We start from the raw sequence: 57,038 nt of genomic DNA, 5'->3' as shown, positions 1-57,038 counted from the left end.
ACCTCGGTGATGCCGGTCGTCGCCCCGGCGGTCGCGCAGGCGAGGCCGCAGTACAAGACGGTCGCGGCGAGCACCCGCCAGGCCGCCGCGCAGCAGGCCCCGGCCGCCCCGAAGCTCTCCGCCGGTCAGCAGATGGCGCAGGACGCGATCGACGCCGCCGAGTCCCGGCTGGGCAAGCCCTACGTCTGGGGCGCCACCGGCCCGAACTCCTTCGACTGCTCCGGCCTCATGCAGTATTCGTTCGAGAAGGCCGGGAAGGACCTGCCCCGCACGGCGGCCGCGCAGTCGCAGGTCGGCCGGAAGGTCTCGATGGACGACCTGCAGCCCGGCGACCTCATCTTCCTCTACAGCCCGGTCAGCCACGTCGTCATGTACATCGGCGACGGCACGGTGATCGAGGCGCCGGACAGCGGACAGGACGTCAAGTACACGCCGCTGTCGAAGATCGAGAAGAACGCGGTGGGCGCACGACGCGTCGTCTGATCGACGAGAGTGGCCCGGGGTCCCCTCCCCGAAAGGAAACCCCGGGCCTTGTTCGGTGATCGGACGCTCCCCAGCTCCGGCACCGAAGGTCTCGCGTCGACTCCTGTGGCCGACACCTGGAGGATGTCCGTTCGGACGGGCCGTCAAGCGGGTCTGATCGTGTGATATTGCGTGGATCACACCGTCACCATGTGCATCGACATGCCATCGACCGAGGAACCGGCACACCCACAGGCAGGGATCCGGGCCGATCCGACGTCATGACCCCGCCCGTCGCGGGTCGTCCCGTCCCGTGTGCCGCGTCCTCCTGCTGGTCGCGGTCCTCGCCGCGCTCCTCCCGCTCCCGACGGCCGCCGCGACCCGGTGCGGTGCCGACGTCCCCGGCCTGACGCGGACGACCGTCGACACCGGGACGGTGCGCCTGCACGTGGTGGTCGGCGGGCCGCCGGACGGTCCCGCCGTCGTCCTGCTCCACGGCTTCCCCGAGACATGGCGCACGTGGCGGACGGTGGCGCTCGACCTCGCCTCCGACCACCGCGTCGTCGTCCCCGACCTGCGGGGGGTCGGCTGTTCGGACCTCGGCCCCACGCCCGACCCGGATGCCGCGACCCTGGCCGGCGACCTCGCCGTCCTCGCCACGACCCTGCACCTCGCGCCGGCCGTGGTCGTCGGCCACGACATGGGGGCGATGCCCGCCTACGCCTGGGCCCGCGCCCGCCCCGACCAGGTCCGGCACCTCGTCCTCTCCGGGGGCGGCGTCCCCGGCCTCGGGCTGGAGGAGCTCGCCCCGCCGCACGTCGCCGCCTTCGCGGCCGCGCCGCCGGGACGGCTCGCCGCCGAGGTGGCGGGGCGGGAACGGGAGGTGCTCGGCCGCTTCGTCGGCGACCCGGCCGTCGTCGCGTCGGGCTCCCTCGACGACGCGGTCCGGGCCTACCGGGCGCCCGGCCGCTACGACGCGGCGATGGGCCGCTACCGGGCCCTGCCCCGCGACGCCGCCCGCAACCGCGCCGACCCGCGCCCGCTCGTGATGCCGACGACGGCGCTCGAGGGCGGCGCCCCCGGCATCAGCGCGGCGACGCTGCCGGGCGCGGACGTCGTCGTGGTCCCCGGGGCCGGGCACTACCTGCAGGAGGACCGCCCGCACGAGGTCGCGGCGGCCATCCGGGAGATCGCGGCCCGCCGGGAGTGAGTGGCGCCGTTCGCACCCGACGTCAGGAACGAGCCGTTCGCGACGGCGCCTGCGTCGGCGTAGGTCGCGGGGAGCGAGTGGCGCCGTGCGCGCACCCGACGTCAGGAACGAGCCGTTCACGACGAGGGGTGCGGCGGCTCAGGCGCGCAGGCGTCCTTGGAGATCGCGCATGCCCCGGGCGGCCGCCCGGCGCACGGCCTCGGCGACGGCGGCGTACTCGTCGGGCGGGGGGACGGCCCGGGGAGGGCGGGTCGCGGCCGCACGCGGCGGTCCCGGCATCGAACCGGCGAGGGCGTCGGCGTGCCGACGGGCGGCGTCCCAGGCGGCGACCGCCCGGTCGACGGCGGCGACGAACTGCTCGCGGTGGGGGTCGCCCGGCTCGGTGGGGGTCGCGAGCATCTGGGCGTCGGCGAGGGCCTCGACGAACGCCTCGGTGGCGGGGACCGAGACGTCCACCAGGGCCGGGCGGGCCGCCACCGCACGGGGGTCGGACTCGAAGGCGGCGTAGTCGCGCTGCAGGGCGGCGAACCGGTCCCGGGCGAGCGCCCAGCGGGCCGCGCGGTACTCGGCGAGCCGACCCGACCTGCCGTCGGGATGGCCGAGGACGACCGTGCGGACCCGGCGGACCCCGCGCTGCGCGGCCAGCACCGTGGCGACGAACGCGGCGAGGGCCGCGGCCACCAGGTCGGCCACCGCGGCGAGGAGGGCGGCGCCGAACCCCTCGATGGTGCCGTCGGCGACCCACGCCCCCAGGAACACCAGCGGCGACACGATCACCAACAGGACCGACAGGCCGTAGAGCCAGGGCACGGCGGAGCGCCGCATCGGCCTGATCGTCGAACCCGGCATGAGCGCCCTCCTCGTGTCCCCTTCTTTGGTACCGGAAGACCCGTCCCGGGACCACGATCGCGGTACCGTGCGCCGCCGAGATCAAGCTCGTTCGCGGGAGGACGACCGAATGTTCCGCAAGGTGCTCGTGGCCAACCGGGGGGAGATCGCGATCCGCGGTTTCCGCGCCGCCTACGAGCTCGGAGCGGCCACCGTGGCCGTCTTCCCCGTCGAGGACCGGCAGTCCGAGCACCGCCTCAAGGCCGACGAGGCCTACCAGATCGGCGAGGCCGGCCACCCGGTCCGCGCGTACCTGTCGATCGAGGAGATGATCCGCGCCGCGCAGAAGGCGGGCGCGGACGCGATCTACCCCGGCTACGGCTTCCTCTCGGAGAACCCGAAGCTCGCCGGGGCCTGTGCCGAGGCCGGGATCACCTTCATCGGCCCGCCGGCCCGGGTGCTCGCGATGGCCGGCAACAAGCACCGCGCGGTGGCCGCCGCGCGGGAGGCGGGCGTCCCGGTGCTCGACTCCTCGGACCCCTCCGACGACATCGAGACGCTGCTCACGGCCGCGGGGGAGATGACGTTCCCGCTGTTCGTCAAGGCGGTCGCGGGTGGTGGTGGTCGGGGCATGCGGCTGGTCAAGGAGGAGCACGCGCTGCGCGACGCGCTCCAGGCCGCGATGAACGAGGCGTCGTCGGCGTTCGGTGATGCCACGGTGATCCTCGAGCAGGCGGTGATCGACCCGCGGCACATCGAGGTGCAGATCCTCGCCGACGCCGAGGGCAACGTCATGCACCTGTTCGAGCGGGACTGCTCCGTGCAGCGGCGTCACCAGAAGGTCGTCGAGATCGCGCCGGCGCCGCACCTCTCGCCCGAGCAGCGCGAGCGCATCTGCGCGGACGCGGTGAAGTTCGCGACGGCGATCGGCTACGTCAACGCCGGGACCGTCGAGTTCCTCCTCGACGGCGACGGCAACCACCACTTCATCGAGATGAACCCGCGCATCCAGGTGGAGCACACGGTCACCGAGGAGGTCGCCGACGTCGACCTCGTCGGCGCCCAGATGCGCATCGCCTCCGGCGAGAACCTCGCCGACCTCGGGCTCTCGCAGGACACGGTGTCGCTGCACGGGTTCGCGCTGCAGTGCCGCATCACCACCGAGGACCCCGCCAACGAGTTCCGCCCCGACGTCGGGATGATCTCGGCCTACCGCTCGGCGTCGGGCTCCGGCGTCCGGCTCGACGGCGGGACCGCCTTCGCCGGCGCCCGGATCAGCCCGCACTTCGACTCGCTGCTGGTCAAGGTCACCTGTCGAGGCCGCGACTTCACGACGGCGGTCCGGCGCGCCCGCCGTGCCCTGGCCGAGTTCCGCGTCCGCGGGGTCTCGACGAACATCCCGTTCCTCATGGCCCTGCTCGACGAGCCGGACTTCCGCGAGGGCCGGGTGACCACGAGCTTCATCGCCGAGCACCCCCAGCTGCTCGCCGCGCGGGCGCCCGCCGACCGCGGCACCCGGATCATGACCTTCCTCGCCGACGTCACGGTCAACAGGCCGCACGGTCCGGCGCCGGACCTGGTCGACCCGCGGGACAAGCTGCCGGCGGCCGACCTCGCCGTCGCGCCGCCGGACGGCTCCCGGCAGCGCCTCGGCGAGCTGGGCCCCGAGGGGTTCGCGTCGTGGCTGCGGGCGCAGTCGACGGTGCCGGTCACCGACACGACGTTCCGGGACGCCCACCAGTCGTTGCTGGCCACCCGGGTGCGCACCCGGGACCTGCTCGAGATCGCCCCGCAGGTCGCCCGGACCACCCCCGAGCTGCTGTCGCTGGAGTGCTGGGGCGGCGCCACGTACGACGTCGCGCTGCGCTTCCTCGCCGAGGACCCGTGGGAGCGGCTCGCCCGGCTGCACGAGGCGGTGCCCAACCTGTGCCTGCAGATGCTGCTGCGCGGCCGGAACACCGTCGGCTACACGCCCTACCCGACCGAGGTGACCGACGCCTTCGTCGCCGAGGCGGCCCGCGTCGGGATCGACATCTTCCGGATCTTCGACGCGCTGAACGACGTGTCGCAGATGCGGCCCGCGATCGACGCCGTCCGCGCCTCCGGCGGGGCCGTCGCCGAGGTCGCCCTCTGCTACACGAGCGACCTGATGAACCCGGCCGAGGACCTCTACACCCTCGACTACTACCTGCGGCTCGCCGAGCAGATCGTCGACGCGGGCGCGCACGTGCTCGCGATCAAGGACATGGCGGGCCTGCTGCGCCCGCCGGCGGCACGCAAGCTCGTGACCGCCCTGCGCGACCGCTTCGAGCTGCCGGTCCACCTGCACACCCACGACACCGCCGGCGGGCAGCTCGCGACGCTGCTCGCGGCGATCGACGCCGGGGTGGACGCGGTGGACGCGGCGGTCGCGAGCATGGCCGGGACGACGTCGCAGCCGTCGCTGTCGGCGCTGGTCGCGGCCACGGACCACAGCGAGCGGGAGACCGGGCTGTCGCTCGACGCCGTGAACGCGCTCGAGCCGTACTGGGAGCTGGTCCGCAAGGTCTACGCGCCGTTCGAGTCGGGCCTCGCGTCGCCGACCGGCCGGGTCTACACCCACGAGATCCCCGGCGGACAGCTGTCCAACCTGCGCACCCAGGCCGTCGCGCTCGGCCTCGGCGACCGGTTCGAGCAGGTCGAGGACGCCTACGCCGCGGCCGACCGGATGCTCGGGCACCTCGTGAAGGTCACGCCCAGCTCGAAGGTGGTGGGCGACCTCGCGCTGCACTTCGTCGGCGCGGGCGTGGACCCGAAGGACTTCGAGGCGGACCCCTCGAAGTACGACATCCCCGACTCGGTGATCGGCTTCCTGCGCGGCGAGCTGGGCGACCCGCCCGGGGGCTGGCCGGAGCCGCTGCGCAGCCGCGCGCTGGAGGGCCGCACCGAGCGCCCCGGGGTCGCGGAGCTCACCGACGACCAGCGCAAGGGGCTCGAGACCGACCGCGCGGGCACGCTCAACGAGCTGCTCTTCCCCGGCCCCACCAGGGAGTTCCGCGAGCACCGGACTGCCTACGGCGACACCTCGGTGCTGCGCAGCCAGGAGTACTTCTACGGGCTGCGCCCCGAGGTCGAGTACGGCGTCGACCTCGAGCCGGGCGTGCAGCTGCTCATCGAGCTCGAGGCGATCTCCGAGCCCGACGAGCGGGCGATGCGGACCGTGCTGATGTCGCTGAACGGGCAGCTGCGGCCGCTGCAGGTCCGCGACCGGTCGGTCGAGACCGACGTGAAGGCCGCCGAGAAGGCCGACCGCTCCGACCCCTCGCACGTCGCGGCGCCGTTCGCGGGCGTGGTCACGCTGCAGGTCGGCGAGGGCGACCGGGTCGCCGCGGGCGACACGATCGCCACCATCGAGGCCATGAAGATGGAGGCCGCCATCACCGCCCCGTCGTCGGGAACGGTGAAGCGTCTGGCGCTGGGCACGGTGCAGCAGGTGGAGGGTGGCGACCTGGTGGTGGTGCTCGGGTCGTGAGCCGCATCGTCGCGGGCACGGCCGGCGGGCAACGGATCCAGGTGCCCCCCCACGGCGTGCGCCCGACGTCGGACAGGGTGCGGGAGGCGCTGTTCTCGCTGCTCGCGGCGCGGGGCGTGCTCGAGGACGCGGTGGTGCTCGACCTGTACGCCGGGTCGGGCGCCCTGGGCCTGGAGGCGCTCTCCCGCGGGGCACTGACGGCGACGCTCGTCGAGCGCGACCCCCGGGCGTGCGGGTTCATCCAGACCAACGTGCGCTCGACGGGGCTCACGGGCGCGCTGGTCCGCCGGGCGTCCGTGCCCACCTTCCTCAAGCGGCCCACCGACATTGTCGACCTCGTGTTCGTGGACCCGCCCTACGCGGGGACCGAGGACGAGGTCGACACCGTGCTGGGCCTGCTCGTCCCGTGGCTGAACGCCGACGCGCTCGTGGTGCTGGAGCGGGACTCGCGGACCCGGCCACCGGCGTGGCCGGACGGGCTGGAGGCCGAGGAACCGCGGGTCTACGGGGAGACGACGCTGCACCTGGGTGGGCCGGCCTGACGTCAGCGCCGGGACACGACGAGCGGGTACCCGGGCCGGGTGGACCTCGAGGAGCGGTACCTGGAGCTCGTGCGGGACGAGCTCCCGGCTGCGGCGCGCCGTGACGGCTGGGTCATCCGGAACGACCACTGCTTCGGCCGCGTGCTGCTCGACGACGCGGTGGGCGGGTGCTGGTACGACGTCCTCGGCCGGGGTCGGGGGGCGGCGTTCCGGCGACTCGAACCCGGTCAGCTCGCCCACGCCGTCGAGCAGGGCGAGCGGATGTTGCGCGAGGGGGCCGAGACGGTGCGCGCCCTCGACGCGCAGTCGCTCGCGTGGCGGGGGAAGGCCCCGAAGCACTGACGGTCCCGCCGAGAGGTCCCCCAGCGCGGTCACGGTGGCCGACGAGCAGCACTGAGGGACCACTCGGCGCGTACAGGGAACCAATGGGGCGCCAGGACACTCAGAGCCCGTGTGAGGGCAGAGGACACCTGGCACGCCGACCGACCGTTCCGTGGCTCGCAGGCCGTCCGTGACGGACGGCTGACGAGCGCCCAGCTGCGGGGACCCACGGTCCGGCGGGTCGCGCACGACACCTACGTCGTCGCGACCGTGTCCGACTCCCCCCGGCTGCGCATCCGGTCCGCCTGGACCCGGGCCGGCGACGACGCCGTGGTGACCGGGTGGTCCGCCTGCCGGTGGTGGGGTTGCGAGGTCCTCCCCTCGCCGGAACCACCCGTCGAGCTGGCGGTCGGCCGCCGACACCACCGACCGCCCGAGGGAGTGAGGGTGCGGCGGGTGCGGTTCCGGGACCTGGACGTACGCCGTTCCGACGGGTTGCGCGTCACGAGTCCGATGCGTCCCGCCTACGACCTGGCGCGGTCCGAGCCCCTTGGAGGACGCGGTCGTGGCGGCCGACGCGCTCGCCCGGGCGGGGGAGTTCACCGGCACCGATCTCTCCGCGTTCGCCGAGTTCGCGGGGCCGCGGCGGGACTGCCGAAAGGTCGAGCGGGTCGTCCGCCTCGTGGACCCGCGGGCGGAGTCGCCGCGCGAGTCCCGGATGCGCGTGCGGCTGGCGCTGGCGGGGCTCCCGCTCCCGGTCAGCCAGTACCGCGTCCTCGACGGTTTCCGGTTCGTCGCCCGCGTGGACCTCGGCCGGCCGGAGTGGAAGGTGGCGCTCGACTACGACGGTCGCGACCACGCCGAGAACGACCGGCGGGGGAGGGACATCGACCGCGTCGACGAGCTGCGCAAGCTCGGGTGGGTGGTCATCACGGTGACGGCGCGGCAGTTCCACCGTCCCGGCTGGGTCCAGCAGCGGGTGCGCGAGGAGCTCGTGGCGCGCGGCTTCGTGCCGAGTGGTGCCGCAGCGCGGTGAGAGACCCGTCCGCGCAGCGCTGCGGGACCACTCGAGGGCGCGGCATGATCGCGGGCGTGGACCTCGCGGACGCGACGCAGGGCTGGGCCCCCGAGCCGGTCACGACGACGGGTGGGACCTCCGCCTGGACGGTCGCGGCGGTGAGCGGGATGTTCGACCTCGACCCGGTGGCCGGGCCGGGCGACCCGCTGCCGCCGATGTGGCACTGGTTCGGGTTCCTCGAGCACCCGCGCACCGACGAGCTCGGCGACGACGGGCACCCGCTCCACGGGCACTTCCTGCCGCCGATCCCGGACCGGCGCCGCATGATCGCGGGCGGTCGGCTGCGGGTCGGGGAACCGATGCGGGTGGGGGAGACGTACACGCGCCGGTCGTCGCTGGTGAGCTCGCAGGCCAAGCACGGCCGGTCGGGCGACATGCTGCTGGTGACGGTCCGCACCGAGTTCCTCGCCGGCGACGACGTGCTGGTGACCGAGGAGTCGGACGTGGTGTACCGCTCGCAGGCGCCCGGGCAGGCCCGCGGCATCGCCTTCGACGAGCCCGACGCCGACGCGCCGCCGCCCTCGGACGAGGCGGTGGTGCTCACGCCCGACGAGCGGCTGCTCTTCCGGTTCTCGGCGCTCACCTACAACACCCACCGCATCCACTACGACCAGCCGTACGTCACTGGCGTCGAGGGCTACCCCGGGCCCGTCGTGCACGGGCCGCTGCTGGCGCTGATGTGCCTGGAGATCCCGCGGCGTCGGGGGCACCCGGTGCGCTCGTTCGACTACCGGCTCTCGCGGCCCGCGTTCGCCGGGACCCGGATCGTCGCCGACCGCACCGACGACCGCGGCGGTGTCGCCGCGGGCGTCCCCGGGGCACCGTTCTCGATCACCGCGACGCTGGGCTGATCGCCGCGAGGAACGGCTCGACGCCCTCGACCACGACGTCGTCGAGCCGTCGGCGCCGCCATGCGCCCGGCGTCACGGCGAGGTGCACCTCGGGGGTGCCGTCGGCGTGGCGGCGCCGGTGGGTCTCGCGGTAGCCGCAGCGCTGCGAGACGCGCAGCGAGGCACGGTTGTCGTCCGCCGCCGTGGTGACGGCGCGCGTCATCCCGAGGTGCTCGAAGGCCAGCTCGAGCAGCATCAGCCGGACCCGCCGTCCGAGACCCCGGCCCTGCTCCGCGCGGGCCAGCCACGACGACGTGTGCACGGTGCCGGCGGGATGCTCGACCTCGTGGGCGAGGACCACCAGTCCCAGGGCGCGGCCGCCCTCGAGGACGGCGAGCGGCAGCCGCCACCGACCCGTCGTCGGGAACTCGCGCAGCCGCCAGGCCCATTCGAGGAAGACGCGGGCGGCGTCGTCGTCGCCCAGGGCGCGGGTGAGGAAGTGCTCCTGACCCGGACCGAGGATCCCGTGGGGCTCGGCGACGATCGCGGCCAGCTCGAGCAGCTCGTCGTCGGTCGGGCCGACGAGCACCAGCCCCGCGTGCGCCACGCGGACCCCGACCTGCGGGTAGAGCGCCGCGAGGTCGTCCCGGACGAGGTCCATGGGGGGATCCTGCTATAACTCCCGGATCATGAGGCGGGAGACGGATCCGGGGGAGCACGCCGATAGGGGAGTTCGACCGTGAAGGCCGTCTGTCCCGGGTCGTTCGATCCCGTCACGCTCGGCCACGTCGACGTGGTGCGTCGGTCGGCGGTGATGTTCGACGAGGTGGTGGTCGCGGTGGCGATCAATCCCAACAAGCAGGGGCTGTTCACCGTCGACGAGCGCCGCGAGCTGCTCGGGGCCACGTTCGCCGACCTGCCGAACGTCTCGACGGCGGCCTTCTCGGGCCTGCTCGTCGACTGGTGCCGCGAGCAGGGCGTGGGTGTCATCGCCAAGGGTCTGCGATCGGACACCGACTACGCCTACGAGCTGCCGATGGCGCAGATGAACCGGCACCTCACGGGCGTCGACACCGTCTTCCTGTCCGCCTCGCCGGAGCACACGTTCGTCTCCAGTTCGTTGGTCAAGGAGGTCGCCCGCGGGGGTGGGGACGTCTCGGCCTTCCTGACGACGGACGTGCACACGGCGTTGCTGGAGCGGCTCGGCTCCTGACCCCCGACACGCCCGACGCGCCGCAATGCGCCGGGCGGCGGAGCCCGCGCCGCACACTGGCGGCCGGTCTTCGACGCGGGAGGTGGATCGGCGTGTACCGGGTGTTCGAGGCGCTCGACGAGCTCGTGACCATCTGCGAGGAGGCGCGCGGCGTCCCCATGACGACGAGCTGCGTCGTCCCCCGGGGTGACGTCCTGGAGCTCCTCGACGACATCCGCGAGGCGATCCCGGGCGAGCTCGACGACGCCCAGGACGTGCTCGACCACCGCGACAAGCTGGTCGCCGACGCCGCCGACGAGGCCGAGCGCGCGACCGCCGAGGCGCGCACCGAGGCCGACCGCCTCCTCGCCGAGGCCCGGGAGCAGGCCCAGCAGATGATCGCCGAGGCCGAGCACGAGGCCGAGCGGGTCGTGGCGCGGGGGCGCCGTGAGTACGCCGACCTCACCGACCGGGCCGCCGCGGAGGCGGACCGCATGACCGAGGCCGGCCGCCAGAGCTACGAGCGGGCCGTGACCGACGGGCGTGCCGAGCAGCAGCGCCTCGTCTCCGAGCACGAGGTCACCCTCGCCGCCCGCGACGAGGCCGGGCGCATCCTCGACCGGGCCGCCGACGACGCCCACCAGGCGCGCACCGACTGCGACCACTACGTCGAGACCTCGCTCGCCGAGTTCACCGAGACGCTCGAGTCGGTGCTCGACACGGTCGGGCGCCACCGCCACCAGCTGCGCACCGGACAGGTCGGCGCGGCCGCCCAGGAGCACGCCCCGGAGCGGGCGAGCGCGTAGGGCCGGGCGGTCGCCGCGTACGCTGAGCGACGGATCCGCCCCGACGTCGGGAACACGTCCCGGCCTGCAGCACGTTGGTCCGTCTTGAGATGACTGAGAAGCACACGACCGGCCCCGACGCGACGAGCCCCTGGGTCGTCGACGTCCTGCGCGAGCTGTCGCGCCGGCCCGGCACCATGAAGCCCTGGGTGCGTGACGTGCCCGCGCCCTCCGACTTCGGGCTCGAGGTGATCGGCGTCCCCACGGGCGACCCGATCCACCTCGACCTGCGCCTGGAGTCGGTGATGGAGGGCGTCCTCGCGAGCGGCACGGTGAGCGCCCACGTGGTGGGCGAGTGCTCCCGGTGCCTCGGCGAGGTCCACGAGGACGTCGAGGTCGACGTCACCGAGCTCTACGCCTACCCCCACTCGGTCACCGAGGAGACGACCGACGAGGACGACGTGGCGCGGATCGTCGACGAGAAGATCGACCTCGAGCCCGCCGTCCGCGACGCGGTGCTCCTGGAGCTCCCGAACGCCCCGCTGTGCAGCGACGACTGCCCCGGAGTGCCCTCGCCGGACGAGGAGGCATGGGCCTTCGTACCCGCGGGAAGCGCTCGTGAGAGGATTGACCCTCGCTGGGCCGCCCTGCAGGAGCGTTTCGCCGGCGGCAGCACAGAGAACTGAGGAGATCGAAGCACCGTGGCCGTCCCCAAGCGCCGGATGTCGCGCGCCAACACCCACGCCCGTCGCTCGCAGTGGAAGGCGTCCGTGCCGACCCTCGTGGCGTGCCAGAACAAGGCCTGCGGCAAGCCCAAGCCGCCGCACGTCGCCTGCCCCACCTGCGGCCAGTACGCCGGCCGCCGGGCCGTCACCCCGGCCTGAGCCGGGGCGAGCGCAGCGACGGGATGGGTGGACGCGTGGCCGCCACGGCGGCCGGCGCCACTGACCAGGACGGTTCGCCGGCCGAGCGGCTCAGCCGGGTGCTCGGGATCGAGGTCGATCCCGAGCTGCTCCGGCTCGCCCTGACGCACCGGTCGTACGCCTACGAGAAGGGCGGGCTGCCGACCAACGAGCGCCTGGAGTTCCTCGGGGACTCCGTGCTCGGGATCGCGGTGACCGAACGGCTGTACCGGGAGCACCCGGACCTGCCGGAGGGGCAGCTCGCGAAGCTGCGCGCGAGCGTGGTCAACATGCACGCGCTCGCGAGCGTCGCGCGCACGCTGGGGCTCGGCGAGCTGATGTACCTCGGGCGCGGCGAGGAGATGACCGGCGGGCGCGACAAGGACTCGATCCTCGGCGACGCCGTCGAGGCGATCCTCGGGGCCGTGCACCTCGAGCACGGCATCGACGTCGCGCGCGAGCTCGTCGGCCGCCTGTTCGGCGACCTGCTCCACCAGGCCCCGCGCCTCGGTGCCGGCCTGGACTGGAAGACCAGCCTGCAGGAGCTGACGGCCGCCTCCGGGCGCGGAGTCCCGGAGTACCGGATCGCCGAGGAGGGCCCCGACCACGCCAAGGAGTTCACCGCGACGGCCGTCGTCGCCGGTGAGGCACTCGGCACCGGCGTCGGGCGCACCAAGAAGGACGCCGAGCAGAAGGCCGCCCAGGCCGCCTACGAGGCGATCCACGGGCCCGTCACCCCGTGACCAGCTAGGTGCCGGAGCTCCCCGAGGTCGAGGTCGTCCGCCGCGGGGTCGCCGACCACGCGGTCGGGCGGACCGTCGCGTCGGTCGAGGTGCTGCACCCGCGCGCCGTCCGACGGCAGCCCGGGGGAGCGCCCGAGCTCGCCGTGCGGCTGGCCGGGCGGACCCTCGTCGCCGCGCGTCGGCGCGGCAAGTTCCTCTGGGTCGACCTCGACGACGGCACCGCGCTGCTCGCCCACCTCGGCATGAGCGGCCAGCTCCTCGTGCAGCCCGCCGAGCGCCCCGACGAGAAGCACCTGCGGGTGCGCCTCCGGTTCCTCGACGACGGGTCGGAGCTGCGGTTCGTCGACCAGCGCACCTTCGGCGGGCTCACCGCCGTCGACACCGTGTCCTCCGACGGGGAGCGGGTGCCCCTGCCGGTCGAGCACATCGGGCGCGACCCCCTCGACCCGGCGTTCGACCTCGAGGCCGCCGTCGGCGCGTACCGGCGCCGCCGCACCGAGCTCAAGCGGGCGCTGCTCGACCAGACGCTCGTGTCGGGGATCGGCAACATCTACGCCGACGAGTCGCTCTGGCGGGCCCGCCTGCACTCGCTGCGCCCGACCGCCCGGTTGACCCGACCCGACGTCCGGAAGGTCCTCACCGCGGCGCACGAGGTGATGACCGAGTCGCTCGCGCAGGGCGGCACGTCGTTCGACGCGCTGTACGTCGACGTGCACGGCGACTCCGGCTACTTCTCCCGCTCGCTCGCCGTCTACGGCCGGGAGGACGAGCCGTGCCTGCGGTGCGGCACACCGATCCGGCGCTCGGCCTTCACGAACCGCTCGTCGTTCTGGTGCCCGACCTGCCAGAGGGTGCCCCGACGCACGTGAGCCCGCCGGGAGCTCGATGCTCCCGGCGGGCTCGGCGTGCGGGTCGACTAGTGGCGGCCGTCCTGCGGGGTGATCGCGACGGTCGGCGCCTGCGGGTCGTCGGCGCGGACGGCACCCGGCTCGTCCGACGTCGACGTGTGCTGGTCCGCGACGCGGGAGGCCTCGGCCTGGCCGCGCTGGTAGCCGGTCTGCAGGTCGGCGCGGACCTGGTCGCTGTTCTGCTGGGCCTTGCGGTACCCGGTGTTGATCAGGTCGGCGGCGGCGTCGCGGCCGCCGAGCCCGAACGCCAGCGCGGCGCCGAGGGCCAGCGCGCCGATCAGGGCGATGAAGGTGGCGTTGACGATGACCTCGGCGATGCCGAGCTGGTTGAGGATCATGAACACCGCGATGACCATGACCAGGGTGGGGGCGGCGGAGCGGGCGACGCGGCCGGTGGGGGTGTCGCCCATGGTGCGGTGCACCAGGCCGCCGACGGCGGCGGCGATCGCGGCGGCGATCAGGAAGATCAGCAGCGCGGCGATGACGTTGGGCAGGTAGGACAGCACCAGGTTGACGAACCCGGTGACGGCGGGGATGTTCAGGGTGCCGACCGCGGAGACGATGACGAAGACGAGCAGCACCCATTGCACGACCAGGCCGACGAGCTTGGCGGGGCTGCCGTCGGGGGAGAAGCGGGTGACGTACTCGCCGCCGGAGCCGTGGGTCAGGCGCTGGTCGAGCCGGACGCGTTGGAGCAGTNNGGTGATCGCGGCGCGTAGCAGGCGGGCGATGAGGTAGCCGATGAGCAGGACCAGCAGGGCCCCGATCACGTTGGGGATGTAGTTCAGCAGGGTGGTGAACGCGTTCTGCAGCGACTGCAGCGCGTTGAAACCGCCCCCGCCGCCGGACGGGTCGGACTGGGTGGGCAGAGCGATCATGGCGATCTCCTGTGTGGTGTGGAGAGGGCCCGAACGACGCGGGGCTCGATCGAGAGGGCCGGGCGTGGACAGCGAGGAACCGGCCCGCGGCGATCGCGGGCCGGCTCCGGGGCACTAGCGGGTGGTGTTCGACTCCATGAGCTGCTTGAACTCCTGGAGCGCCTTCTCGATCTTCTTCTGGGGGTCGGCGAAGAGCTTCGCGCCCAGGTCGCCCAGCGCCCCGGCGGGCGTCTCCACGTGCAGGCTGACCTCCACCCCGGTCTTGGGGCCGTGGTCGTCGAACCGCACGGCGCCGCCGGTCTCGACGTGGTTGTTGCTCTCCTCGAGCGACGTCCACGCGATCTTGCGGTCCTGCTCCTCGTCGATGATCTTCGCGTCCCACTCGATCTTCTTGCCGAGCGGCCCGTCCACCACCCAGTGCGTCACGTCGGCGCTGCCGTCCTTCGGCTCGACCGACTCGACGTCGTCCAGGATCTGCGGCAGATGGGTGAGCGGCCGCCACCAGCGGTAGCACTCGGCGGCCGGTGCGTTGACCTCGAGATAGTGCGTTGCGGTTGCCATGAACGATGATGGGCGCTCGGCCCCTCGTCGCAAACGGCGGAATCTCAGCGGCGCGGGGCGTGCCCCACGAACGCGCCGACGCCGGTGATCGAGCGCCCGACGACGAGGGTGTTGATCTCCCGCGTGCCCTCGTAGGAGTAGAGCGCCTCGGCGTCGTTGAAGAACCGCACCACGCTGTTCTCCAGCAGGATGCCGTTGCCGCCGAACACCTCGCGGGCCCGGGCCACCGCGTCGCGCAGGTGGATCGTGGCCTCCCGCTTGGCGAGCGCGGCCTGCTCGTCGCGGAAGGTCCCGGCGTCCTGCATCTGCGCCACCTTCACCGCCATCGCGAGCGACGCCGTGACGTGGCCGAGGATCGACACGAGGTGGTCCTGGATCAGCTGGTAGGACGCGATCGGGGAGCCGAACTGCACCCGCTCGCCGGCGTAGTCCCGCGCCAGCTCGAACACGCCCATCATCGCGCCGACCGCGTTCCATGCCACCCCGCCGCGGGTCACGCGCAGCACCCGGTTCGTGTCTGCGAAGCGCCGCGCGCCGGGCAGCCGGTTCGCCTCCGGGACGCGGGCGCCCTCGAAGGTCAGGTCGGCGTTCTGCACGGAGCGGAGCGCGAGCTTGCCCTCCATCTTCGTCGCGGTGAAGCCGGGGGTGCCCTGCTCGACGACGAACCCCTTGACCTCACCGTCGTCGGTATCCCGGGCCCACACGACGACGAGATCGGCGAACGTCCCGTTGCCGATCCAGCGCTTCGCCCCGTCCAGCACCCATTCGTCGCCCTCGCGGCGCGCCGTCGTCTCCAGCCCGCCTGCGACGTCCGACCCGCCGTGCGGCTCGGACAGCCCGAACGCCCCGATCTTCTCCATCCGGCGCATCGCCGGGAGCCAGCGCTCCTTCTGCTCCTCGGAGCCGAGCAGATCGATGCTGGTCAGCGCGAGCCCGGCGTGGACGCCGAAGAACGTCGCCATCGACGGGTCGATCCGGGAGAGCTCCAGCGAGACGAACGACGTGAGCAGGCGCGAGTAGGCGCGGCGGTCCGGCCACTCGCGGGCGAGCCCGACGACGTCGAGCTCGGCGAAGCCCTCGATCAGCTCGTGCGGGAACTCCGCGTCGGCCCAGTACCGGTTCGCGATCGGCGCGATGCGCTTCTCGGCGAACGTCCGAACGCGGGCCAGGATCTCCTGCTCCTCGTCGTCCAGCAGCTCGACGTAGCCGTACACATCACCGGGCAGCGGCTCGATCATGCGTCCTCCCGGGCGCTCAGCACGGCGGCCTGGGCGCGGTCGCGGTGCGCGGTCAGTGCGTCGTAGTCGTTCCCGTAGGCGGACTCGGTGCCCGTCACGAGGGCCTCGACCGTCTCGTCGTCGAGGGTGGGGTTCCCCAGATCCGCCCACCGCCTGCTCATGCCCGGGCCGAGGTGGGTCAGCAGGTGTCGCAGCCCGCCGGGCCCGCCGCCGAGGTGGAACGACAGGAACGGACCCCCCGTCGCCCAGCGCGGGCCGAGCGAGCCGGTCACCACGCGGTCGAGCTCCTCGGGCGACACCACCCCGCGGCGCACGAGGCTCACGGCCTCGCGGAACAGGGCGGACTGCAGCCGGTTCGCGACGAAGCCGGACACCTCCCGGTGCTCCACCACCGGGTCGCGGCCGACGGAGCGCAGGAAGGCCGCGGCCCGCTCCACGGTCGCGGGGGCCGTGCGGTCCCCGGCGACCAGCTCGACGAGCGGCAGCAGGTGCGGCGGGTTGAACGGGTGCGCGACGACGAGCCGCGCGGCGACGTCCGCGTCGAGCTCCGCCGCGATGTCGCTCGCGACGATGCCCGACGTCGAGGTCAGCAGGAGGGCGTCGGCGGGAGCCGCCGCACCCGCCGTCATGACGATGTCCTGCTTGACCGCGAGCCGCTCCGGTCCCTGCTCCTGGACGATCTCCGCGTTCCCGACGGCGGCGGCGAGGTCCGGTTCGGTCCGGACGCGGCCGAGCAGCTCGTCGGGGTCCGCGCCGAGGGCCGGGGCGAACCGGCGGACGCCGTCGCGGACGGCCTCGTCGAGGTCCGGGCGCGGGTCGGTGACGACGACCTCGTGGCCGTGGGCGGCGTGCAGCACCGTCCAGCTGACGCCGATCGTGCCGGCGCCGATCTCGGTGATCCTCATGCGTGCTCCAGGTAGTCGTGCACCGGCGTGAAGGGCGCGAGCGTGAGGTCGGTCAGCACGTGCGAGGCGCTGACGACCTCCAGCACGGGCAGGTCGGCCAGCGGCGCCATGACGTGCGCGTGGAGCTCCAGGCGGGCGGGTCCGGTCCAGGCGTCCTTCACGACGAGGTCGGTGATCCGGGTCCGCTGCAGGATCGCGGCGGTCGGGCCGCCGCGGCCGGGGGAGAGCTTGACGGCGAAGGTCGGGACGCCGACCTGCGCGCGGGCCTCGTCGGGGTCCAGCGGCGTGTGCTTGTAGGCCATGGTCGCCGTGGCGACGGGCAGCGACCCGACGTGCAGCTGCCCGACCAGCGTGCCCTGCTCGATCCACAGCCGCGGCGATCCGAACGCCTTGGGGTAGGCGCTCTGCTCGCGCCCGGCGAAGGTGGCGGGCGCGTTGTCGAGGTACATCGCGTGCAGGTACTCGCCCTGTTCGCCGTCGAACGCGCAGGTCAGGGCCTGCCCGCACTCGGTGTAGGGGCCGAAGCCGTCGACGTCGCCCATGCGCATCACCTCGAAGCGCACCAGCGGCTCGACCGTCTCCAGCGGCTCGGGGAGCGCGGCGCGGAACGCGTCGGGGTCGGTGCGGTAGACGACGTTGAGGTACTCGCGGTCGGTGAACCGGTGCGACCCGGGCGGGAAGGCCGGCGCGCTGAGCGGCGTGGTGCCGCGGCGGAGGATCTCCTCGGTGTTCATGCCGTCACCGCCGTCATCTCCGCGATCTGCTCCGCCGTGCGGCCGAGTTCGCGCAGGACCTCGGCGGTGTGGTCGCCCTGGCGCGGGGTCGGCGTGCGCATGCCGGCCGGGGTCGCCGAGAACCGCACGGGGAAGCCGACGGAGCGGTAGGTGCCCTCGGTGGGGTGCTCCTGCTCGGTGAGCAGGCCGCCGTCGACGACGTAGGGGTCCTCGTGGGCGCACTCGAGCTCGAGGACCGGGGCGAACGGGATCGAGTGCCCGGCGCACAGGTCCGCCCACTCGTCGGTGGTGCGGGTCGGCGCGATCGCGGCGATCTCGCCGTAGAGCTCCTCCTGGTGGCGGGCGAGCTGCGTGCGGTCGACGAAGCGCTCGTCGGTCGCGAGGTCGTCGCGCCCCGCGGCGGCGAAGAAGTCGGCGATGTTGCGCGGGCTGTAGGGCAGGATGCATGCCCACCCGTCCTTCGTCGCGACCGCGGCGTGCCCGGCGGCGAGGGACCGGTTGAAGCCCGTGCCCCCCTCGTCGGGGACGAAGGTGTGGCCGGAGAGGTGCTCGACGAGGGTGAAGGCGAGCATCGTGTCCGCCATCGGCACCTCGACCTCCTGGCCCTGCCCGGTGGCTCGCTGGTGGATCAGCGCGGCGAGGACCGAGTAGGCGATCGTGAGCGCGCAGACCTTGTCCGCGAGCACCGTCGGGACGTAGCTCGGGGTGCCGGTGGCGCGCCGCACGATGTCGGTCATGCCCGACGCGGCCTGGACGATCTCGTCGTAGGCGGCGCGGTCGGCGAGCGCAGAGTCGGACCGGAAGCCCTGCGCCCGGCACGTGATGAGGCGCGGGTTGATCGCGGCGAGCTCCTCGTGCGAGATGCCGAGGCGGTCGAGGGCGCCGGGCCGCATGTTGGTGATGAGGATGTCGGCGCCCGCGACCAGGTCGCGGAACGCGGCCTTCCCGGCCGGGGACTTCAGGTCGAGGGTGACCGACCGCTTGTTGCGGTTGACGTTCAGGGCGAGATGGCCCATGCCGGGGTGCCGCGCGGGCGGGGCGAGGCGGGCGCTGTCCCCGCCCGGGGCCTCGACCTTGATGACGTCGGCGCCCAGGTCACCCAGGATCTGGGCCGCGTACGGCCCCATCACCACGGTCGCGAGGTCGATGACCCGAACTCCGTCGAGTGCTGTCGTCGTCATGGGAACGACGTTAGGCGCGCTAACGATCTCTCCGCAATGTGAGATACGGTTACGCATATGGGTAACAAGCACCACCGGACCGTCGACCGGGTGGCCGAGCTGCTCGAGGCGGCGGTGGCCCGGCCGGGGGCCTCGCTGACGGAGCTCGCGCGGGCGGTCGACGCGCCCGTGTCGTCGGTGCAGAAGCTCGTCGACGGGCTCGTGGCCGTCGGCTACCTCGACGAGGACGGCCGCCGGTACACCCTGGGGCCCGCGCCGTCGGTGCTCTCGGTGCGGGCCGGGCGGCCGGCGGTCCCGGTGCGGCACGGGACGCTGGTCGACGTGTCCGCGCGGCTCGGGCTGCCGGTGCAGCTCGCGGTGCGGGTGGGGGACGACGCGGTCTGGGTCGACTGGGCGGGCGCCGACGAGGCCTTCGACTACGCCCTGTCCTCGCAGATCCGGCGCCCGCTCGTGGACACCGCGGCCGGGCGGGTGCTGGTGGCGCACCTGTCGGCCCCGGCCCGGCAGGCGGTGGTGCGGGCGGCCCGGCCGGACGACCCGGCGGCCGGGCTGGCACTGCTCGAGGACTGCGAGCGCATCCGGGCGACGGGGTGCGAGACCGGGCGCAGCGGCCGGCTCGTCCCCGGCGCGGTGGCGGTCGCGGTGCCCGTGTGGTCCGAGGGGCTGGTGGTGGCCGCGATGTCGGCGATCGACCGGTCGGGGGCGCTCGGCGACGGCGCCGACGGGGCCGCGGCGGTGCTGCGGGAGGCTGTCGGAGGGGTCGCGTAGCTTCCTGGACAGGTCGGGGGAGACCTGGGCGAGCGGAGCGACGGGAGGGGGTGGGGCCGGGGTGCACCTGAAGAGCCTGACGCTCAAGGGCTTCAAGTCCTTCGCGTCCTCGACCACCCTGCGCTTCGAGCCCGGGATCACCTGCGTGGTGGGCCCGAACGGGTCCGGCAAGTCCAACGTCGTCGACGCCATCAGCTGGGTGCTCGGCGAGCAGGGCGCGAAGGCGCTGCGCGGCGGGAAGATGGAGGACGTCATCTTCGCCGGCACCACGGGACGTGCCCCGCTGGGCCGCGCCGAGGTGACGCTGACGATCGACAACAGCGACGGCGCGCTGCCGATCGAGTACACCGAGGTGTCGATCACCCGGCGCGTCTTCCGCTCCGGTGCGGGCGAGTACGAGATCAACGGCAGCTCCTGCCGCCTGCTCGACGTGCAGGAGCTGCTGAGCGACTCCGGGATCGGCCGCGAGCTGCACGTGCTGGTCGGGCAGGGGCAGCTCGACGCGATCCTGCAGTCGCGTCCGGAGGAGCGGCGGGCCTTCATCGAGGAGGCCGCGGGCGTCCTCAAGCACCGCAAGCGCAAGGAGAAGGCGCTCCGCAAGCTCGAGGCGATGGAGTCCAACCTCGCCCGCCTCGGGGACCTCACCACCGAGCTGCGCCGCCAGCTCAAGCCGCTGGGCCGCCAGGCCGAGATCGCGCGGCGGGCGCAGACCATCCAGGCCGACCTGCGCGACGCCCGGCTCCGCCTCGCCGCGGACGACCTGGTGACGCTGCGGGGCACCATCGCGCGCGACGCGGCCGACGAGGACGAGGCCCGGCGGCGGCGCGACGAGACCGAGCGGGCGCTCGCCGCCGAGTCCGCGGCGAGGGAGGAGCTGGAGGCCGCGCTCGAGGTCGACGCCCCCGCCTACGAGCGGGCCCAGGAGGCCCACCACCGGCTGGCCTCGCTCGCCGAGCGCCTCCGGGGCACGGTGGCCCTGGCCGCCGAGCGGCACCGGCACCTGACCGGCGCGGAGGAGCCGGCCTCGGGGCCGGACCCCGACGAGCTGGAGCGGCAGGCGGCCGCGGCGGCGGAGAACGAGGCCGCGCTCGCCGAGGAGGTCGCGCTCGCCCGGGAGACCCTCGAGGATGCCGCCGCCCGGCGGGAGGACGCCGAGGAGACGCTCGAGGCCGCCGACCGTCGCGTCGCGGCGGCCACCCGTGCGGCGGCCGACCGGCGCGAGGGGCTGGCCCGCCTCGCGGGTCAGGTCGAGACGCAGCGGGGGCGGGTCGCCGCGGCGATCGAGGAGCTCGAGACGCTGGCCGCGTCGATCGGCGAGACGACGGCCCGGGCGGCGGCCGCCCGCGCGGAGCTCGCCGAGGAGGAGGCCGCGGCGGGCGCCGTCGACGCCGCGGAGCCGGGGGAGCCGACCGCGCAGGCGTCGGTCCCCGAGGACGCCCCTGATCCCGAGGCCGCCTTCGACGCCGCGACCGAGCGCCACGAGCAGGTCCGGGCGGAGGTCGACCGCGCCGCCGCGGCCCACCGCGACGCCGAGCGGGACCGGGCGCACTGGAAGGCGCGGGTGGAGGCCCTCGAGCTCACGCTCACGCGCCGCGACGGGGCCGGGGAGCTCCTCGCCGGGGGTCGCGAGGGGGTGCTCGGGTCGGTGGCCGCCCTGCTGCGGGTCGGGCCCGGCGACGAGACGGCGGTGACGGCGGCGCTGGGACCGGTGGCCGACGCGGTCGTCGTCGCCGGGGTCGACGCGGCCGCGGACGCGCTGGCGCACCTGCACGCCACCGACGCGGGCCGGGCGGGCCTGCTGGTGGCGGACGCCGGTCCCGTGGTCACCGCGGGGGACCCACCGGCCGGGGCGACGTGGGCGGCCGACCTCGTCCGGGCGCCCGAGGCCGTGGCCGGGGCGGTGGCGCGGCTGCTCGCCGGCGTGGTGGTGGTGGACGACCTCCCCGCGGCGCGCACGCTCGTCGCCGCGCACCCGGAGCTCACGGCGGCCACGCGGGCCGGCGACGTGCTCGGCGGGGTCTGGGCGGTCGGGGGGCCGTCCGGGAACCGCTCGATCCTGGAGATGCAATCGGCGGCCGACGAGGCGGGGGACCGGCGCGCCGACGCGGAACGGGCCGAGAAGGCGGCGGCCACGGCACTGGAGGCGGCCCGGCACGCGGAGGCGGCGGCCCGCGCGGAGGTCGGGGTGGCCCGGCAGGTGCGCGACGACGCCCGCCGCGCCGACGTCGAGCGACGGAAGGCGGCCGACGCCCGGCGGGTGCAGGACGACGCCCGTCGCGCCGCGCGCGCCCGTCGCCTGGGCGGGCTGGCGGAGACCGTGCGCGGCGCCGAGGCGGAGCTCGCCCGGCTCACCGAGCGCCGCGCGACCGTGGAGCAGGCCCGCGAGGAACGGCGCGCGGAGCTGGACGACCTGAGCGAACGCCTCGAGATGGCGACCGACCAGGCCGACACCGACGCGTCCGACGATGCCGACGGCAGCGACGTCGGCGCCCGCGATGCTGCCGCGGTCGCCCTCAACGCCGCGCGGGCCGCCGAGGTCGAGGGCCGGCTCGCGCTGCGCACCGCCGAGGAGCGGGCGCGGGCGGTCACCGGGCGTGCGGAGGCTCTGCGCCACCGGGCCCGGGCGGAGCGCGAGCAGCGGGAGCGCGCCGCGACCCGGCGTCGGGAACGGGAACGGCAGGCCGCGCTGCTCACCGAGATCCTCGAGCACGGCCGGACGGGGGTGGACCGGATCGCCGGCTCCGTGACGGCGGCGGCCGCGGCCCGGGACCGGCTGGCCGCGGCCCGGCAGGCGCGGGCGGCCGAGCTCGACGGGGTGCGCGAGCGGACGAGGAGCCTGCAGCAGACCCTCGAGCGGCTGACCGACGCCGTGCACCGCGACGAGGTGCTGCGCGCCGAGCAGCGCACCCGGCTCGCGCAGCTGGAGGAGTCGATCGTCGAGCGGTTCGGGATCGGGCTCGAGGACCTCGTCCGCGAGTACGGCCCGGCGGCGGGCATCCCGCCGAGCGAGGCCGAGGTCGCGGAGGTGACGCAGGCCCGGGAGCGCGGCGAGCAGGTCTCGATGCCGCCGCCCATGCCCTACGACCGGGCCGAGCAGCAGCGCCGGGCGACACGGGCGGAGAAGGAGCTCGGCACGCTGGGCAAGGTCAACCCGCTGGCGCTCGAGGAGTACGCCGCGCTCGAGGAGCGCTACCGGTTCCTGTCGACCCAGCTCGAGGACGTGAAGGCCTCCAAGCGCGACCTGCTCTCGGTGGTGGCGGACGTCGACCAGCGGATCCTCGACGTCTTCGCGGAGGCGTTCGCCGACGTCGCGCGGGAGTTCGAGGTCGTGTTCCCGGTGCTCTTCCCCGGCGGCGACGGGCGGCTGGTGCTCACCGACCCCGACGACCTGCTGACCACGGGCGTCGAGGTCGAGGCCCGTCCGCCGGGCAAGAAGGTCAAGCGGCTCTCGCTGCTCTCGGGCGGGGAGAAGTCACTCACCGCGGTCGCGATGCTGGTGGCCATCTTCCGGGCGCGCCCCTCGCCGTTCTACGTCATGGACGAGGTGGAGGCCGCGCTCGACGACGCGAACCTCCGCCGGCTGATCTCGCTGCTCGACGACCTCCGCCGCACCTCGCAGCTGGTCATCATCACCCACCAGAAGCCGACGATGGAGATCGCCGACGCGCTCTACGGCGTCAGCATGCGCGGCGACGGCATCACCGCGGTGGTCTCCCAGCGGCTCCGGGGCGCCGATGCCCCCGGTCCACTCGCCCGAGCGGACCCCTCGCCCGTGTCGTGACGCTGTGTCGCGCTAAGATAGCGGTGCGTGATCAACACATCATGCGACCGTGACCGACGAACGACGCGCACGGGGCATCCCGCTCGGGGTGGCGCGGGCCTACGGTCGAGTCGTCGGGGCCGGGGAGCGGTGGCTCCCCCGGGGGAGGGTGGGTCGGGATGACGGTGCTCCAGCCCAAGCGTCGCGCGGCGGTCGAGCGCAGCGCGTCGGCCGTGTCTGCTGCGTCGGCCGTGTCCGCTGCAGCGACCGTGGCCGCGCCGGCGGCCCGCCGGTCCTGGCGGGTGTCGTCCGCCCCGCAGCCCGCCGTCGGGCACCTCGTCGTCGACGCCTCCCACAGCGCGCTCGTGCCGTTCCTCGCCGCGTACCCGGTGACGGTCCTCGTCGACGACCTCCCGCTGAGCATCCGCTGGGGCCGCACCGACATCGCCCTCCCGCCCGGCCGGCACCGGGTGGAGATCGCGGTCGACCGCGGGGAGGGGTGGGGCTGCGTCGTCGAGGCCGTCCCGGTCGCGGCCGGGCACACCGTCGACGTCTTCTACCGCGCCCCGGTGCTGCCCGGCGCGGGTGCGCTCGGCCCGGTGCCGCAGCAGACCCGCGGCGTGGTCGCCCTGCTCGCGGGCCTCGTCCTGATGCTCGCGATCCTGGGCGTGGGCGTCTGGTCGCTGCTCTCCCTCGTGGGCTGACCCCCGTTCCACGCCCCGTGCGGCCGTCGGCGGAGCCGTACGGCTGACAGGATGGGAGTCGTGAGTTCGCCGCTGACCACCCTCGGACCCTCGTCCCGGGACCTGCTCGCCCAGGCCCCCGCCGCCGGGCTCTCGCCGGGTGTGCTGACCGGGATCATCGTCGCGGTCGTCGTGGTGGTGCTCGTCCTGGTGCTGATCATCGGGCTGCTCCTGGCCCGCCGGCGCCGGATCTCGCTGCGCGACCAGGCAGCGGAGCAGGCCGAGCCGCCCAGGCCGACGAAGGGCAGCTACACGGCCGGGGGCGGCTTCAACTTCTCCTCGGGGGGCGGAACTGCGACCAGGGACCGGCCCGAGGTCGGTCCCACCCCGCCCACCATCGAGACCCCTTCGGCCGAGCCGGCCCCGGGCGAGCCGTCGAGCACCCAGGCGCCCCCGGCCCGCCCGTCGCGCCCCGCCCCGCCGTCGCCGCCGGCCCGCACGACCCAGGCGCCGCCCGCGATCCCGGAGTCCACCACCGAGGTCACGCCGGCCGCGCCCGACCGCACGACGGAGGTCCCGTCCGCGACCGATCGCACGATGGAGATCGCGCCTCCGACGGACCGGACGACCGAGATCCCGCCCGTCGCGCCCCCGGGCGACCGGACCACGGAGGTCCCGCCCGCCGGGGCGACGCCGGCCCCCGCTCCGGACCGGACCACCGAGGTTCCGCCCACGCCGGAGCGGACGACCGAGGTCCCGCCCGCCGCGGACCGGACCACCGAGATGCCCCCGGTCGCGCCTCCGGCCGACCGGACGACCGCGATCCCGCCGACCGCGGCGGCGCCCGCTCCGCCGGCACCCGCGCCGGACCGGACGACGGAGGTGCCGCCCACCCCGGCGCCCGCTCCCGACCGGACGACCGCGATCCCGCCGGCCGCGACTCCTGCCCCGACGCCGTCCGCCCCGCCGGCTCCGGCACCAGCCACACCGGCACCGGCCACGCCGGCACCGTCGGCCGGGGCCCCGGCCCCGAGCGAGCCGATCGCCCCGCCCGAGGGGCGGCTCGAGCGGCTGCGGGGGCGGTTGGGACGCAGCCGCTCCACCCTGGGCACCGGCCTGCTCGGCCTGCTCGGGGCCGGCGACCTCGACGAGGACTCCTGGGAGGAGGTCGAGGACCAGCTGCTCATGGCGGACCTGGGCTCGGCGACCACACAGGAGGTCGTCGGCAAGCTCCGCGAGCGGATCGCCTCGCGGGGCGTCCGGACCTCCGACGAGGTGCGGGAGCTGCTGCACGAGGTCCTCGTCGAGACCCTCGGCGCCGACATGGAGCGCTCGGTGCGCGCCCTGGCGCACGACGGCCGACCCGCCGTCGTCCTCGTCGTCGGGGTCAACGGCACCGGCAAGACGACGACCACCGGCAAGCTCGCCCGCGTCCTCGTGGGCGGCGGGCACGAGATCGTGCTCGGCGCGGCCGACACCTTCCGCGCCGCGGCCGCCGAGCAGCTGCAGACCTGGGGGGAGCGGGCCGGGGCACGCGTCGTGCGCGGCGCGGAGGGCGCGGACCCGGCCAGCGTCGCGTTCGACGCCGTCAAGCGGGGTGCCGACGCGGGCGTCGACGCCGTGCTGCTCGACACCGCCGGCCGGCTGCACACCAAGACCGGCCTGATGGATGAGCTCGGCAAGGTGAAGCGCGTCGTCGAACGTCAGGCCGAGGTCGACGAGGTGCTGCTGGTCCTGGACGCGACCACCGGGCAGAACGGGCTGACCCAGGCCCGGGTCTTCCGCGAGGTCGTCGACGTGACGGGCGTGGTGCTCACGAAGCTCGACGGCACCGCCAAGGGCGGCATCGTCTTCCAGGTGCAGCGGGAACTGGGCGTCCCGGTGAAGCTCGTCGGTCTCGGCGAGGGCCCGGACGACCTCGCCCCGTTCGAGCCGCACGCCTTCGTGGACGCGCTCCTGCGCTGATTCCGGCGCGTGAGACGCACGCCGGGCAGGGTCCGACCCCGCCGGACCTGCCCGACGTCATCCTCGCGGCACGACCACCGGCGCTGCCGAACGGGTGATACGCAGTGTCACGAACGAGCGATCAACGGTGGCACACCGTCACCGACCATGCGTGACCTGTGACACGGTCGCTCTCGATGTCCGAATCGGCAACGTGATGGTCACACGCGTCGGGGCCGTGTTAACTGCCGAGAAACACCAGGGCACGTCGCTCGAAACAAGCTCTCAGCATTCTCTCCTCCCAGTGACCGCGCCTGACGGCGACCGCAGGAGGGACGAAGGCTCGTGTTGAATGCCGGAAGTACCGCATGGGTACTCGCCAGCGCCGCGCTGGTGATGCTCATGACGCCAGGGCTCGCGTTCTTCTACGGCGGCATGGTCCGCTCGAAGAGCGTCCTGAACATGCTCATGATGAACTTCATGTGCCTCGCGATCGTCGGGGTGCTGTGGTGCCTCTACGGGTTCTCGCTGGCCTTCGGGAACGACGCCTTCGGCGGCCTCATCGGCGGCGGCGCCTACCTGGGCCTGGGCAACGCCTTCCCCGGCGGCAGCCAGTACATCGCCGGGACGAGCAGCGGCGACGGCATCCCGGTCTACGCCTTCGCGATGTTCCAGCTGATGTTCGCGGTCATCACGCCCGCGCTGATCTCGGGTGCGGTGCCGGAGCGCATCAAGTTCTGGTCGTGGGGCCTCTTCGTCGTCCTCTGGTCGACGATCGTGTACTTCCCCGTCGCCCACTGGGTGTTCGCCTTCGACGGCTACACCGGTGAGAAGGGCGGCTGGATCGCCAACCAGCTGAAGGCCCTCGACTTCGCGGGCGGCACCGCCGTCCACATCAACGCCGGTGCGGCAGGCCTCGCGCTCGCGATCGTCCTCGGCAAGCGCCGCGGCTGGCCCCGCGACCCGGGCCGTCCGCACTCGCTGCCCTTCGTGCTGCTCGGCGCGAGCCTCCTGTGGTTCGGCTGGTACGGCTTCAACGCCGGCTCCGCGCTGGGTGCGAACTCGAACGCCGCGATCGCCTTCACGACGACGACCCTGGCCACCTGTGCCGCGACGATCGGCTGGCTGGTCGTCGAGCAGATCCGCGACGGCAAGCCGACCACCCTCGGCGCCGCCTCCGGTGCCGTCGCCGGCCTCGTCGCGATCACCCCGGCCTGTGCCTACGTCAACCCGCTCGGCGGGCTCGCGGTCGGCCTCATCGCCGGTGCCGTCTGTGCGCTCTGCGTGTCGATCAAGTTCAAGCTGGGCTTCGACGACTCGCTCGATGTCGTCGCCGTCCACCTGATCGGCGGCCTCATCGGCACGCTCCTGATCGGCTTCTTCGGCACCAACTCGCTGAACACGTCGGGTGCCAACGGCCTCTTCTACGGCGGTGGGTTCGACCAGCTCTGGCGGCAGGCCGTGGCTGCGGTCTCGGTGCTGCTCTACTCGTTCATCGTCACGTCGGTCCTCGCCCTGATCATCAAGTCCACGGTCGGGTTCCGGGTGAGCGACGAGGACGAGGCCGCGGGGATCGACGAATCGCAGCACGCCGAGTCCGGGTATGACTACTCGGGTCTGAGCGGCGGGGGCAACCACTCGCTGCTGGGTGCTGGTGCGACCGGGTCCGCGACCCCCGCGACCCCGAGGGAGGGTGCTCCGCGATGAAGATGGTGACGGCGATCATCAAGCCGTTCGTGCTGGAGGACGTGAAGGGCGCGCTCGAGCAGCTCGGCGTCCTCGGGATGACCGTGAGCGAGGTCCAGGGCTACGGCCGCCAGAAGGGCCACACCGAGGTCTACCGCGGTGCGGAGTACTCGGTGGACTTCGTCCCGAAGGTCCGCATCGAGGTCGTCACCGACGACTCCACCGCGGAGAAGGTCCTCGACGCGATCTCCGAGACCGCCCGCACCGGCAAGATCGGTGACGGCAAGGTCTGGGTGACCCCGATCGAGACCGTGGTGCGCGTGCGCACCGGCGAGCGCGGGGCCGACGCCCTCTAGCTCGCAGGTCGACCGGCACCGGACCCGCCGTCCCGCACGTGGACGGTGGGCCCGGTGCTGTCGTGTCGACCCCCGGACGTCACCGTGCGGCCCGTCGACGGGGCCGCACCACCGGAGAGGAACGGCATGGTCGCAGTCGGGACGGGGCGCTCCGGCGACGAGACCGGGAGCGAGGGCACGTCCCCCTCCCTGGCCGTCTCCGGGGAGTCGGACGAGGGTGCCGCCGTCGACCTCGTCCGGGCCCGTACGGCCCTGCTCTCGCCGCCGCCCGGGGCGCGGCGGCTGGGCCCGGCCGCGCTGCGCGAGGCCCTCGTCGAACTGCACGACTTCTGGCTCGCGACGCGGGCCGCCGCCGTCGGCGTCGGACCCGGGTCCGGGACGGCCCTGGTGGCGGTCGGGGCGCTCGGTCGTCGCGAGCTCGCCCCGTGGTCCGACCTCGATCTCGTCCTCGTCCACGACGGCGCCGGGCGCGGCCGGGGCCGGAGCCCCCAGGAGGTCGCGCGGATCGCCGACGCGCTCTGGTACCCGCTGTGGGACGCCGGGATCGGCCTCGACCACTCGGTCCGCACGGTCGGCGAGGCGGTGGGGGTGGCCACCGAGGACCTCCGGGTGGCGCTCGGGCTGCTCGAGGTCCGGCTCATCGCGGGCGACCCCGAGCTCGCCGAACGACTCTCCTCCTCCGCCCGTCAGGCGTGGCGCGCCGGGATCCGCAACCGGTTCGACGACCTCGTCGAGACCACCCGCACGCGGTGGCAACGCGCCGGCGAGGTCGCCCACCGCGTCGAGCCCGACCTGAAGAACGGCCGCGGCGGTCTGCGCGACGTCCAGCTCCTGGACGCCCTCTCCGCCGCCCAGCTCGTCGACCGGCCCGCCGTCGACGTCCGCTCCGCCCGCACGCTCATGCTCGACCTGCGCACCGAGCTGCACCGCCGCGCCGGCCGCGCCCGCGACGTGCTGCAGGCCGAGGACGCCCACGAGCTCGCCGGCATCCCCGACCTCGGCGTCGCCGACCGCTACGACCTCGCCCGGTCGCTGTCCGGGGCCGCCCGCACCGTGGTCTACGCGACCGACGTCGCCCTGCGGTCGGCCCGGGCGGCGCTCCCGCGTCGTGGACTGGCGGCCCTGCGGCGCACCCCGGCCCGGCGGGGCCTCGACGAGGGCGTCGTCGAGCAGGCCGGCGAGATCGTGCTGGCCCGCGAGGCCCAGGTGACCCGCGACCCGGCCCTCGTCCTGCGCCTCGCCGCGGTCGCCGCCCGCACGGGCCTGCCCATCGCCGCCGGGACGCTGCGCCGGCTCGCCGACGCCGCGCCCGAGCTCCGCGAACCGTGGCCCCGGGCGGCCCGCGAGGAGTTGCTCGCGTTGCTCGCGGCGGGCGAGGGCATGGTCGACGTCATCGAGGCCCTGGACCGCACCGGCCTCTGGGGGCGGCTCTTCCCGGAGTGGGGCGCCGTCCGCGACCTCCCGCCGCGCGACCGGACCCACGTCTGGACCGTCGACCGTCACCTCGTCGAGGTCACCCGCCGCGCGTCCGAGCTGACCACCCGCGTCGCCCGGCCCGACCTGCTGCTCATCGGCGCCCTGATCCACGACATCGGCAAGGGCCGCGACGAGGACCACTCGGTCGTCGGCGCGGAGCTCGCCCGGCACATCGGCCGCCGGCTCGGCCTCTGGCCGGCCGACGTCGAGACCCTCGGCCTGATGGTCCGCCACCACCTCCTGCTGCCCCACACCGCGCAGCGCCGCGACCCCGAGGACCCGGCGACGGTGCAGCGCGTCGTCGACACCCTCGGTGGCGACCCGGTGCTGCTCGAGCTGCTCCACGCCCTCGCCGAGGCGGACGCGCTCGGGACCGGACCCGGCGTCTGGACCCCGTGGCGCGCGACGCTCCTGGGCGACCTCGTCCGGCGCTGCCGCCAGGTGATGGCGGGCGACGGCATGCCCGGGCCGGAGCCGCTCTCCGACGACCGCCTGGCGCTCGCCCGCGCCGTCGCCGCGACCGGGAACCCGGAGGTCTCGGTCGAGGCCGCGGACGAACTGACCACGGTGACCATGACGGTGGCCGCCCCGGACCGCCCGGGGCTGCTCAGCCGCGCGGCCGGGGTGCTCGCGCTGCACTCCCTGCAGGTCCACGCCGCGGTCCTCGTCGAGCACGACGGCGTCGCGGTCGACAGCTTCACCGTCTCGCCGCGGTTCGGGCGCCTGCCCGAGGCGTCCCTGCTGCGCGAGGACCTCGTGCGGGTGCTCACCGGCTCGCTCGACCTGCCCGCGCGCCTGGCCGCCAAGGAGCGCGACTACTCGTCGTCGCAGACCTCGGGGTCCCCGCCCGCCACGCGGGTCCTCTGGTTCGACGACGAGGCCACCGGCGCGGTGGTGCTCGAGCTCCGCACCGCCGACCGCATCGGGCTGCTCCACGGCGTCGCCGCCGCACTGGAGGCCGAGGGCGTCGATGTGCGGTGGGCCCGCGTCTCCACGCTGGGCTCCTCGGTGGTCGACGCCTTCTGCCTGGAGGCCTCCCCGGAGGGCGAGGCGGGCGAGCACGAGAGCCCCGGCACCGGTCGCGTCGTCCCGCTCGACCCGACCCGCCGTCGGGACATCGAGGCGGCGGTCATGGCGGCCGTCGCCCCGGACCCTTCCTGACGACGGGTCGCGGAGCGACGTCACACCCGGCGGTTAGGCTGGAGCATCGTCGGGGGCCGCCCGCGTGTGCTCACCGCGACGGTCCGACCAGCCAGACCCCGGGAGTGCGCCCGCCGTGTTCGACACCCTCTCCGATCGCCTCACATCGGTCCTGTCGGACCTGCGCGGCAAGGGCCGGCTCTCCGAGACCGACATCGACACCACGTGCCGCGAGATCCGCATCGCGCTGCTCGAGGCCGACGTCGCGCTGCCGGTGGTGCGCGCCTTCGTCAAGCAGATCAAGGAGCGCGCGAAGGGTGCCGAGGTCTCCGAGGCCCTCAACCCCGCGCAGCAGGTTGTCAAGATCGTCAACGAGGAGCTCATCGGCGTCCTCGGCGGCGAGACCCGCCGGATCCGCTTCGCGAAGAACCCGCCGACGGTGATCATGCTCGCCGGTCTGCAGGGGTCGGGGAAGACGACCCTCGCGGGCAAGCTCGCGCGGTGGCTGAAGAACCAGGGCCACACCCCGCTGCTCGCGGCCTGCGACCTGCAGCGCCCGAACGCGGTGAACCAGCTGCAGATCGTCGGGCAGCGCGCCGGCGTCGAGGTGTTCGCCCCGGAGCCCGGCAACGGCGTGGGCGACCCGGTCGACGTCGCCCGCCGCGCCGTGGCCGACGCGCGCAACCGCCAGTACGACGTCCTCGTCGTCGACACCGCGGGTCGCCTCGGTGTCGACGAGGAGCTGATGGCGCAGGCCGCGGACATCCGCGACGCCGTGTCGCCCGACGAGATCCTGTTCGTGCTCGACGCCATGGTCGGTCAGGACGCCGTCAACACCGCCGAGGCCTTCCGCGACGGCGTCGGGTTCAACGGCGTCGTGCTCACCAAGCTCGACGGCGACGCGCGCGGTGGTGCGGCGCTCTCGGTCCGCGAGGTCACCGGCCAGCCCATCCTCTTCGCCTCCAACGGCGAGGGTCTCGACGAGTTCGACGTCTTCCACCCCGACCGGATGGCCTCGCGCATCCTCGGCATGGGCGACGTCCTCTCCCTCATCGAGCAGGCCGAGCAGGCGTTCGAGGAGGGGCAGGCCGAGAAGGCCGCCCAGAAGATGTCCGAGGGCGACTTCACCCTCGAGGACTTCCTGGAGCAGATGCAGGCCGTCCGCAAGATGGGCCCGATCGCCAACATCCTCGGCATGCTGCCGGGCGCGGCCAACATGAAGGACCAGCTCGGCCAGATCGACGAGAAGCACCTCGACCGCGTCCAGGCCATCATCCGCGGGATGACGCCCGCCGAGCGGGCCGACCCGAAGATGATCAACGGATCGCGGCGCCTGCGGATCGCGAACGGCTCGGGCGTCGGCGTCTCCGACGTCAACCAGCTCGTCGACCGCTTCTTCGACGCGAAGAAGATGATGACGAAGATGGCCGGTCAGTTCGGCCTGCCGGGCTCGGCCGGGCGCGGTGCCGCCCGCAAGGCCGCGCGCAACGCCCGCAAGGGTGGCGGCGGCCGCCCGCAGCGCGGCCCGAAGCAGATGCCGGCGATCGCGGGCATCGCGACCGAGAGCGGCGGCCAGCGTCAGGTCGGCTCCTACGAGACGCCGGGCCTCAACCAGCTCCCGCCCGGCCTCGCGGGGATGAACGACCTGCCGGCCGACTTCGACCCGACGGCCCTGACCTTCCCGGGCGCCAAGTCCGGCGGTGGCGGGCCGAAGGGCAACAAGAAGAAGCGCCGCAAGTAGCGCTCGGGGGGTCACGATGCCGCGGACAGCATGATCACCGGACCCCGAGCGGGCTCGAGAGGGTCGACCGAGGCCGCTGGGGGTCCGGTGATCATCGCGCTGGCCTCGATGTCCGTCGAAGCGTGACGTACGGCATCGCCCGCGCGAGCCGGTGGACGTCGTCGGCGGTGCTCATCGCACCGGCGGGGCCGTGAGGTCGACCCGCAGCCGGAACGGGGCGTGGGCGAGGACGTGCGCCGACGCCGCGACCTGCTGGTGCACGCCCTCGCGCAGCGCGAACACGCGGATCGTCGGCGGCTCCGGGGTGACCCGCCAGACGTGCGGGACGCCGTGCTCGCCGTAGACGGCGGGGGAGCTCGTCCGGTCGTCGTCGGTCGGCTCGACCTCGACGGCGAGGAGGACGTCGGCCGGACCGTACGACCTGCGGGCCGGGCCGACGACCAGCAGGGCGGGGGTGCGGACGACCCCGCCGGGGAAGTGCACCGGGGCGCGGCGGACGACGGCGAGGTCGGCCGGGGCCTGGGCCTCGAGCGCGCCCGCGATGAGCGCGGCCACGGGATCCACCGCGCGACCGTAGCGCGCGAGCCGTCGTCGGGACGGGGACCGGGCACGATCTCGTCGTCCGGAGCGACTCACGCGGCTGCGAGGTCTCCTAGGCTCCCCGCCCGTGCCCCTCCATCTCCACGGCCCGGTCCTCGACGGCAGCGGCGACGACGAGCCGCGCGACCTCTGGGTCGGCGCGGACGGCCTGATCAGCGCCGAGCCCGTCGCGGACGCCGAGCGGATCGACGGGTGGATCCTGCCGGGGCTGGTGGACGCCCACTGCCACGTCGGGATCGGCCCGGACGGTCCGGTGGAGCTCGAGGAGGCGCGCGCCCAGGGGCACACCGACGCCGCGTCGGGGGCGCTGCTGCTGCGCGACTGCGGTTCGCCGATCGACACGCGCCCGCTCGACGACGACCCGCGGATGCCCGAGATCGTGCGCGCGGGTCGTCACCTGGCCCGGCCCAAGCGCTACATCCGCGGGCTGCCGATCGACGCCGAGGACCCGACGGAGCTGCCCCGCCTCGTCGACGAGCAGGCCGCGCGCAACCCGTGGGTGAAGCTCGTCGGCGACTGGATCGACCGGGACGCCGGGGACCTCACGCCGCTGTGGCCCGAGGACGTGCTCGCCGAGGCGATGGCTGCGGCCCACGCCCGGGGCGCCCGCGTGACGGCCCACGTGTTCGGCGAGCACGCCCTGCCGGGGCTCATCGGGGCGGGCATCGACTGCATCGAGCACGGCACGGGACTCACCGACGAGACGATCGCGATGATGGTGGAGCGGGGGACGGCGCTGGTGCCGACGCTGGTCAACGTCGAGAACTTCCCGTCCTTCGCGGACGCCGCGGGGGAGAAGTTCCCGGCGTACGGCACCCACATGCGGGATCTGTACGCGCGTGCCCACGACACCGTCGCCGCCGCGATCGACGCCGGCATCCCGGTCTACGCGGGAACCGACGCGGGCGGTGGCATCCGGCACGGCCGCATCGTCGACGAGATCGCGGCCCTGGCGGACGTCGGGCTCGGGGCGGAGCGGGCCCTCGCGGCGGCGTCGGGGGCGGCCCGGACGTGGCTGGGGCGGCCGGGGTTGGAGGCCGGGGCACCGGCCGACGTCGTGATCACTCCTGGGGACCCGCGCGCCGACCTCGACGTGCTGCGTCGGCCCGTCGCCGTCCTGCGGCGGGGGAGGGACCTGACCTGATGCTCGACCTCAACGCCGACCTCGCCGAGGGCTTCGGCCCGTGGGCGCTGACCGACGACGACGCCCTGCTCGAGATCGTCACCTCGGCCAACGTCGCCTGCGGCTTCCACGCCGGCGACGCCTCGACCATGCGCCGCGTGTGCGCCCGGGCGGCCGAGCGCGGCGTGCGGATCGGGGCCCAGGTGTCCTACCGCGACCTCGCCGGCTTCGGGCGCCGGTTCCTCGACGTCGACCCGGAGACGTTGACGGCGGAGATCCTCTACCAGATCGGGGCGCTGCGGGCGTTCGGCACGGTCGAGTACGTGAAGCCGCACGGCGCGCTCTACAACACGGTCGTGCACCACGAGGCGCAGGCACGGGCGGTCGTCGACGCAGCGCGTGCGGCCGGCGACCTGCCGGTGATGGCGCTGCCGGGCGGGAAGCTGCTGGAGTTCGCCGCCGACGCCGGGCTCGTGACGATCGCCGAGGCCTTCGCCGACCGGGGCTACACCGCGGCGGGGACGCTGGTGCCACGCTCCGAACCCGGCGCGCTGCTGCCGGACACCGACGCCGTCGTCGAGCGCGCGGTGCGCCTCGCCCGCGACGGGGTGATCGTGGCGGTCGACGGCACCGAGCTCGCCGTGCGCGCCGACTCGCTGTGCCTGCACGGCGACACGCCGGAGGCCGTCGGGAACGCCCGCGCGGTGCGCGCGGCGCTGGAATCGGAGCCCGCCGACCCGTCGTCGTGACGGGGCCTGGCACAATGGGGGAGTTGCGTCACGGCCACCCTCTCCCTGGGCCGTGACCGTCGGACCTCCGGCGCACGCACGGCACCCCACGCCGCGCGGGGACGTCGAGCACTCGAGCAGTACCGCGAACGAGGAGTACACCGGACCCGTGGCCGTCAAGATCAAGCTCGCCCGCATGGGCAAGATCCGCGAGCCCCACTACCGTGTGGTCATCGCCGACGCCCGTAACCGTCGCGACGGGCGCGTCATCGAGACGATCGGCGAGTACCACCCGAAGGACAACCCGAGCACGATCAAGATCGACTCGGAGCGGGCGCAGTACTGGCTGGGTGTCGGCGCGCAGCCGACCGAGCCCGTCCACAGCCTGCTGAAGATCACCGGCGACTGGCAGAAGTTCAAGGGCCTCCCGCACACCGAGGGCCGCCTGCAGACGAAGGCGGAGAAGGTCGACAAGCAGGCCCGCTTCAACGAGGAGCTCGCCAAGGTCAGCGGCAACGCCGCTGCCGAGTGAGCCCTCGATGAGTGATCTCGCCGAGGCTCTCGAGCACCTGGTGCGTGGCATCGTCACGCACCCCGACGAGGTCTCGGTCGACCTCGTCACCAACCGTCGTGGCCGGACCCTCGAGGTGCGGGTCCACCCCGACGACCTCGGGAAGGTCATCGGCCGCGGCGGACGGACGGCCACCGCGCTGCGCACCGTGATCAGCGGCGTCGGCGGTCGCGGGGTCCGGGTCGACGTCGTCGACACCGACCGCTGACCGTGGCCGCTGAGCACGACCCGTCCGACCTGCGTGTCGTCGGACGGGTCGTCAAGGTGCACGGGCTGCGCGGGGAGCTCGTCGTCGAGCCGTCCACCGACGACGTCGAGACGCGGTTCGCCCCCGGCGCCCGGCTCCGCCTTCCCGACGGCGGGTTCCTGACGGTTCTCGGGGCCCGCTGGCACTCCGGGCGGCTGCTGCTCGCCGCCGAGGAGGTCACCGACCGGGACGCCGCCGAGCGACTCCGCCGGGCGGTGCTGTCCGCCCCGCCGGCCGAGTCGGCCCCTCAGGACCCGGACGAGTACCACGACCACCAGCTCGAGGGCCTGCGGGTCGAGCTGACCGACGGCACCGTCATCGGCACGGTCACCGCGGTCGACCACGGCGCGGGCGGCGAGCTGCTCGTCGTCGACCGCGACGGCACCGAGCTGCTCGTGCCGTTCGTGCACGCCATCGTGCCGACGGTGGACGTCGACGGCGGCCGCGTCGTCCTGGACCCGCCCGAGGGGCTGCTCGACCCGGAGTAGGCGCCCCTCCCGGTGACAGCGGAGCGTCGTTGCTGTCATCCAGTGGTAGCGACGACGCTCCGCTGTCACCGGGGGCCGTCAGTCCGCCGGCTCCTCGTCGTCCTCGGCGATCCGCACCCCGCGCACGCCCGGGATCTCGGCGAGCTCGCTGGTGAGCGGGTGCAGCGGGATGCGGCCCAGCAGGGAGAGGGTCACCGCCGCGGTGCCGTCCTCGGTGCCGTCGCGGTCCACCGTCATGCCGGCCACCGCGAAGCCACGCTCGGTCGCGCTCGTGAGGACCTGACGCAGCACGCCGCGCCCGTCGGCGTAGGAGACGTGCACCGCGCGGGGCGCGCCGGAGTTCCGCGACAGGGCCCGGGCGAGCGGCCGGAAGCCGCGGGTCACGAGGTAGTGCGCGACGACCCCCGCCCCGGCGAGCAACGGCAGGCCGGCCCCGCACGCGGTGCCCACGGCGGCCACCACCCAGACCGTCGCGGCCGTCGTCAGGCCGCGGACGGCGTCCCGGCGGACGAAGATCAGCCCGCCGCCGATGAACCCGATGCCCGAGACGATCTGGGCGGCGACCCGCGACGGGTCGAGGGACACGTGCTCGAGCCCCACCAGGTCGTCGAAGCCGTACTTCGACACGAGCATGAAGGCGGCCGAACCCACCCCGACCAGCGCGTGGGTCCGCAGCCCCGCGCTCTTGGCGGCGAGCTCCCGTTCGATCCCCACCAGCGACGAGAGCACGAGGGCGAGCGCGAGGGGCGCGAGCACCCCCAGCTGACCGGCCAGACCCGTCGTCCAGAACACCTCGCGTCCTCTCCCGCGCCGCCGACCGGCAGGATCCCCGGCGTGCGCATCGACGTCGTCACGATCTTCCCCGACTACCTCGCGCCGCTCGACGACGCCATCGTCGGGCGCGCCCGACGTGCCGGTCTGATCGACCTGCACGTCCACGACCTGCGGCGGTGGGCGTCCGGCGTGCACCAGGCGGTCGACGACGCACCGTACGGCGGTGGGCCGGGCATGGTCATGACCCCGACGGTGTGGGGCGAGGCGCTCGACGCGGTGCGCGCGGCCGTGCCCGACGACCCCGGGGTGCTGCTGGTCCCGACGCCCGCGGGTGCGCCACTCACCCAGCGCCGCGTCGCCGGGTGGGCGGCGGGCTCCCGGCTGACGATCGCCTGCGGGCGCTACGAGGGGATCGACGGCCGGGTCGCGGTGGACGCGGCCCGCCACGGACCGGTGGAGGAGTTCTCGCTCGGCGACTACGTCCTGGCCGGCGGCGAGGTCGCGGCCCTCGTGGTCGTCGAGGCCGTGTCGCGGCTCGTCCCCGGCGTGCTCGGGAACCCGGCCTCGGCCGAGCTGGACTCGTTCTCCGACGGCCTGCTGGAGGCCCCCGCGTACACCCGCCCGGAGTCGTGGCGGGACCTCGACGTGCCGCCGGTGCTGCGGTCCGGGGACCACGGCGCCGTCGCCCGGTGGCGCCGCGACCGGTCGCTGGAGCGGACCGCCGCGGTGCGGCCGGACCTGCTGGACCGGCTCGGTCCGGCGTCGTTCGACCGGCACGACCGCGAGGTGCTGGCGGCGGCGGGCTACGAGGTGCCCGGCTCCGGCTCCTGACGGTCGTGGCCGACCGCCCCGCCTGCCCGGCGTGGCTGAGCCGTCTGGCAGACTGGGGGAGTTGCCACGGGCCGCGGGCCGCCTTCCGGGCGGTCCCCCGTGACAGGGACGACACCCATCCGGTCGTCCGGGTCGCCCACCGTCTCCATCCCGACGGTGCCGCGCGGGCCCGGAGCCGACCCGAGACAGGCGAGGACGACAGACCATGAACGCCCTGGACGAGCTCGACGCGCGCTCGCTGCGCTCCGACATCCCGGATTTCCGCCCGGGTGACACCGTCAAGGTGCACGTCAAGGTCATCGAGGGTTCACGCTCTCGTGTACAGGTCTTCCAGGGCGTCGTGATCCGCCGCCACGGTGGCGGACTCCGCGAGACCTTCACCGTCCGTAAGGTCAGCTTCGGCGTCGGGGTGGAGCGCACCTTCCCGGTCCACACCCCGAACATCGACCACATCGAGGTCGTGACCCGCGGTGACGTCCGCCGCGCCAAGCTCTACTACCTCCGGGAGCTGCGCGGCAAGGCCGCGAAGATCCGCGAGAAGCGCGAGACGACCTCCGCGTCCTGACGCGGCCCGCCGTCTCCTAGCCTGACGTCGTGCCACCGACCGACGAGCCCGGCCGTCGCTACCGCGAGCCCCGCCACGGCGGGACCGATCCGCGGTGGGGCGGGCCCGGTGAGGCCGCCCCCACCGACGACGCGTACGGCGACGTGGGTGACCGGTGGTCCGCCGGTCGGCACGGCCAGGCGCCCCCGCATGACGAGGACCGGTTCGGCCCGGCCGCGGGCCGGCACGGTGCCCCCGACCCGGATCCCCTCGGCGGACGTCGTCCCGCGGCCGAGTGGCCGCCGCCGACCGCGCTGCCGTCCGGTCCACCCCGCGACGCCCGCCGCGGCCCCGCGCCGCTCCCGCCGCGCTACGGTCAGGCCCCGCTGTCGCCGCCCTACGGCCAGGCTCCGCCCTCGCCGCCCTACGGTCAGGCGCCGCCGGTGTCCCCGTACGGCCAGGCGCCCCCGTCGCCGCCCTACGGGCAGGCCCCGCCGTCGCCCCCGCACGGCTACGGGCCGCCGAACGGTCGTCCCGCCGGGCCGCCCTCCAACGGGCACGGTCCGCTCCCGACCACCGGTGAGCAGTGGGCCGGTCGGCCAGCCCCCACCGCGGTGCAGCCGTCGGCCGAGGCCGCGGCCGCCCCGCCGCAGCGCGACGTCCCCCTCCTCGCCGGCGGGACCCCGCCGCCGTCGAAGGTCGTCGATCCCGACGACGGGTCGGACGTCACCCAGACCACCGGGCTCGGCCCGGACACCGGCAAGCACAAGCACCGCCGTGGCGCGGCCGCCGACACCCAGGTCGACGGAGCCGCCGTCGGCGACGACGAGCGTCCCGCGGGCCGCCGTCGCGGTGCGGCCTCCGGACCGGGGCGCGTGGACGACGACGCCGGGTCCGCCGGGCCCGGCCGCCGCGCCCGCAGCAAGGACGGCGCGGCCGCCGCGACGCCGGGCGGCAAGAGGAAGCGCAAGGGCTCCTTCTGGCGCGAGCTGCCGCTGCTGGTGGTCGTGGCGATCGTCCTGACCTTCGTCATCCAGACCTTCATCGCGCGGATCTACGTCATCCCGTCGGCGTCGATGGAGCAGACGCTGCACGGCTGCACCGGCTGCGCGAACGACCGCGTCGCGGTGGACAAGGTCAGCTACCGCTTCACCGACCCGGCGCCCGGCGACGTCGTCGTGTTCAAGGGCCCGCCCGCGTGGCTGGACAACGACGAGGTGGGCGACAACCAGCCCTCCGGCAACCCGATCGTCCGGGGGTTCCAGGAGGCGCTCTCGCTCGTCGGGCTCGCGGCGCCGAACGAGAAGGACTTCGTCAAGCGCGTCATCGCCGTCGGCGGCCAGACCGTGCAGTGCTGCGACGCCCAGAACCGGGTGCTCGTCGACGGGCAGCCCCTCACCGAGCCGTACCTCTACTACCAGTCCGGGCTCGGCGACCGGCAGGCCGCGTTCGACCCCGTGCAGGTGCCGCAGGGCCAGCTCTGGGTGATGGGCGACAACCGCAACAACTCGGCGGACGCCCGCTTCCACGGCCCGGTCCCGCTCGACGACGTCATCGGCAAGGTCCGCGTCGTCGTCCTCCCGATCACCCGCTGGCGCACGGTGCCGGCGATCGACCCGCAGCAGCAGGCGGCGACCGCCCTCGCCCCGCCGTCGGGAACCGGCGGTCCGCCCGAGGGCACCCCGGAGGTCGCCGGCGCGCTGCTCGCCGTCCCCGTGGTGTGGGGCGGCCGACGGCTGCGTCGCGCGGTCGCCGAGGCGACGACCGGCGCCCCGCCGGACCCGAGCCGCCGTCCGGAAGGGCCCGCACGCGAGTGACCACCGCCCGTCCCCGCCCCGGGGACGGGCGCTCCCGGAGCGTGGGTCAGCCCTCCGGGGGACGTCCGCCCCGTCGTATCCGCAAGCCGCTGCCCCCGCGGACCGGGGTGCAGCCGCCCCGCGCGATCGTCCGCCGGTCCAGCGAGGCCTGGGCGCTGCAGTCGGCGCTGGAGCGGCACGGCCTCGGACCCGTCGTCGGGGTCGACGAGGCCGGCCGGGGGGCCTGCGCGGGACCGCTCGCGGTCGCCGCCTGCATCCTGCGGCCGAACGACGCGAAGCACTTCGACGGGCTGACCGACTCGAAGCTGCTCTCCGCGTCCGAGCGGGAGCGGCTCGCGGTGATCGTGCGTCGGCGCGCGGTGGACCACCGCGTCGTCCTGGTCGACCCCGTGGAGGTCGACCACCGGGGCGTGCACGCGGCCAACATCGACGGCATGCGGCGTGCGGTCGCGCAGCTCGGGGTGCGCCCCGGCTACGTGCTCACCGACGGCTTCCCGGTCACCGGGTTCGGGGTGCCGAGCCTCGCGGTGCCGAAGGGTGACCTCGCGGCCGCCTGCGTGGCGGCGGCCTCGATCCTCGCGAAGACCACGCGGGACGTCCTGATGACGGAGCTGCACGAGCGTCGTCCGGAGTACGGCTTCGACGTGCACAAGGGCTACTGCACGCCGACGCACACGGCGGCGCTCGCGGCGCACGGCCCGAGCCCCGATCACCGCTACAGCTTCGTGAACGTCGCCGGGGCGGCTCGCCTCGCCGGAGGGCGGGCGGCAGACTCACCACCGGCAGCGGTGGGCCACAATGAGGCGTTCGACGAGTACGCGGACGACCCGGACGCGGAGGGGGGAGAGGGACCATGAGCGCGGAGGATCTCGAGAAGTACGAGACCGACATGGAGCTGTCGCTCTACCGCGAGTACCGCGACATCGTGAGCCAGTTCTCCTACGTCGTGGAGACCGAGCGCCGCTTCTACCTGGCGAACTCGGTCGACGTCGCCGTCCGCAACGCCGACGGCGAGGTCTACTTCGAGGTGCGGATGTCCGACGCGTGGGTGTGGGACATGTACCGCCCGGCGCGCTTCGTGAAGAACGTGCGCGTGGTGACGTTCAAGGACGTCAACGTCGAGGAGCTCGAGAAGCCGGACCTGCGCCTCGACGACGGTCCGTTCGGCGGCTGACGCTGCGCCACCCGTCGCCGCGCTGACGGCGCACGGCCCACCCATCCGTCCCCAGCCCCCGGCTGTCCCCAGAGCACCGCTCGCTGTTCGCGCGGCGGGGTGCGTCGTCGCCACCGTGGTGATCGGACGGCGGCGGTGGGAGGACGGACGTGGCGGCGGCGAAGGACGAACTGGGGCGCGCGGGGGAGGACCTCGCGGTCGAGCACCTGACGGCGCGGGGCCTGGTGGTGCTCGCGCGGAACTGGCGGCGGCGCGAGGGTGAGCTCGACGTGGTGGCCACCGACGGGGACCGGCTGGTCGTCTGCGAGGTGAAGACCCGCTCGGGCACCGGCTACGGGCGGCCGGTCGAGGCGGTGACGCGCACCAAGGCGGCGCGGATCCGCCGGCTCGCGCACCAGTGGCTCGCGGAGTCGCGGGCGCGCTGGTGCGAGGTGCGCTTCGACGTGGTCTCGGTGCTGCTCGTGCGCGGCGAGGAGCCGCGCGTGGAGCACTACGAGGGAGCCTTCTGATGGGGCTCGCGCGCTCGTGGTCGATCGGGCTGCACGGCGTCGACGGCGACCTGGTGGAGATCGAGGCCGACGTCGGGCCGGGGCTGCCCGGGCTCTCGCTGGTCGGCCTGCCCGACGCCGCGCTGGCCGAGGCGCGGGACCGGGTGCGCGCCGCGGTGGTGAACTCCGGCAAACCGTGGCCGGCGCGGAAGATCACGCTCGCGCTGTCCCCGGCCACGCTGCCCAAGCAGGGGTCGAGCTACGACCTGGCGCTGGCCTGCGGGGTCCTGGCCGCCGACAGCCGGGTGCGGCCGTCGGCGCTGGAGGGCGTCGTGCTGCTCGGCGAGCTGGCCCTCGACGGTCGGATCCGCGCGATCCGGGGCGTGCTGCCCTGCGTCGTGGCGGCCCGGCGGGCCGGCATCCGTCGGGTGGTGGTGCCCGAGGACTGTCTCGAGGAGGCGTCCCTCGTGGGCGACGTCGAGCTCCTCGGCGCGGGCCACCTCGCCGACGTGCTGGCCTGGCTGGACGGCACGGGGACGCTGACGCGGGCGCCGTCGCGGCCCCCGCTCGCTCGCCCGCGGACCGTCGAGGACCTCGGGGAGGTGGTGGGGCAGGGCGGGGCGCGCCGGGCGGCGGAGATCGCGGCCGCGGGTGGCCACCACCTGCTCTTCGTGGGTCCGCCGGGGTCCGGCAAGACGATGATCGCCCGGCGGCTGATCGGGGTGCTGCCCGACCTGTCGGTCACCGAGGCGATGGAGGTCGCGGCCGTGCGCTCCCTGGCCGGTGCGCTGCCGCCGGACGGGGACCTCGTGGTCACCCCGCCGTTCGTCGCACCCCACCACGGGGTGTCGGCCGCCGCGCTCGTCGGGGGCGGGTCGGGCCTCGCGCGCCCCGGTGCGGTGTCGCTGGCCCATCGCGGCGTGCTCTTCCTCGACGAGGTGTTCGAGTTCGGCCCGCACCTGCTCGACGGCCTGCGGACGCCGATGGAGGAGGGCGAGGTGCGGCTCGCCCGTAAGGACGGGGTGGTGCGCTACCCGGCGCGCTTCCAGCTGGTGATGGCGGCGAACCCGTGCCCCTGCGCCCCGCCGCGGCCGGAGGACTGCACCTGCAGGCCCGACGCCATCCGTCGCTACCGGAGCCGGCTGTCGGGGCCGATGCTCGACCGCACGGACCTCCAGATCACGCTGCAGCCGATCACCACGCTCGATCGCGCCGTCGACGAGAGCGAGGAGGACACCACGACCGTGCGGGCCCGGGTGCTCGCGGCACGCGAGCGGGCCCGCGATCGCTGGGCGGGCACCGGGTGGCGGAGCAACGCGGACGTCCCCGGGCCGGCGTTGCGCCGGCTGTGCCCGGTCGAGCGGGGCGTCACGCTGGAGCTGGACAACCTCCTGCGGTCGGGCCTGCTGACGGCCCGGGCGCTGGATCGCTGTCTGCGGGTGGCGTGGACGGTGTGCGACCTGCGTGGGGGCGACCGTCCCGATGCCGACGACATGCACGTCGCGCTCGAGCTCAAGCAGCAGGGAGCCGCGCCATGAGCGCCGCGGTGGCGGCGGTCGGGGAGGACGTCCTGCTGGCGCGCGCCTACCTGCTGCGGGTCGCGGAACCGCCGGCACCGGCGGTGTCGCACCTGGCCGAGCTGCTCGGGCCGGTCGAGGCCGCGGCGCGCATCCGAAGCGGGGCGGACCTCGGGCCGCACGTCGGGGCGGAGGTCGGCGCCCGCCGCGACGACGACCGGTCGGTCACCGACCTGGCTGCGGCGCGGGCGTTGGGCGGCCGGCTGCTCGTGCCCGAGGACCCGGAGTGGCCGACGACGGCGATGGCGGGGTTCGCCTCCCTGCCGGGCCACGCGGAGTGGGTCGCCCCGCTGGGCCTCTGGGTCCGTGGCCCCGCGTCGGTCGCCGGGCTCGCCACGAGCGACGGGCGCAGCGTGGCGGTCGTGGGGTCCCGGGCGGCGAGCGGCTACGGCTCGTGGGTGGCCCGCGACTGGTCGGCGTCGTTCGCCGACGCCGGGCTGGCGGTGGTGTCGGGCGCCGCGCTCGGGATCGACGGGGAGGCGCACCGCGGCTGCCTCGCGGCGGGCGGGGTCACCGTCGCGGTGCTCGCGTGCGGTATCGATCGCGCCTACCCCGCCTCGCACGGCCGGTTGCTCGAGGCGATCGCGGCGCGGGGCGTGGTCGTCAGCGAGTACCCGGTGGGTGCCGTCCCTGCCCGGCACCGGTTCCTCGTGCGGAACCGTCTCATCGCGGCGCTCGCCACCGGCACGCTGCTGGTGGAGTCGGCGCGTCGCAGCGGGGCCGCCCGGACGGCGCTCGTCGCGAAGGAGCTGGGTCGCCCGGTGCTCGTGGTGCCGGGGCCGGTGACGTCGGCGCTGTCGGTGGGCAACCACGTCCTCGCCCGGGACGGCTACTCCACGATCGTCGGGAGTGCCGCGCACGTGCTGGAGGACCTGGCCCCGATCGGCGAGGACCGGCTGCCCGCCCCCGCCGCCGACGAGCGGTCGTCGCCCACGGACGGCCTCTCGGGCGCGGCGGTGCGGGTGCACGGTGCCCTGCGCGGGCACGCCCCGGCCACGGTGCCGGAGCTCGTCCGGGAGTCCGGGGTGGTGCCGCGGGCGGTCAGCGGGGCCCTCGACGAACTGCACGCCGCGGGGCTGGTCGTCCCGGACGGGGAGAGGGGGTGGCGCCGGTCCGTCTGACGCGTGCTCCGTGCGACGAACGGTTGCACAGCGCGACGAGTGTGACCGTTGCCCGCTCGGCACGCACGGTCACCGACGCGAGCGCGGCGGTGCTTGACGACCCCCGGTCGAACTTGGAGTCTCGTGGCGATGACCGGCAGATTCTCGTCTCACGACGCGGACCCGCAGCGCGACGCGGCGGAGCCCGCGACGCCCGTGGACCCCCGTGATGTGGGGGTTGACGGGTCGGAGAACTCGTCACACAGCGCGACGAAAAACGGGATCTCCGCGGTGGGCACGGCGGGCACCGAGGGGCTGCCCGCCGCGCTCGCGCGGGCGCTCGAGCAGTTCACCGCGCACCTGCGGTACGAGCGCGGCCTGTCCGAGCACACCGTCCGGGCCTACACCGGCGACGTCTCCGCGGCCCTGCACCACCTGGTCACCCGGATCGCCGCCCGGCGCAGCGACGCGGCCGGGGGGAGCGGGGTCACCCTGGTCGACCTCGACCTCGCCGCCCTGCGGTCGTGGCTCGCCCAGGGCGGCGCCGAGGAGCCGGGCCGTCGCCGGGGCGAGTCGACCGACGGCCGACGCGACGCCGGCCGGCGCCCCGCCCGCCGCACCACGGTGGCCCGGAGGGCCGCCTCGGTCCGGGCGTTCACCGCGTGGGCCGTTCGGACCGGGCACGCGCCGACCGACGCCGGGGCGCGCCTCGCCTCGCCGCGGGCACACCGCACGCTGCCGTCGGTGCTCCGTGCCGACCAGGCCGCGGCGGCGCTCGACAACGCGGCGCGCGGGGCGGCGGAGCGCGATCCGATCGCGCTGCGGGACCACCTGCTGCTCGAGCTGCTCTACGCGACCGGTGTCCGCGTGTCCGAGCTGTGCGGCCTCGACGTCGACGACGTCGACGACGCCCGCCGGACGCTGCGCGTGCTGGGCAAGGGCGCGAAGGAGCGCACCGTCGTGTTCGGGGCCCCCGCGGCCGCAGCGCTCGACGCGTGGCGCACCGACGGGCGCCCCCACCTCGTCGTCGCGGGCTCACCGCCCGCCCTGCTGCTCGGCGCCCGGGGCGGGCGTCTCGACCCGCGGATCGCGCGCGCCGTCGTCCACGACGCGGCGGGCTCGGTGCCGGGCGCGCCCGATATCGCGCCGCACGGGTTGCGCCACTCCGCGGCGACCCACCTGCTCGAAGGGGGAGCGGACCTGAGAAGCGTCCAGGAGTTGCTCGGGCACGCCTCGCCGGCGACGACGCAGCTGTACACCCACGTGACCGCCGACCGACTGAGGGCCGTTCATGACGCCGCGCATCCCCGAGCCTGAGTCGATGCGGCCCGCCGCCGCCATGATGGGCAGCGCCGCCCGGGCGGTCGCGCCCGCCGCGTTCCCCACGTCCCGGTCCGCCCGTGACGTGGCCGTGCGGGCCCGCCCGACGACCATCCACCCCGGTCAGGCCGCCGACGGCTCGGTGCCCGACGAGGAGGCGATGGTCGAGGCCGGCATCGCCCGGATGTGGGCCGACTACGCCGAGGCGCCCGACGACCGCGTGGTCCGCGACCGGCTGGTGCTGCACTACGCCCCGCTGGTCAAGTACGTCGCGGGCCGCGTCGGCACCGGGCTGCCGAGCCACGTCGACGTCGCCGACCTCGTGCAGTGCGGCATCTTCGGCCTGGTCGACGCGATCGAACGCTTCGAGCCCGACCGCGGCCGCAAGTTCGAGGTCTACGCGATGCAGCGGATCCGCGGCGCGATCCTCGACGAGCTGCGCTCCCAGGACTGGGTGCCGCGCTCGGTGCGTTCCCGGGCCCGCGAGATCGAGCGGGCGATCGAACGGCGCGAGACCCGTGAGCAGCGGACCTGCAGCGACTCCGAGATCGCCGACGAGCTCGGGATGGAGACCAACGAACTGCGGTCGACCTTCGGGCAGATCGCGATGACCAGCGTCGCGGCGCTCGACGAGCTGGTGTCGGCGGGCCGGTCGTCCGGTGGCGGCGCCGGGACCGGGGCGGGCGCGCCGTCGCTCGCGGACTCGCTGCCCGACGTCGCGGCCGAGGACCCGGTCGCGGCGATGGAGTCGCGGGAGACCCGCCGGCTGCTCGCCGACGCCATCGGCGGGCTCGCCGAGCGCGACCGGACGATCGTCGGTCTGTACTACTTCGAGAACCTGACGCTGGCCGAGATCGGCAAGGTCCTCGGGGTCACCGAGTCCCGTGTCTGCCAGCTGCACACCCGCGCGGTCCTGCGGCTGCGGGCGCGCCTCGCGGAGTCGCACGCGGACTGAGCCCCGGTCCTCCCGCGAGGGTGCCGTGGCGCAGGTGCCGGGACAGCTTGCTCTGCCTGGCGTGCGCCTGGCAGTGGCGGATCACCTCGTCGGCCACAGGCGGGTGCGCCCGAGGCCGACGAGCAGCAGCGGGTCGAGGTACTGCTCCCGCGCGGCGCCCGGCGGGTGGGCCCACCGGAGGCCCCAGTGCAGGCAGGCGACCGCGCCGCACCCCGCGTGCCCGGGATCCAGCGCGCCCAGCACCGTCCCCCGTGCGACCACCGCCCCGACGGGGACCGTCGCCCGGACCGGCTCGTAGGTCGTACGGAGCCCGCCGGCGTGCTGCACCGACACCACGCCCCGCCTGGCCAGCATCCCGGCGAACACCACCGTGCCCGCCCCGGCCGCGACGACGGGACCACCGGCGGTCCCGGCCAGGTCGACCCCGCGGTGCCCCCGGCCGTACGGCGTCGGCGGCGGCAGGAAGCGGCGCACCACACCTCCGCCCGTCGGCGCCCCGTCGGACAGCCCGGCCACCGGCCAGCCGAAGGCGCGGACCGGGATCGACGGCAGGACCGGGTCGGCCACGGCGGGCGACGCGCCCGCCGTCAGCACCAGACCCGTCGTCAGGAACGCCAGCACCAGCCTCACACGGGCACCGACGCACGGGCGGCCGCGACGGCTCCCGGAAAACCCGACGAAGTGGATTTCCTCCCGCTGGATGACAGCAACGACGCTTCGCTGCCACCGAGCTGCCACCCAGCTGCCACCGTGCCAGCCCTAGCGAGCACCGAGCGAAGGCAGGAACGGGCGTCCGCGTAGACTGCACCTCAGCGGCCCGCCACCGGTGGGTCGACTTCGCGTGCCTCGACCAGCCCGCCCTCGAGCGAGCCATCACCCGCACACCGAGCGGTCCCCCACGGGGGATTCGGATCGTGCGGCCGGGGCACCAGGGCGCCGGTCCACCCGGAACGGCGCGGCAACCGCAGCAGAGACAGAGGTAGTACCACCACCATGGCCGTCGTCACCATGCGACAGCTGCTGGACTCGGGTGTCCACTTCGGACACCAGACCCGGCGCTGGAACCCCAAGATGCGTCGCTTCATCTTCACCGAGCGCAACGGCATCTACATCATCGACCTGCAGCAGACGCTGTCCTACGTGGACCGCGCCTACGACTTCGTGAAGCAGACCGTCGCCCACGGCGGCACGGTGCTCTTCGTCGGCACGAAGAAGCAGGCCCAGGAGGCCATCTCCGAGCAGGCCGACCGCGTGGGGATGCCCTACGTGAACCAGCGCTGGCTGGGCGGCATGCTCACGAACTTCCAGACGGTGCACAAGCGTCTGACCCGCCTCAAGGAGCTCGAGGCGATGGAGCAGAGCGGGGGGTTCGAGGGTCGCACCAAGAAGGAGATCCTCATGCTCACCCGTGAGCACGAGAAGCTCGAGAAGACCCTCGGCGGTATCCGCGACATGGCCCGCGTGCCGAGCGCGGTGTGGATCGTGGACACCAAGAAGGAGCACATCGCCGTCGGCGAGGCTCGCAAGCTGAACATCCCGGTCGTCGCGATCCTCGACACGAACTGCGACCCGGACGAGGTCGACTACCCGATCCCGGGCAACGACGACGCGATCCGCTCGGCCGCCCTGCTCACCCGGGTCGTGGCCGAGGCGTGCGCCGAGGGCTTCCGTGCCCGCGGCCAGCGCCAGAGCGGCACCGAGGACGAGCCGGCGGCGGACGCCCAGGCCGAGCGCGACTTCGCGCCGGTCGGCGGCGACGGCGCCTCCGCCCCGGAGAGCCTGCCGACCAACTCCGCGGTCGACGCGGGCGGCGACGCCCCCGTGGCGAGCGTCGAGGCCGAGGCGACCGCGGCTGCCGCGGGCGACGAGGTCCAGCCGACCGGCGAGGACGCCCGTCCCGAGCGCACCGCGGGGGTCGCCGAGACCCCGGGCGGTGCCGACGACAACGCGGTCGAGGCCGCGCCGGCCGCCGGGACCCCCGAGAACGGCCAGGCCAGCCGCTGACCCCCTTCCCGACGGCGGGTGCGCGTGCACCCGCCGTCGGGAACCAGCCACCCGAACCAAGGACAGGAACACGATGGCGAACTACACCGCCGCCGACGTGAAGAAGCTCCGTGAGGCCACCGGCTCCGGGATGATGGACTGCAAGAAGGCGCTCGAGGAGAACGACGGCGACTTCGACAAGGCCATTGAGGCGCTGCGCATCAAGGGCGCCAAGGACGTCGGCAAGCGCGCCGGGCGCGCGACCGCCAACGGCATCGTCGCCGCCCGCGACGGCTCGATGATCGAGCTGAACTCCGAGACGGACTTCGTCGCGAAGAACGCCGACTTTATCCAGCTCGGCGAGGACATCCTCGGCGTCGCGATCTCCGAGAAGGTCTCCGACCTCGAGGCCCTCAAGGCCGCGAAGCTGGGCGACGGCACCGTCGACGACGCCGTGCAGGCCCTCTCGGCCCGCATCGGCGAGAAGCTCGAGCTGCGTCGCGTGGTCACGCTCGACGGGCCCACCACCACCTACCTGCACCGTCGGTCCTCCGATCTGCCGCCGGCGATCGGCGTGCTCGTCGCCTACACCGGGGACGACCAGGAGGCCGCCCGCGGCGCGGCCATGCAGGTCGCCGCGGCCCGCCCGCTCTACACCACCCGCGAGGAGGTGCCGGCCGACGTCGTGGAGAGCGAGCGCCGCGTCGCCGAGGCCACCGCGCGGGAGGAGGGCAAGCCCGAGAAGATCATCGACAAGATCGTCGAGGGTCGGCTCAACGGCTACTACAAGGACACCGTCCTGCTCGAGCAGGACTCGGTGTCGGTCGACAAGAAGTCGGTCGGTGCGGTGCTGAAGGACGCGGGCGTCGACGTCCGCACCTTCGCCCGCTTCGAGGTCGGCCAGGCCTGATCGCGTTCCCGACGCCGGGTCGGTGCCAGTCACCGGCCCGGCGTCGGTCGCACCGCCGCCAGCGCACGAGGGGAGATCGACCGTGACCGGCACCGTCGAGGCCGAACGCAGCAGCGGTACCTGGACCTCGGGGCCGACCCGTCGGGTCCTGCTCAAGCTCGGTGGCGAGATGTTCGGCGGGGGCGGCGTCGGGGTCGACCCGACCGTCGTCTCCACCGTCGCCCGTCAGATCGCCGACGTCGTCGCCTCCGGCGTGCAGATCGCCGTGGTCATCGGCGGCGGCAACTTCTTCCGCGGCGAGGAGCTCTCCCAGGCCGGGATGCAGCGCCAGCGCAGCGACTACATGGGCATGCTCGGCACGGTGATGAACTGCCTCGCCCTGCAGGACTTCCTCGAGCGCGAACACCACATCGACACCCGCGTGCAGACCGCCATCACGATGGGCCAGGTCGCCGAGGCGTACATCCCCCGCCGCGCGATGCGCCACCTCGAGAAGGGCCGCGTCGTCATCTTCGGCGCCGGCGTCGGCATGCCCTACTTCTCCACCGACACCACCGCCGCCCAGCGCGCCCTCGAGATCGAGTGCGAGATGGTGCTGCTGGCGAAGGGGGTCGACGGCGTCTTCACCGCCGACCCGAAGGTGGATCCCACGGCGACCATGTACACGGAGATCACCCACCGCGAGGTCCTGGAGAAGGGTCTCAAGGTCGCCGACGCCACCGCGTTCAGCCTGTGCATGGACAACCAGATGCCGATCATGGTGTTCAACCTGCTGGTCGAGGGGAACATCGCGCGGGCGGTCCGGGGTGAGAGGATCGGCACGCTGGTCCACACCCCGGCGTCCTGAGCCCGGCGTCAGAGAGGAGCCCGAAGTGATCGACGAGACCCTCCTCGACGCCGAGGAGAAGATGGAGAAGTCGGTCGACGCCGCGCGCGCCGATCTCCAGGGTGTGCGCACCGGGCGGGCCAGCCCGGCGATGTTCAACCGCATCCAGGTCGAGTACTACGGCGCCTACACCCCGCTGCCCCAGCTCGCCTCGGTGAGCGTGCCCGAGGCGCGGATGGCGATCATCAAGCCGTACGATCAGAGTTCCCTGGGCGTGATGGAGCGCGCGATCCGCGACTCCGACCTCGGCGTCAACCCGTCGAACGACGGTCTGATCATCCGCGTCGTGTTCCCGGAGCTCTCCGAGGAGCGGCGGCGCGAGATGGTCAAGGTCGCGCGCGGCAAGGGCGAGGACGCCCGCGTCTCCATCCGCAGCGTGCGCCGCACCGCGATGAGCGAGCTGCAGCGCATCGTCAAGGACGGCGAGGCCGGCGAGGACGAGGTGGCCCGGGCCGAGAAGGAGCTCGAGAGCGTCACCGCGACCTACATCACCAAGATCGAGGACATGGTCAAGGCCAAGGAAGCCGAACTGCTCGAGGTCTGAGCGGAGAGCCGACGGGAGGTCTCGGGCGGTGGCTGAGGACGTGGCGGTCCCGACGGGGGATGCCAAGCCGGGTGGCTCGTCCTCCCGCGCGGGGCGCAACCTGCCGCTGGCCATCGGGGTCGGCCTCGCCATGGGCGCGGTCATCCTGCTGGCGCTGCTCACCGTGCGGCAGACCTGGATCATCATCGTCGCGGTGTCCGCCGCGATCGGGATCTGGGAGGTCTTCGGGGCCCTGAACCGTGCGGCCGGCATCCGGCTCTCGCGGGTCCCGGTCCTCGTCGGCGGTCAGGCCATGATCTGGCTGTCCTGGCCGTTCGGCCCCGAGGGCATCCTCGGCGCCCTCGTCGTCACCGTGCTCGGCTGCTTCGTCTGGCGCATGCGCCTCGGCGCGGCCGGGTTCGTCCGCGACGTCGGCGCCTCGATGCTCGTCCTCGTCTGGATCCCGATGTGCATGGCGTTCGGCGCCATGCTCGTCGTGCCCGCCGACGGTACCGCCCGGGTCCTGACGTTCCTCATCATCGTCATCTGCTCCGACACCGGCGGCTACGCGGCCGGCGTGCTCTTCGGCAAGCACCCGATGGCCCCCAAGGTCAGCCCGAAGAAGTCGTGGGAGGGGCTCGGGGGCTCGATGGTCCTCGGCGCCACCGGGGCCTCGCTCTGCGTCGCGTTCCTGCTGGGCGGCGCGTGGTGGTACGGCCTGATTCTCGGTCCGGTGCTGGTGGTGACCGCAGTGATCGGTGACCTCGTCGAGTCGCTGGTCAAGCGCGACCTCGGCATCAAGGACATGGGCCACACGATCCCGGGGCACGGCGGCCTCATGGAGCGCCTCGACTCGCTGGTGACCTCCGCGCCGGTGGCCTGGCTGCTGCTGTTCGTGTTCCTGCCCTACGCCACCTGATGACCTTCCCCGGGGTCGCCGAGAGCCCCAACATCTGGCGCTGGCCCGACGTCTACGAGGCCGAGAACGCCGCGCAGGACGCGACCGGGGCGCTGTGGGAGGCCCTCGCGGCGAGCGTCGACCTCTCCGGCGACGTGCTCGACGTCGGGTGCGGCGACGGCTACCACCTGCCCCGGTTCGCGACGACGGCCCGCAGCGTCACCGGCGTCGAGCCCCACCCGCCGCTGGTGGCCCGTGCCCGGGCGCGGTGCGCGGACCTGCCCTCGGTGTCGGTCACCGGGGGAAGTGCGGCGGCCCTCCCGCTGCCCGACGCGTCGGTCGACGTGGTGCACGCCCGCACCGCCTACTTCTTCGGGCCGGGCTGCGAGCCGGGACTCGCCGAGGCCGACCGGGTGCTGCGGCCCGGTGGGGCGCTCGTGGTGGTCGACCTCGACGCGACCCGGCACTCCTACGGGGCGTGGATGCGAGCCTCGGCCCCCGGCTACGACCCGCGCCGGGCCGCGGCCTTCTTCACCGCACAGGGGTTCTCCACCCGCCGCGTCGACACCCTCTGGCGCTTCCCCGACCGCGCGACGATGGCCGCGGTGCTGCGGATCGAGTTCACCCCCGCGGTCGCCGACCGGGCCGTCGACGGCACCCCGGGCCTCGCGCTGCCGGTGGCGTACCGGATCCACGTCCGCCACCGGCCCGCCGGGCTCCTTTCCGCCCGCTGAGGAGGGCCCTCCCACATCGGCGACACACCGGACGCGGCTACCGTGGAGGGCGTGTCGTACCCCCATCCCGGCCAGCGCCCCGGTGATCCGTACCGCGGCGGCGGCTTCCCCGCGCCGGGCCGTCGTGGCCCCACCGGCCCGCCGCCCGGGTCGTACGGCCCGCCGCAGGGTCCCCCGCGCGGTCGGCCGCCGTCGTCGAGCGGTCGCGCGCCGGGCGGCCGGGCGGTCCGGCTCGACCCGGTGCTCGTCGAGTGCCTCGTCGGGGTGGCGTGGCTGACGGTGGGGACGCTCGGGCTGGGCGCCGACGGCGCCGGCACGCTGCTGCTCGCCGTCGGGATCGCGGGTGTCGTCGTGATCCTCGTCGAGAACCGGCGGCGCGGTTCGCGGCCGTTCGACGGGTCCCGCTCGGCGGACCTGCTGCGCTACGGCGGCATCGCGCTCGGGGCGGTCATCGTGGTGTCGGTGCTGCTCGGGCTGATCCCCTGGTCGGAGGCGGCGCCCGGCATCGCCGCCGTGATCACCGGCGGGGCGTTCCTCGCGCTGTCGCGCTCGACCGGGCAGCGCCCGACCCAGTGGCTCGGGATCGCACTCGCGGTGCTCGGGGTGCTCGCGGCCGTGATCAGCACGCAGGAGGCCTCCGGCTTCGTCTCCCAGGGCCTGCTCGGCCTCGTGTGCGGCGTGCTGGTGCTGGTGTCCGCGGCCGACCGGATCGGTCTGCTCGAGACGCTGCGGGACCGGATCCGATGACGGAGACCGAGTCGGAGAGGCAGCTCCCCGTCCTGTCGCTGACCGGCACCGGGACCCGTCGCACCCGCCCGCCACGGCACTTCGCCGACCTCGCGCCGGACGACCGCAAGGCGGCAGTGACGGAGCTCGGCCTGCCGGCCTTCCGCGCGGACCAGATCGCCCGCCAGTACTTCGCGCGCCTCGAGGCCGACCCGGCGTCGATGACCGACCTGCCGGCCGCGGCCCGGGAGAGCGCCGCGCAGCTCTTCCCGCACCTCTTCGAGCCCGCCTCCGTGGTCGACTGCGACGGCGGCGCCACGCGCAAGACGCTCTGGCGGGCCGCCGACGGCGCGCTCGTGGAGAGCGTGCTGATGGGCTACCAGGACCGGGCGACGGTCTGCATCTCCAGCCAGGCCGGCTGCGGCATGGCCTGCCCGTTCTGCGCGACCGGCCAGGGCGGTCTGCAGCGGAACATGTCGACGGCCGAGATCGTCGAGCAGGTCCGCTCGGCGGCGGCCGCGGCCCGCGACGGCGCCCTCGGCGACGGCGTCCCGGCGCGGCTGTCCAACGTCGTGTTCATGGGCATGGGGGAGCCGCTCGCGAACTACCGTCGCGTGGTCGACGCCGTGCACCGCATCTGCGACGCCCCGCCGGCCGGGCTCGGCATCAGCCAGCGGTCGGTCACCGTGTCGACCGTGGGGCTCGTGCCCGCCATCCACCGGCTCGCCGACGAGGGGCTGCAGGTGACCCTCGCCGTCAGCCTCCACACCCCCGACGACGAGCTGCGCGACACCCTGGTGCCGGTCAACACCCGGTGGCCCGTCCGCGAGGTCTTCGAGGCGGCCCGGCACTACGCCGACGTCACCGGCCGCCGCGTCTCCATCGAGTACGCGCTCATCCGCGACATCAACGACCAGCCGTGGCGGGCCGACCTGCTCGCCAAGCTGGCCTCCCAGCACCTCGGCCGGCTCGTGCACGTGAACCTCATCCCGCTCAACCCGACGCCGGGCTCGAAGTGGGACGCGAGCCCCGCGCCGGTGCAGGCGGAGTTCGTGCGGCGGGTGCGCAACGGCGGCGTCGCGTGCACGGTCCGCGACACGCGGGGACGCGAGATCGCCGCCGCCTGCGGCCAGCTGGCTGCCACCGGGGGATGATCGCCCGGTGGTGACGCCGGAGGTGCGGACGTTCTCCCCCCGGGTCATCGAGGGCTCCGTCGACGCGGGCACGGTGGCGTGGACCCGCGCGCAGCTGGCGGCGTTCCTCGGGCCGCGGCTCGACGCCGAGATGCTCGCCCGCGTCGGGACCGCGTTCGAGGGCAACCGGCTGCGGGGCGCCTACGCCGACCCCGATCCGGCCCCGGTCGCCACCCTGCGCTCGTGGGACGCGCGCCTGACGGTGCCCGGCGGGGAGGTGCCCGCGGATGTGATCACCGGTATCGGCGTGCGGTCCACCCACCGGCGGCGGGGACTGACCGACCGCCTGCTGACCGAGGACCTCGGCGCCGCCGCGCGGGCCGGCGCCGCGGCCGCCGTCCTGACCTCCACCCAGGGCGCGCTCTACGAACGCTGGGGCTTCGGCCTCGCGACCCACACCCGGCGGCTCACCGTCGACACCGCCCGCGCCCGCTTCCGCGACGCCGTGCCGCGGGGTTCGCTCGAGGTCGTCGAGCGGCCGGACGCCGCCCTCGCTCTGACCCGCCCGCTGCACGACCGTGCCCGGCGTCGCCACCCCGGAGCCCTCGAGCGGCTCCCGTCGCAGTGGGACCAGGTGCTGGTGGGCGCGGGCCCGTGGAACGGGCTGGAGCCCGACCGGCTCCGTCAGGTGGTCGTCTGGCGGGACGACGACGGGCGACCCGCGGGCTACGTCGTCGTCCGGGTCGAGGAGAGCTGGTACGCCACGGGCTCGGGGACGCTCGGCGTCGTCGACCTCCAGGCCCTGACGCCGACCGCCTACATCGAGCTCTGGCGCCACCTGTGCGGGCAGGACCTCGTCGGCACCGTGACCTGGTCCGAGGCGTCGGTCGACGAGCCGCTGCCGTGGCTGCTCACCGACCCGCGGGCGGTGGTGCTCGGCGAGAGCCGGCCGATGCTGTGGCTGCGGGTGCTCGACGTCCCGGCCCTCCTGCGTGCCCGGCGCTACCCGACCGAGGACACGCTGGCGATCGAGGTCACCGACCCCCTCGGGCACGCCCGTGGGCGCTGGCGCCTCGACACCCACGACCGGGTGGCACCCGCCGTCGGGACGGAGCCGGGGGAGCCCGACGTCAGGATGCCGGCGCCGACGCTCGGGTCGGTGGTGCTGGGCGGGGTGGACCCCCGGGTCCTCGTCCGGGCCGACCGACTCGAGGAACGGTCCGCGGGCGCCGCGGCGCGCCTCGCGCGGATGCTCGCGGCCCCCTCCGTGCCCTGGAACGGCACCCGGTTCTGACCTTCTCGTCAGTGATCTCGTCGCCGCTCGACCGCTACCCCGTCGAGACTTAACTGTTTTGTCGTACGCTTTACCGATCGTTTAGGTCACCCACACGGTTTGTCCCGGTCTGGAGGGGAGTGCGCCGTTAGGCCGTTCGGGGATTAGCTCTGCGTCACGGAGCGACTGCGGGGAGTCGCCACGCCAGCGATACGAGGAGCGAATCCATTGAACGCCGCACGTCGCGCAGTCGCTGCCGCCGCGATCGTCGTCACGGGTCTGGGGACCACGACCGGCCTCGCCTCCGCCGATGCGCAGAACCGCATCTCGGCGAGCAACACCACCGTGGGGAACGGTCTGGGGGACACCACCGGCGGAGACATCACGATCACGGCCCGCAACACGAGCAACATCGGCAACGGGAACCGGATCCTGTCCGGGAACAACATCGCCACCCTGGGCGGCACGATCGTCAACGGTGACACGACCACGATCACCGACACGACCACGACGACGAACGCCGGTGCCATCCCGACCGCCGGTGCCGGCATCGTGACGGTCCCGTCCACCGGGGTCTCCCCGGCCGACTTCGCCGCCTCCGTGCAGCAGGCCATCGACCAGGCCCGCGCCCAGGCGCAGCAGCAGGCCGACGCGGCCCGCGTGTACGCCGACGCCCTCCGCGACTTCTATCGCAACGGTGGCGTCGGGGCGTTCCCGACCTTCCCGGGGACGGGCACCGGTACGGGCACGACCCCGGCGATCCCCGACTACGACGACAGCGACTACTTCGACGACGTCTTCGGCAACGACTTCCCCTTCGGGCCGGGCGGCTCGCCGTTCGGTGACGACTTCCCGTTCGGCCCCGGCGGCTCGCCGTTCGGGCCGGGCTTCCCGTTCGGTCAGGGGGGCTTCCCGGGCACCGGCGGCGGGACGGGCGGCACGCCGGGGACGGGCGATCTGCCGGGGACGGGCGATCTGCCGGGGACGGGTGACCTGCCGGGTGCGGGGGACACGCCGGGGACGGGCGACCTGCCGGGTGCGGGTGACACGCCTGGGACGGGCGACCTGCCCGACACGGGCGGCGACGGGCTGCCCGGGCTGCCCGGCGACCTGCCGAGCACCGGCGACGGTGGGATCGACCTGGGTGACCCGCTGGGCGACGGTGCCGGGACCGGCGGCTCGGACAACGACGTCGTGGACGCGGACGTGCCGGTGCTGGGCGACGGCGGCTCGTCGGGTGGTTCGAGCTCGGACAACGACGTCGTGGACGCG

Annotated in this window: 56 protein-coding genes and 1 pseudogene (1 of these 57 running past the window's edge); 46 read left to right on the top strand and 11 right to left on the bottom strand. The window is 74.4% G+C overall.

The window, feature by feature from the left end; translation table 11 throughout:
- Both A3CO_RS39840 and A3CO_RS34155 read left to right on the top strand, forming a co-directional pair.
- Positions 1 to 483: the 3' portion of a C40 family peptidase gene (locus A3CO_RS39840; protein WP_018334862.1), read on the top strand. It extends 441 nt beyond the left edge of the window; only the last 483 of its 924 coding nucleotides appear in the window; its start codon lies off the left edge, out of view; it ends in the stop codon at positions 481 to 483.
- Between the two features lie 292 nt (positions 484 to 775).
- A complete protein-coding gene (locus A3CO_RS34155; protein ID WP_018334861.1) occupies positions 776 to 1,672 on the top strand; it encodes an alpha/beta fold hydrolase in 897 nt (298 codons plus the stop codon).
- 138 nt (positions 1,673 to 1,810) lie between these two features.
- Here the strand turns inward: A3CO_RS34155 and A3CO_RS36290 are convergent, their stop codons facing one another.
- Positions 1,811 to 2,497, bottom strand: coding sequence for a hypothetical protein (locus A3CO_RS36290; protein WP_018334860.1), 687 nt, complete (start codon positions 2,495 to 2,497; stop codon positions 1,811 to 1,813).
- A gap of 133 nt (positions 2,498 to 2,630) precedes the next feature.
- On the opposite strand from A3CO_RS36290, the gene A3CO_RS0124280 reads away from it, so the two are divergent.
- From A3CO_RS0124280 to A3CO_RS0124260, 5 genes are all read left to right on the top strand, one after another.
- Positions 2,631 to 6,011, top strand: a complete 3,381-nt coding sequence (locus A3CO_RS0124280) for a pyruvate carboxylase (protein WP_018334859.1) — start codon at positions 2,631 to 2,633, stop codon at positions 6,009 to 6,011.
- On the top strand, positions 6,008 to 6,553 hold the full coding sequence (gene rsmD, locus A3CO_RS0124275) for a 16S rRNA (guanine(966)-N(2))-methyltransferase RsmD (RefSeq protein ID WP_018334858.1): 546 nt from the start codon (positions 6,008 to 6,010) through the stop codon (positions 6,551 to 6,553). Before A3CO_RS0124280 ends, rsmD begins: the two co-directional genes overlap by 4 nt.
- A gap of 39 nt (positions 6,554 to 6,592) precedes the next feature.
- Positions 6,593 to 6,895 carry a hypothetical protein gene (locus A3CO_RS0124270; protein ID WP_018334857.1) on the top strand — a complete coding sequence of 101 codons (303 nt, stop codon included), beginning with the start codon at positions 6,593 to 6,595 and terminating at the stop codon, positions 6,893 to 6,895.
- Positions 6,896 to 7,439: 544 nt separating this feature from the next.
- On the top strand, positions 7,440 to 7,910 hold the full coding sequence (locus A3CO_RS35075; protein ID WP_018334856.1) for a hypothetical protein: 471 nt from the start codon (positions 7,440 to 7,442) through the stop codon (positions 7,908 to 7,910).
- A 56-nt stretch (positions 7,911 to 7,966) separates the two neighbouring features.
- Positions 7,967 to 8,803 carry an HTD2 family dehydratase gene (locus A3CO_RS0124260; RefSeq protein WP_245561585.1) on the top strand — a complete coding sequence of 279 codons (837 nt, stop codon included), beginning with the start codon at positions 7,967 to 7,969 and terminating at the stop codon, positions 8,801 to 8,803.
- On the opposite strand, the gene A3CO_RS36285 is transcribed toward A3CO_RS0124260, so the two are convergent.
- The gene (locus A3CO_RS36285) at positions 8,784 to 9,443 is read right to left on the bottom strand and encodes a GNAT family N-acetyltransferase (protein ID WP_018334854.1); all 660 of its coding nucleotides are present in this window, start codon (positions 9,441 to 9,443) and stop codon (positions 8,784 to 8,786) included. The two genes, A3CO_RS0124260 and A3CO_RS36285, sit on opposite strands and share 20 nt — an antisense overlap.
- Positions 9,444 to 9,521: 78 nt before the next feature.
- On the opposite strand from A3CO_RS36285, the gene coaD reads away from it, so the two are divergent.
- From coaD to mutM, 6 genes are all read left to right on the top strand, one after another.
- Positions 9,522 to 9,995 carry a pantetheine-phosphate adenylyltransferase gene (coaD, locus tag A3CO_RS0124250; protein ID WP_018334853.1) on the top strand — a complete coding sequence of 158 codons (474 nt, stop codon included), beginning with the start codon at positions 9,522 to 9,524 and terminating at the stop codon, positions 9,993 to 9,995.
- A gap of 92 nt (positions 9,996 to 10,087) precedes the next feature.
- Positions 10,088 to 10,780, top strand: coding sequence for an ATP synthase subunit B family protein (locus tag A3CO_RS0124245; protein WP_018334852.1), 693 nt, complete (start codon positions 10,088 to 10,090; stop codon positions 10,778 to 10,780).
- A gap of 89 nt (positions 10,781 to 10,869) precedes the next feature.
- Entirely contained in the window at positions 10,870 to 11,445 is a 576-nt protein-coding gene (locus A3CO_RS0124240; protein WP_018334851.1) for a YceD family protein, read from the top strand.
- Between the two features lie 15 nt (positions 11,446 to 11,460).
- The gene (gene rpmF, locus A3CO_RS0124235) at positions 11,461 to 11,643 is read left to right on the top strand and encodes a 50S ribosomal protein L32 (RefSeq protein WP_018334850.1); all 183 of its coding nucleotides are present in this window, start codon (positions 11,461 to 11,463) and stop codon (positions 11,641 to 11,643) included.
- 23 nt (positions 11,644 to 11,666) lie between these two features.
- A complete protein-coding gene (gene rnc / locus A3CO_RS0124230) occupies positions 11,667 to 12,404 on the top strand; it encodes a ribonuclease III (protein WP_084682171.1) in 738 nt (245 codons plus the stop codon).
- A gap of 8 nt (positions 12,405 to 12,412) precedes the next feature.
- Positions 12,413 to 13,273, top strand: coding sequence for a bifunctional DNA-formamidopyrimidine glycosylase/DNA-(apurinic or apyrimidinic site) lyase (gene mutM, locus A3CO_RS0124225; protein ID WP_018334848.1), 861 nt, complete (start codon positions 12,413 to 12,415; stop codon positions 13,271 to 13,273).
- Between the two features lie 47 nt (positions 13,274 to 13,320).
- Here mutM and A3CO_RS34135 read toward each other — a convergent pair whose 3' ends face one another.
- From A3CO_RS34135 to A3CO_RS0124195, 6 genes are all read right to left on the bottom strand, one after another.
- Positions 13,321 to 14,190, bottom strand: coding sequence for a mechanosensitive ion channel family protein (locus A3CO_RS34135; protein ID WP_018334847.1), 870 nt, complete (start codon positions 14,188 to 14,190; stop codon positions 13,321 to 13,323).
- Positions 14,191 to 14,304: 114 nt separating this feature from the next.
- Positions 14,305 to 14,751, bottom strand: coding sequence for an SRPBCC family protein (locus tag A3CO_RS0124215; protein WP_018334846.1), 447 nt, complete (start codon positions 14,749 to 14,751; stop codon positions 14,305 to 14,307).
- Between the two features lie 44 nt (positions 14,752 to 14,795).
- A complete protein-coding gene (locus A3CO_RS0124210; RefSeq protein ID WP_018334845.1) occupies positions 14,796 to 15,989 on the bottom strand; it encodes an acyl-CoA dehydrogenase family protein in 1,194 nt (397 codons plus the stop codon).
- On the bottom strand, positions 15,986 to 16,894 hold the full coding sequence (locus A3CO_RS0124205) for a 3-hydroxyacyl-CoA dehydrogenase NAD-binding domain-containing protein (protein ID WP_018334844.1): 909 nt from the start codon (positions 16,892 to 16,894) through the stop codon (positions 15,986 to 15,988). The genes A3CO_RS0124210 and A3CO_RS0124205 overlap by 4 nt, the downstream gene beginning before the upstream one ends.
- A complete protein-coding gene (locus A3CO_RS0124200; protein WP_018334843.1) occupies positions 16,891 to 17,628 on the bottom strand; it encodes an acetoacetate decarboxylase in 738 nt (245 codons plus the stop codon). Before A3CO_RS0124200 ends, A3CO_RS0124205 begins: the two co-directional genes overlap by 4 nt.
- Positions 17,625 to 18,809, bottom strand: a complete 1,185-nt coding sequence (locus A3CO_RS0124195; protein ID WP_018334842.1) for a CaiB/BaiF CoA transferase family protein — start codon at positions 18,807 to 18,809, stop codon at positions 17,625 to 17,627. The genes A3CO_RS0124200 and A3CO_RS0124195 overlap by 4 nt, the downstream gene beginning before the upstream one ends.
- A 57-nt stretch (positions 18,810 to 18,866) precedes the next feature.
- Here A3CO_RS0124195 and A3CO_RS0124190 point away from each other — a divergent pair, with 57 nt between their 5' ends.
- The 8 genes from A3CO_RS0124190 to ffh all read left to right on the top strand — a co-directional run bounded on the left by A3CO_RS0124190 (position 18,867) and on the right by ffh (position 32,363).
- Positions 18,867 to 19,577, top strand: coding sequence for an IclR family transcriptional regulator (locus tag A3CO_RS0124190; RefSeq protein WP_018334841.1), 711 nt, complete (start codon positions 18,867 to 18,869; stop codon positions 19,575 to 19,577).
- Positions 19,578 to 19,638: 61 nt separating this feature from the next.
- Positions 19,639 to 23,358, top strand: coding sequence for a chromosome segregation protein SMC (smc, locus tag A3CO_RS0124185; protein ID WP_018334840.1), 3,720 nt, complete (start codon positions 19,639 to 19,641; stop codon positions 23,356 to 23,358).
- Positions 23,359 to 23,516: 158 nt separating this feature from the next.
- Complete coding sequence (locus tag A3CO_RS36280; protein WP_018334839.1) at positions 23,517 to 24,041, top strand: hypothetical protein; 525 nt, start codon at positions 23,517 to 23,519, stop codon at positions 24,039 to 24,041.
- A gap of 60 nt (positions 24,042 to 24,101) precedes the next feature.
- Positions 24,102 to 25,985, top strand: a complete 1,884-nt coding sequence (gene ftsY, locus A3CO_RS0124175; RefSeq protein WP_018334838.1) for a signal recognition particle-docking protein FtsY — start codon at positions 24,102 to 24,104, stop codon at positions 25,983 to 25,985.
- Between the two features lie 324 nt (positions 25,986 to 26,309).
- The gene (locus A3CO_RS0124170; protein ID WP_026204954.1) at positions 26,310 to 27,671 is read left to right on the top strand and encodes an ammonium transporter; all 1,362 of its coding nucleotides are present in this window, start codon (positions 26,310 to 26,312) and stop codon (positions 27,669 to 27,671) included.
- Entirely contained in the window at positions 27,668 to 28,006 is a 339-nt protein-coding gene (locus tag A3CO_RS0124165; protein WP_018334836.1) for a P-II family nitrogen regulator, read from the top strand. Before A3CO_RS0124170 ends, A3CO_RS0124165 begins: the two co-directional genes overlap by 4 nt.
- A gap of 126 nt (positions 28,007 to 28,132) precedes the next feature.
- Complete coding sequence (locus A3CO_RS0124160) at positions 28,133 to 30,643, top strand: [protein-PII] uridylyltransferase (protein WP_084682188.1); 2,511 nt, start codon at positions 28,133 to 28,135, stop codon at positions 30,641 to 30,643.
- A gap of 115 nt (positions 30,644 to 30,758) precedes the next feature.
- Positions 30,759 to 32,363 carry a signal recognition particle protein gene (gene ffh / locus A3CO_RS0124155; RefSeq protein ID WP_018334834.1) on the top strand — a complete coding sequence of 535 codons (1,605 nt, stop codon included), beginning with the start codon at positions 30,759 to 30,761 and terminating at the stop codon, positions 32,361 to 32,363.
- 171 nt (positions 32,364 to 32,534) lie between these two features.
- On the opposite strand, the gene A3CO_RS34125 is transcribed toward ffh, so the two are convergent.
- Complete coding sequence (locus A3CO_RS34125) at positions 32,535 to 32,927, bottom strand: Uma2 family endonuclease (protein ID WP_157647830.1); 393 nt, start codon at positions 32,925 to 32,927, stop codon at positions 32,535 to 32,537.
- Between the two features lie 103 nt (positions 32,928 to 33,030).
- Between A3CO_RS34125 and A3CO_RS0124145 the strand changes: the two genes are divergently transcribed.
- The 5 genes and pseudogenes from A3CO_RS0124145 (at position 33,031) to rimM (ending at position 36,120) form a co-directional block, all read left to right on the top strand.
- On the top strand, positions 33,031 to 34,107 hold the full coding sequence (locus A3CO_RS0124145) for an amidohydrolase family protein (RefSeq protein ID WP_018334832.1): 1,077 nt from the start codon (positions 33,031 to 33,033) through the stop codon (positions 34,105 to 34,107).
- Entirely contained in the window at positions 34,107 to 34,835 is a 729-nt protein-coding gene (locus tag A3CO_RS0124140; RefSeq protein ID WP_018334831.1) for a 5-oxoprolinase subunit PxpA, read from the top strand. Before A3CO_RS0124145 ends, A3CO_RS0124140 begins: the two co-directional genes overlap by 1 nt.
- Before the next feature lie 148 nt (positions 34,836 to 34,983).
- Positions 34,984 to 35,343 (top strand): annotated as a pseudogene (gene rpsP, locus A3CO_RS34120) (30S ribosomal protein S16); the annotation flags it as partial.
- Between the two features lie 10 nt (positions 35,344 to 35,353).
- A complete protein-coding gene (locus A3CO_RS0124130) occupies positions 35,354 to 35,593 on the top strand; it encodes an RNA-binding protein (protein ID WP_018334829.1) in 240 nt (79 codons plus the stop codon).
- Positions 35,594 to 35,595: 2 nt separating this feature from the next.
- Positions 35,596 to 36,120, top strand: a complete 525-nt coding sequence (rimM, locus tag A3CO_RS0124125) for a ribosome maturation factor RimM (protein WP_018334828.1) — start codon at positions 35,596 to 35,598, stop codon at positions 36,118 to 36,120.
- 78 nt (positions 36,121 to 36,198) lie between these two features.
- On the opposite strand, the gene A3CO_RS0124120 is transcribed toward rimM, so the two are convergent.
- Complete coding sequence (locus A3CO_RS0124120) at positions 36,199 to 36,912, bottom strand: MgtC/SapB family protein (RefSeq protein ID WP_018334827.1); 714 nt, start codon at positions 36,910 to 36,912, stop codon at positions 36,199 to 36,201.
- A 42-nt stretch (positions 36,913 to 36,954) separates the two neighbouring features.
- On the opposite strand from A3CO_RS0124120, the gene trmD reads away from it, so the two are divergent.
- From trmD to A3CO_RS0124070, 10 genes are all read left to right on the top strand, one after another.
- Positions 36,955 to 37,725: a tRNA (guanosine(37)-N1)-methyltransferase TrmD gene (gene trmD / locus A3CO_RS0124115; protein WP_018334826.1), complete on the top strand. Its 771-nt coding sequence runs from the start codon at positions 36,955 to 36,957 to the stop codon at positions 37,723 to 37,725.
- Between the two features lie 205 nt (positions 37,726 to 37,930).
- Entirely contained in the window at positions 37,931 to 38,290 is a 360-nt protein-coding gene (gene rplS / locus A3CO_RS0124110) for a 50S ribosomal protein L19 (RefSeq protein ID WP_018334825.1), read from the top strand.
- Positions 38,291 to 38,319: 29 nt separating this feature from the next.
- Entirely contained in the window at positions 38,320 to 40,086 is a 1,767-nt protein-coding gene (gene lepB / locus A3CO_RS34110; RefSeq protein WP_018334824.1) for a signal peptidase I, read from the top strand.
- A 107-nt stretch (positions 40,087 to 40,193) separates the two neighbouring features.
- The gene (locus A3CO_RS0124100; RefSeq protein WP_018334823.1) at positions 40,194 to 40,943 is read left to right on the top strand and encodes a ribonuclease HII; all 750 of its coding nucleotides are present in this window, start codon (positions 40,194 to 40,196) and stop codon (positions 40,941 to 40,943) included.
- Positions 40,940 to 41,260, top strand: a complete 321-nt coding sequence (locus A3CO_RS0124095) for a DUF2469 domain-containing protein (protein ID WP_018334822.1) — start codon at positions 40,940 to 40,942, stop codon at positions 41,258 to 41,260. Before A3CO_RS0124100 ends, A3CO_RS0124095 begins: the two co-directional genes overlap by 4 nt.
- Before the next feature lie 149 nt (positions 41,261 to 41,409).
- Positions 41,410 to 41,769 carry a YraN family protein gene (locus A3CO_RS0124090; protein ID WP_018334821.1) on the top strand — a complete coding sequence of 120 codons (360 nt, stop codon included), beginning with the start codon at positions 41,410 to 41,412 and terminating at the stop codon, positions 41,767 to 41,769.
- Positions 41,769 to 43,286, top strand: coding sequence for a YifB family Mg chelatase-like AAA ATPase (locus A3CO_RS0124085; protein WP_018334820.1), 1,518 nt, complete (start codon positions 41,769 to 41,771; stop codon positions 43,284 to 43,286). The genes A3CO_RS0124090 and A3CO_RS0124085 overlap by 1 nt, the downstream gene beginning before the upstream one ends.
- Entirely contained in the window at positions 43,283 to 44,446 is a 1,164-nt protein-coding gene (locus A3CO_RS0124080; RefSeq protein ID WP_018334819.1) for a DNA-processing protein DprA, read from the top strand. The genes A3CO_RS0124085 and A3CO_RS0124080 overlap by 4 nt, the downstream gene beginning before the upstream one ends.
- Before the next feature lie 270 nt (positions 44,447 to 44,716).
- Positions 44,717 to 45,742, top strand: a complete 1,026-nt coding sequence (locus A3CO_RS0124075; RefSeq protein WP_018334818.1) for a tyrosine-type recombinase/integrase — start codon at positions 44,717 to 44,719, stop codon at positions 45,740 to 45,742.
- Between the two features lie 4 nt (positions 45,743 to 45,746).
- Complete coding sequence (locus A3CO_RS0124070) at positions 45,747 to 46,700, top strand: FliA/WhiG family RNA polymerase sigma factor (RefSeq protein WP_157647829.1); 954 nt, start codon at positions 45,747 to 45,749, stop codon at positions 46,698 to 46,700.
- Between the two features lie 81 nt (positions 46,701 to 46,781).
- Here the strand turns inward: A3CO_RS0124070 and A3CO_RS0124065 are convergent, their stop codons facing one another.
- On the bottom strand, positions 46,782 to 47,330 hold the full coding sequence (locus tag A3CO_RS0124065; protein ID WP_018334816.1) for a M23 family metallopeptidase: 549 nt from the start codon (positions 47,328 to 47,330) through the stop codon (positions 46,782 to 46,784).
- Between the two features lie 363 nt (positions 47,331 to 47,693).
- Here A3CO_RS0124065 and rpsB point away from each other — a divergent pair, with 363 nt between their 5' ends.
- The 10 genes from rpsB to A3CO_RS0124015 form a co-directional block, all read left to right on the top strand.
- Positions 47,694 to 48,704: a 30S ribosomal protein S2 gene (rpsB, locus tag A3CO_RS34105; RefSeq protein ID WP_018334815.1), complete on the top strand. Its 1,011-nt coding sequence runs from the start codon at positions 47,694 to 47,696 to the stop codon at positions 48,702 to 48,704.
- 73 nt (positions 48,705 to 48,777) lie between these two features.
- Positions 48,778 to 49,593: a translation elongation factor Ts gene (gene tsf / locus A3CO_RS0124055; protein ID WP_018334814.1), complete on the top strand. Its 816-nt coding sequence runs from the start codon at positions 48,778 to 48,780 to the stop codon at positions 49,591 to 49,593.
- A gap of 82 nt (positions 49,594 to 49,675) precedes the next feature.
- Positions 49,676 to 50,440: a UMP kinase gene (gene pyrH, locus A3CO_RS0124050; RefSeq protein ID WP_018334813.1), complete on the top strand. Its 765-nt coding sequence runs from the start codon at positions 49,676 to 49,678 to the stop codon at positions 50,438 to 50,440.
- A 25-nt stretch (positions 50,441 to 50,465) separates the two neighbouring features.
- Positions 50,466 to 51,023 carry a ribosome recycling factor gene (gene frr / locus A3CO_RS0124045; RefSeq protein ID WP_018334812.1) on the top strand — a complete coding sequence of 186 codons (558 nt, stop codon included), beginning with the start codon at positions 50,466 to 50,468 and terminating at the stop codon, positions 51,021 to 51,023.
- A gap of 28 nt (positions 51,024 to 51,051) precedes the next feature.
- Positions 51,052 to 51,921 (top strand): phosphatidate cytidylyltransferase, encoded by an 870-nt coding sequence (locus tag A3CO_RS0124040; protein WP_033414952.1) that lies wholly within the window; start codon positions 51,052 to 51,054, stop codon positions 51,919 to 51,921.
- Positions 51,921 to 52,634, top strand: a complete 714-nt coding sequence (locus tag A3CO_RS0124035; RefSeq protein ID WP_018334810.1) for a class I SAM-dependent methyltransferase — start codon at positions 51,921 to 51,923, stop codon at positions 52,632 to 52,634. Before A3CO_RS0124040 ends, A3CO_RS0124035 begins: the two co-directional genes overlap by 1 nt.
- Before the next feature lie 51 nt (positions 52,635 to 52,685).
- Positions 52,686 to 53,381 carry a hypothetical protein gene (locus A3CO_RS0124030; protein WP_026204951.1) on the top strand — a complete coding sequence of 232 codons (696 nt, stop codon included), beginning with the start codon at positions 52,686 to 52,688 and terminating at the stop codon, positions 53,379 to 53,381.
- Positions 53,378 to 54,514, top strand: a complete 1,137-nt coding sequence (rlmN, locus tag A3CO_RS0124025; RefSeq protein ID WP_018334808.1) for a dual-specificity RNA methyltransferase RlmN — start codon at positions 53,378 to 53,380, stop codon at positions 54,512 to 54,514. The genes A3CO_RS0124030 and rlmN overlap by 4 nt, the downstream gene beginning before the upstream one ends.
- 7 nt (positions 54,515 to 54,521) lie before the next feature.
- A complete protein-coding gene (locus A3CO_RS34100; RefSeq protein ID WP_018334807.1) occupies positions 54,522 to 55,787 on the top strand; it encodes a GNAT family N-acetyltransferase in 1,266 nt (421 codons plus the stop codon).
- A gap of 207 nt (positions 55,788 to 55,994) precedes the next feature.
- The coding region (locus A3CO_RS0124015) for a hypothetical protein (protein WP_018334806.1) at positions 55,995 to 57,038 on the top strand (1,044 nt) is incomplete at its 3' end.

This window comes from Actinomycetospora chiangmaiensis DSM 45062, from assembly GCF_000379625.1.
Classification (GTDB): Bacteria; Actinomycetota; Actinomycetes; order Mycobacteriales; family Pseudonocardiaceae; genus Actinomycetospora; species Actinomycetospora chiangmaiensis.
The sequence above is the reverse complement of the archived record's forward strand: the minus strand, read 5'-3'. Positions and strand labels throughout refer to the sequence as shown.

Coding starts and splice junctions, on each gene's coding strand:
- A3CO_RS36290 (WP_018334860.1), bottom strand. CDS start 2,497: ATGCGGCGCTCCGCCGTGCCCTGGCTCTACGGCCTGTCGGTCCTGTTG.
- A3CO_RS0124280 (WP_018334859.1), top strand. CDS start 2,631: ATGTTCCGCAAGGTGCTCGTGGCCAACCGGGGGGAGATCGCGATCCGC.
- A3CO_RS36285 (WP_018334854.1), bottom strand. CDS start 9,443: ATGGACCTCGTCCGGGACGACCTCGCGGCGCTCTACCCGCAGGTCGGG.
- A3CO_RS0124240 (WP_018334851.1), top strand. CDS start 10,870: ATGACTGAGAAGCACACGACCGGCCCCGACGCGACGAGCCCCTGGGTC.
- rnc (WP_084682171.1), top strand. CDS start 11,667: ATGGGTGGACGCGTGGCCGCCACGGCGGCCGGCGCCACTGACCAGGAC.
- A3CO_RS0124215 (WP_018334846.1), bottom strand. CDS start 14,751: ATGGCAACCGCAACGCACTATCTCGAGGTCAACGCACCGGCCGCCGAG.
- A3CO_RS0124210 (WP_018334845.1), bottom strand. CDS start 15,989: ATGATCGAGCCGCTGCCCGGTGATGTGTACGGCTACGTCGAGCTGCTG.
- A3CO_RS0124205 (WP_018334844.1), bottom strand. CDS start 16,894: ATGAGGATCACCGAGATCGGCGCCGGCACGATCGGCGTCAGCTGGACG.
- A3CO_RS0124200 (WP_018334843.1), bottom strand. CDS start 17,628: ATGAACACCGAGGAGATCCTCCGCCGCGGCACCACGCCGCTCAGCGCG.
- A3CO_RS0124195 (WP_018334842.1), bottom strand. CDS start 18,809: ATGACGACGACAGCACTCGACGGAGTTCGGGTCATCGACCTCGCGACC.
- A3CO_RS0124190 (WP_018334841.1), top strand. CDS start 18,867: ATGGGTAACAAGCACCACCGGACCGTCGACCGGGTGGCCGAGCTGCTC.
- A3CO_RS36280 (WP_018334839.1), top strand. CDS start 23,517: ATGACGGTGCTCCAGCCCAAGCGTCGCGCGGCGGTCGAGCGCAGCGCG.
- A3CO_RS0124165 (WP_018334836.1), top strand. CDS start 27,668: ATGAAGATGGTGACGGCGATCATCAAGCCGTTCGTGCTGGAGGACGTG.
- A3CO_RS0124160 (WP_084682188.1), top strand. CDS start 28,133: ATGGTCGCAGTCGGGACGGGGCGCTCCGGCGACGAGACCGGGAGCGAG.
- A3CO_RS0124140 (WP_018334831.1), top strand. CDS start 34,107: ATGCTCGACCTCAACGCCGACCTCGCCGAGGGCTTCGGCCCGTGGGCG.
- A3CO_RS0124130 (WP_018334829.1), top strand. CDS start 35,354: ATGAGTGATCTCGCCGAGGCTCTCGAGCACCTGGTGCGTGGCATCGTC.
- rplS (WP_018334825.1), top strand. CDS start 37,931: ATGAACGCCCTGGACGAGCTCGACGCGCGCTCGCTGCGCTCCGACATC.
- A3CO_RS0124095 (WP_018334822.1), top strand. CDS start 40,940: ATGAGCGCGGAGGATCTCGAGAAGTACGAGACCGACATGGAGCTGTCG.
- A3CO_RS0124085 (WP_018334820.1), top strand. CDS start 41,769: ATGGGGCTCGCGCGCTCGTGGTCGATCGGGCTGCACGGCGTCGACGGC.
- A3CO_RS0124080 (WP_018334819.1), top strand. CDS start 43,283: ATGAGCGCCGCGGTGGCGGCGGTCGGGGAGGACGTCCTGCTGGCGCGC.
- A3CO_RS0124070 (WP_157647829.1), top strand. CDS start 45,747: ATGCGGCCCGCCGCCGCCATGATGGGCAGCGCCGCCCGGGCGGTCGCG.
- rpsB (WP_018334815.1), top strand. CDS start 47,694: ATGGCCGTCGTCACCATGCGACAGCTGCTGGACTCGGGTGTCCACTTC.
- tsf (WP_018334814.1), top strand. CDS start 48,778: ATGGCGAACTACACCGCCGCCGACGTGAAGAAGCTCCGTGAGGCCACC.
- A3CO_RS0124035 (WP_018334810.1), top strand. CDS start 51,921: ATGACCTTCCCCGGGGTCGCCGAGAGCCCCAACATCTGGCGCTGGCCC.
- rlmN (WP_018334808.1), top strand. CDS start 53,378: ATGACGGAGACCGAGTCGGAGAGGCAGCTCCCCGTCCTGTCGCTGACC.